The organism is Gulosibacter molinativorax (genome assembly GCF_003010915.2).
GTDB classification, from domain to species: domain Bacteria; phylum Actinomycetota; class Actinomycetes; order Actinomycetales; family Microbacteriaceae; genus Gulosibacter; species Gulosibacter molinativorax.
On record NZ_CP028426.1, the window covers coordinates 2,412,925 to 2,470,279 of the forward strand.

Below are 57,355 nucleotides of genomic sequence, written 5' to 3' on the forward strand. Positions count from 1 at the left end.
TTATGAACAGCAATGAGGTAGGCACCGCAGGCGCGAATGTCGTCGGCAAAGTCGCCGCGATCCTGCGCCACGTCAGCACCCAAATGCCGCAGGGCACCGGTACGAGCGAGATCGCCCGCGCCACCGCGCTGCCGCGCCCCACAGTCCATCGCCTCTTGAGCTCGCTCGAGGAGCACGGGTTCATCGACCGGGATCGAAAGTCGGGCCACTGGCTGCTCGGCCCAGAGCTGTACATCATGGGCGCGGTCGCTGCCGAGCGCTACGACATTTCCACCTACGCGGCGGATGCGCTGGCCGAGCTCGCGGAGGCAACCGGCGAGAGCGCGTTCCTGTCGGCCCGGCGCGGCGACGAGACCATCTGCCTGATGCGGCAGGACGGCAGCTTCCCGATCCGCTCGTTCGTACTCTACGAGGGGCGGCGCTTCCCGCTCGGCGTCGCCTCCGCGGGCATCGCCATCCTGTCGTTCCTCGAGGATGACTCGATCGAGCGTTATCTCGCCCGCACGAACCTCGCCGAGGAGTACGGGCCGCAGCACTCCCCCGAGAACGTACGGGAGCGCATCCGCGAGACCCGCAGGCTTGGGTACGCGGTCAACCCGGCGCTCATCGTCGAGGGCAGTTGGGGTATGGGCACAGCGGTGTTCGATCCCGCGGGGCAGCCCGCGTGGGCGCTGAGCCTCACCGGGGTCGAGCACCGGTTTTCGGCGGAGCGGCGGCCCCAGCTCGGGAAGCTGCTGCTCGAGCATGCGCATCGACTGACGCAGCGGATTGCGAACGGTTCGTAGCCGTCGGTGAGACGGCGGAACGACGCAAGGCACCGCCAACCCCGACACGAATGGCGTACCACAAGGAAACTATTGCCGCGTAGTGCCCTATCCGTGCCTCATATTGCACGCCGCTCATCGCAACCACCTCAGACAGACCTGCAACGATGATTCACAACGTGCATTGAGTCGAGGAGGACTTGAATAATGAGCACCAGGGATGCGGTCATCGTCACCGCGAAGCGAACCCCCGTCGGCGTCGGCAAGCCGGGCAAGGGTATCCTCTCGGGCATCCACTCCGTTGACCTGTCGACCGTCCCAATCAGGGCAATTCTCGACGAGAGCGGCATCGACCCCGCTCTGATCGACGACGTGATTTGGGGCTGCGTCTCCCAGGTCGGCGAACAGTCGTGCAACATCGGCCGCAACGCGGCACTCGCCTCCGGGCTCCCCGAGTCGGTGCCAGGAACCACGATCGATCGACAGTGCGGGTCCTCGCAGCAGGCGATTCACTTCGCGGCCGCGGCTCTGGTTTCGGGCCAGGCGGATGTTGTGGTCGCGGGCGGTGTCGAGGTCATGTCTCGAACGCCAATGTTTTCAAACATCGAGGGCGGCGACGGTCCCTTCGGCCCGCTCATGAAAGCGCGCTACCCGAACCTCGTGCCACAGGGCGTCAGCGCCGAGATGATTGCCGCCAAGTGGGGACTCAACCGCACGGAGCTCGACTCGCTTGCCGTTGAGTCGCACGCGCGGGCCGCCCAGGCGGAAGACGACGGTCTCTTCGCGCGCGAGATCGTGGGCGTCGAAACCCGTGACGGGCTCGCGACCACGGACCAGGGGATTCGTCGCGGCACGAACTTGGCGAAGCTCGCGACGCTGCCCACGCCGTTCAAGGAAGATGGGGTTGTCAGCGCGGGCAATGCATCCCAGATCTCAGATGGCTCAGCGGCGCTGCTCATGATGACGAGCGAACGAGCGCTGAGCCTCGGTATCACTCCTATTGCCCGGGTACACAGCACCGCGGTCATCGGCGACGACCCAATTCTGATGCTCACGGCGCCGATTCCGGCGACACGCGGGGTGCTGCAGCGGTCGGGTCTGGACATGGAAGACATCGGGGTGTTCGAGGTGAACGAGGCGTTCGCGTCCGTGGTCGGCGCCTGGCTCAAGGAGACGGGCGCGAACCCCGATCTCGTGAACCCCCGAGGCGGCGCGATGTCGTTGGGACACCCGCTCGGCGCATCCGGAGCACGAATCGCGACGACGCTGCTGCATCACATGCAAGACAACGGGATCAAGTACGGTCTGCAGACGATGTGCGAGGGTGGCGGCATGGCCAATGCCACGATCTTCGAGTTGTTGTGAGTTGAGGTACGGCAACGCGCGGGCACCCTGAGGTGCCCGCGCGTTGCCGACGCTGGCTATTCGCCCTTGCCTGTGTGAACTTCAACCTGCGGCTCGAGCCGCTCGGCGTCGACAACCTCGGCCCACGCCTCGACGCCGTACTGGAAGGCGACGACGCCTGCCTCCGGCAGCGCAATCTCAATTGCCTCGAGAATTTCCTGCGGGGTGAGGCCGAGATCGAGGCCCACCTGAATGTGGCTCTTGAGCTGCGGCTTCGGCGCGCGCATCACGGTCAGGCTCAGGATGAACAACAGTTCTTTGACCTTCGGGTCGAGCAAGCGCTTGTTGAGGTACGCGGCCTTGACGACGTCGTTCGCGGCCTGCAGCACCGGGAAGTCAGCCGCCGCCATGATCTTGTGATAATCGAGCACGTACCCGCGGCTCGCGGCCATCTGGTCGACGTATTCCTGCGCTGAGGTCATGAGAGCTCCTTTTTGTCTGAGGCTAGGGCTCCCACGCTAGGCGACGCCGTTGAGATTCGGCGCCGCCCACCGCCCTTGATTGACTACTTCGCCGCAACCCTTGTGACATGCGCCGCAAAATTCTGCAGCGCCTCATCCCAGCCGTCGTAGACGAAACCGTCACCTGGCTTACCTTCGATCCCGACGAGATGGAACGTCAGCTGGGTTCCGTCGTCCACTTCGACCAGCGACACGGTGACAACTGGCGCATCCGCATCCCCCGGGGTTCCCCACGTGAACTTGAGCCGCTCGGGACGCTCGACCTCGAGGAAAACACCCCCGGTCGGGAACTGCTCCCCCGTCTCCTCGTTGATCATCGTGTAGCGATACTCGCCGCCGACTCGCACGTCGAACGAGATGCTCTCGGTCGTCACGCCGAACGGATGCAGCCAGTGTTGTAGGTGCTCATGTTCAGTCCAAGCGCGCCAGACGAGGTCTCGCGAGGCGTTCACAGTTCGGGTGATCGTGAATTCTGGTGTGGCATTCATTGGTATTCCTCCTCATTGATGGTGTCCAAGTGGGCCTCAAGTCGGTCGAGTCGCTGATCCCAATCCCGCCGATGGTGGTCGACCCACTCGGCAACCGCATCGAGCGGTTCTGGACGCAGGGTGAGCGTTCGCCACTGAGCAGTGGTCGTTCGCTCGACGAGCCCGACCCGCTCGAGCACCTTGAGGTGCTGCGAGATCGCCGGTGCGCTGATCGCAAACATCTCCGCGACCTGGCCGACCGTCGCCGCGCCCTCGCTGAGCCTGCTCAGAATTGCGCGCCGCGTCGGATCCGCCAGGGCGGCGAACACTTGACTCAGCGAGTCTTGCGCCATTGCTTAACTCGATTCTTAATTAAGACCTCACTTAACTGTGCATCCAACTTCGGCAAGCGTCAAGCGATCACACGTAACGCTCAGCATCCGGAGATCGCGGCGTTTCGCTGTTGATCGGGCGGGATGCCGTGCTTCCGTGCCGAGTCATGGACGTTCACGCGGCAAGCAGCTTCAACGCCTCGCGAATGATCTCAGAGCGCGTCTTTCCCTCGCGTTCAGCCCTCTCATCGAGCGCCGAGATCTCATCAGGAGTAAGGCGTAGTGCGACGACCTGAGATGGTTCCGCACCACGGCCCGGACGCCCCCGACCACGCTTCTTGAGCGCTTCGATGTCATAGCCTGCCTCGGCCTCTGCAACCCATTCCGCGATTTGTTCTTCACTCACGGGTTTGCCACCGATCGTTTCTCCTGTGCTCATGCCATTAACGTAAAACGAAAACCCCGCCATGTGAATCCTTGTTGGAACTCACACTGCCAACTAACAGTTCCTGTATCCGCCCACCGATCAATCAGGCCGCAGATCGATCGACGCGACATCGGCCCCATCCACCCCGCGTTTCGCGAGCATCTCGACCATGTCACCCTGCCGCGGTTGACCGAGCGTGAGCCGATACCGCGTGAGATCGTCTCGGAGTCGCTCGTACTTCGCGGCGTCGGAGCTAAACGGGTACGTCACGAGCACCCGATTTACCCGCGAAGAGCCAGGGTAAATCCACCACGGCGAAAACTCACCATGCCCGTTGTCTACTCGCTCGGCTTCCGCAAATGCATCCCGCCAGGGATGCCGTGAGCCAGCATCGAGCACGGCGTCGCCATGCGCTTCGGCGATGTTTTTGCGGATGGCGTGGCCCGCGAAGCGATTGACGCGGCCCTCGCGCTGCTCGAAGTCGACTGGACTCGAGGGCAGATCCCAGTGCACGACCTCGTGACTCCACCAATGGAAGTCGATCCCCTCTTGCCCCGCGCTCGTCGACGCGAGCACGAACGGCGCGAACGGGCTATTAAAGGAGTGGCGGACAGACGACATACGTTGGCCAACCGATTCGCTAGATTGCTTCCCAGCGGTGCCGCCGTATCGAACGGCGAAGCGCGCCGTCATCGAGATCCGCTCACGCTCGAGCGTGTTGTCGTGAGCTACGTAAGTCGCGGGGAGCATGCCGATTGCCGCCGCGATGCGCTCGGCAACTTCCATTACCCCTTTACTGTCAAGTAGCTGCTCGGTACCCCCACCCGACTCGAGTTGCAGCTGGAACGCATACTCGTCGAGGACAGCCTGGAGGTTGCCGTCGGCGCAGTATTCGAGCACGAGCTGCCAGTAATCGCGGTGATCGCCGGGATAGAGCGCCACGATGCGGGCGGAACTATCCGCGCGATGAAACATGCTGCGCAGCGCCGTGCTCACGACACGCGCCGCATGCCACAGCTCTGCGTCGGTCACTGCTTGCGCGCTCACTGACCGCAATGCCCGCCACGCGATGTTGCCCGGGGCAAAGGCTGCAAGTCGCGCCAGGTCTGGATGCGCGGGAACTGCACCTGCGTGCTCCCTCGCGATCCGCTGCGCCTCGGCCACGTGAGCCTCGAGCGCCGTCCGCTGCGCGCGTGCCCGTTCCTGCCGTTCCTGCTCGCTTGCGACACCGCTTAGGTCTTCTTCGACCGTCACGCTCCCGATACGTCCCGCATCCACACCTTCCGGGAACGCCCCTGGATACGCAAAGTATGCGGTCGGCGCGTCTTCGAGTTCCGTTCCGGTGCGAAGCCGCGCCCCCACCGCATCCACCAATTGATCGCGCTCGAGCGCAGCTCCAGAGCCAGCTCTCAGCACGAGCTGATCGCCAGCCTTGGCAAGCTCAGGATGCGGCCAAAACAGTTGCAGGGTGGACATATCTTCGAGGCGCCCATCACGTTCTGTGTAGGAAAGTCGCCGCGAACGGGGCCGCGCCATCATTTCCTCAGCAGCGGTCAGGCCATCAAACGTCAGCCGGTCGGCCTCGTGACTCAGCAACGATGCAACCGAGGTCGGCGTTGCGGTCCAGGCCGAAAACAGCACTGTCTTGGTGAGCCCCACATCCACCGTCGAGTACACCCGACCCGGCTTCAAGTAGGGCATCGAGGGCGGCAACCACAGCAGCTTCCACATGCCCTCGCCAATGGTGCGATCCGCGAGCGCCCGGAGCTTGCCGTTTCCGAAGTCGATCGGCTCGTACGCCTTGATCCCTGCCGCATCCAACGATTGCGTCGCACCCAGCGCGCGCTCAAGTTCTTCCGGACGCGACTCCTGCGCTTCTTTCAGTTTGGCACCGATCCGATAGTTCTCCATAAAGTTCACGAAGTACGGGATGGATTTCCAATACTCGATGCTCAGCGGCGAACGGAGGATCTCCGCGAGTTCGCGCAGATGCACTGCCCCGACGAGGTCGCCCGAGCTCGGCACTGGAACGTCCGGGCGGATAACCCGCACGAGATCATCCTTCTCGCTCAGCCGCGGCCGCTCGCTGCGCGACATCACCGGCAGCAAGATCTCTCGCACCCGTGAAGCCTCCGCAGCTCCGCGTTCGCCTCGACTCAGCGCATGACGATACGACTCGAGCGCACGCTGAAGCCCCTCGCCGACCTCCGCGCGGCCACCCGACAAGAAGTTGACCGTCGCAAGAAAGTCGCGGTAGTGGTCGTCCTCATCGTTGCCATTGGTGAACGGCTTATACGGCGTCGCCGAGAGCAGGAGCACCTTCGCGTTCCCGTATTCGAATAGCGAGTGGGCGAGTTCCGCCGCATCGCCCGACTCGGCATTGAGTAGATGGCGAAAGCGTTGGAACTCATCCAGGATCACGAGGTCCGGTTCGAGCGTCTCGACGCCCGCGTGCGCCAGCGCCTGCCGCATGCGAGCGATCAGATCCTGTGCCTGATGCCAGGCAGTACCTTCGAGCGTCGCGCCTGGCTCGAGGTGCGCATCCCGGAGCGAGAGAAAACGCTCTGCGGTGCCATCCGCGCGAATCAGATCCGCGAATTTCCCCGCAATCACGGGGTCGAGTCCGTCAACGACCGAGCGGCGCATCCCCTCGACATGCACCGAGCCGAACCGATCGACCGAGCTGACCTGGCCCTGCAACAGGATGCGCGTGGCACGCCGCTGCGATTCGTCACGGTTAAAGAGGCCATCGAGTAACAGCGTGATGAGCGCGCGTTCGGGCGCTGCACCCGCGCGATGACCGCCTTCACTGAAGGAAGTACCCGGCGTGAATGAAATGAGATTGACCTTCTTGCCCGGGCCCTTGGAAGGCTCGGAGAGTCTTTGCGATTCCTTCGCGAGCATCGTGAGGCGGGATGCGAACCCCAGGTGGTCATCTCCGGTCACGTTGAGCCGACGCAAGTTTTGGGTCGCGAGGTCGGCGTTGCTGCAGACGTACACGATGTCGATGCGATCGACACTATCGTCGCTCTCGAGGTGGTCGATCGCGCGCGCGATGAGGCCTTTCGCGACGATGCTCTTGCCGAGCCCGGTCTCATCCGCGACGAGAAAGCGACCGGAGCCTCCGGCCGTGCCATAGAACTGCTCGAACACGTGGTCGACGGTGGCGCGCTGGAAGCCCTTGAGTGATCGCATCACCGCATTGACATCGACGCTGCTAGTCATCAGTCTCACGTCCCCGCAACTTGAGATGGGCCGCCCACACCGCGTCCCATAGAGGTTCGAAGCCCTCGGGTAGGACAGATTGCTCGGACGTTGGTGGTTCAGACGTCACCGTTTCGTCCGGCGATTGCGCGTCGCCGGAACAAACCACGTCCCGCTCCCGCCGGAGGAACTCGATGATTCGTTGTGCCTCTTCGATCCCGCTGGATCCGCGGCCGAGCGCGCGCACAAGCGCCTCGAACAGCCCCGAAGTTGCTTGGCCATCGCTCGCGAATGCGCCCCACATCCCGCCGCCCGTCTTCGTGGCCTCGAAGCGCATCCCGGAAAGTTCGAGCAGCAGCGTGAGCAGCCGCACGAACGCTTGCGGGTCTGCGAGATGCCGCGCGATGACCGCTTCTTTGCGTTCCTCGACGTCGTCAAGCAGGCGCATCGGGATGATCGTTGACTTCGTGAGGCCGGTCGCTGGATGCGTGCCCACGGCCACGAGAAACGCGGTCAGGTCCGTGAGGTCAAGCCGTTCAAAGCGAGCGGCGTGGGCCTCGGACGTGCCGAGTTCGGCGACGTCGGTGCCTTTGACCGTGAGGAGATGCCAGCGTATCCCGATGCCGCGAGATGCGGTGGCCTCAAGAACGTTCGTCAGCCTCGATCCGGCCCACACGAGCTGCGTGAACGGCTCGCCCTCGACGATTCGGCTCGTCACAGGCACAATCGCGAGGTCGCGCAACACTGAGTCCAGCTCGTGCTGAGCCTGCTCCCGCTCGTCTTCGACCTCCCCACCTGTCGGTTCAAACTCGGCCTTCAGCTCGCCGAGCGCCTCGAGCGTCGCGTCTACTCCGTAGATATCGCGACGACCCTCGAACTCGACCATGAACTCGACATTCGTGCCCCAGCCCGCGCCAGTCGCGTTTGCCGACCCGAGGAGCATCCGCGCACGATGATTAGCGTTAACGATCACCGCCTTCGCGTGCAGTCCCGTAAGTAGGTTTTCTGCCTTCGCGTCCTCTTCGTCGACCAGATTTGCGGCCTCATCAAGCAGATACGTGTGGAGTTTCGGGTCGAACGCCTCGGGATTCAGGAGCTGCAAGCTGCGTTCCCTCGACAGCAAGTGCGTCTCGCCGCTGATGCCCGTACGCAGCCGCTCTAATCCGTCATCGCTGAGAAACGGCGAGATGATGAGGGCTTTCGTGCCGCGAATTTGCGGTATCGAGGCGTCACCCAGCCCGAATGTATGGAACGCGAGATCGTGTGTGTCGTCTGGCCGTTCCCACTCGACTTCTCCGAACCGTTCGGCAAAGTCGTGGATGCGCTGGACGCGGTGCTCCGGCATCCGGTTCACGCAGAAGTCTGGCAGCGCGCGGATGAGCCGCTGGATGGGTTCATTGCGCGCCCTGGCCGCAGCACGCCGCTCAAGAGCGCTCTCGTCCGATGGTTCGCCCGCGGCCGCCGCCGGCTTCCCGTCGAGTCGCACGACGATGTCCCAGCTCTTGTCCGCAGTGAGGTTCCTACTCGACGACACGAGCCGGAAGCTACGCTCCGCATCCCGCGCGAACTCAAGCAGCCACACCTTGGGATGGAAAATCCCGCGGTGCAGGGCGACCGGGTGGATCCCGCCCTCAAGGTAGGTAACGAGATCAGTCTCGCGGCCCAGCGAAATGACTCCTGCTTGCGCAAACACATCGATGGAATCGGCGGCCTGACGGATCGCAGTGAAGATTGAAACCGGATCGTTGTGGTCGCCAAGCCTTCGCGAGCTGAATGAGAGTGGCACCGCGAGCGCTGACACGAGGTCGAGCGTGAAAGTCGTCCCGACCGCCTGCACAAGCCGGAATCCTGGGGGTGGTTGGAGCTGCTCGGTAAAGGCTGCGCGATTCTGTGGCTCAAGCATCCGGTGTCCCGATGGGCCGCTCGAGACCGTCGTGAATGTCACGTAGCAGTACCTGCACTGTCCCCCACCGGAACGCCAGCCGCCCCGCCTGGGATGCGCCGCCCCAGTCCCGAAGCCGCTTCACGCTGGCATCGATGCGGTAGAGGGAGGGCTTATTCGTGTGCTCGCGGATTCGGATGAGCCGCCTCGCGCCGGTACTGTTTGCAAGGCTCGCTGGCGGCTCATTGCGGGTGTACTGCAGCCACTCCCGGATGAACGTGGCCGTCCCTGCCCGCACCGGAGTTCCTCGAAGATTCGCAAGCCTCGCGAAGAAGTCGTCGAGATCCCAACCGAATCGGTCGACCTCGTTTTCGACGTTCTCGGCCCATGCATCCAGCTCGGCGCGGTACTGCTCGACCCTGCCCTCGTGCTGTTCGAGGTCGAGCGCGTCACACGTCTCGGCGATCTGCAGATTGTAGAGCAGCTGCGCGCCGTGGATGACCGCCGAAAAGGTTTGCGCATGGTCGAGCCAAACCCGGGCTTCACCGGTGGCGGAAGCCGCGGCCGGATCGTCCCACGGGAAGCCGCTGTCCTCGGTCGGTCGGTTGTCGAGCAGATGAGCGTAGAGCGCATCCGGGGCCGCGCTCACTATCCGGTCGCGCAACCACGACGCCTCTGCGTGCGTGAGTGCGAATCCCTCCGGCACGTCGGTTGGAAAACCGCTCGGTGGCGCCGGCATCTCGGGAGACCACACGGGGGTCGGTTCGGCCTCGCCCTCGACTTCGGTGCGGAGGCGGATGCTGCGCGGCAGGTTGGCCGCGTCGGCCCGGCTCTGGGTTTCGTCGAGACGGATGCCGTAGAGGCCGAGCGCATTCCAGTACACCGAAGACGGCAGCGCTCTCACTCCGGCTCCTGCTCGGCCACCGATGAGCCCGTCCTGGTCTTCGCTCTTGCGCAGGGTGTCGATGAACCGGCGTTCGAGCCGCTCGGCCTCCGCACTTGCTTCCCGCTCCCGCTCGACATACTGATAAATCCACGGCACGAACAGCAGGTACCTCGCCCGCGTGTGCAGCGTCGATGAACCCGGGAATAGCGCATCGCCGAGCGAATCCCGAACCTGGCCGATGCCGAGCTCGTCGCGGCTGTCCCGATCCGTAAACAGACTGATGATGTCGCGCATCCGCTGCTGCTCGTCAGCGGATGCGTCTAACCAGGCAATCGTGGAGGGCATGCAACTTATTCTTACCGGCACGACCCCTCGGTTCAATTTCGGCCGAGCGCCAGAGTATTCACGAGAATTGCCTAGGACGCCCGGTACCCGTTTGCCGAACCCGTTTTCCTGCCTGAGACGGAGGTTGCGCGTGGCCATCACGACGTCGGAGGCTCCGCCTATGGTCATGCCATGAGTGAGAAGCCGGTTTCGCTGATCGACCGCCAGAGGGCTACGGAGAGTGGCTCGCCGAACTGAAGTCTCGTATATTCGCTGCGCAGCAGCGTGCTGCTCTCGTTGTGAACACGGAAATGGTCGCGCTCTATTGGCAGATCGGCCAGGACATCATTGAGCGTCAGGCACGCCAGGGATGGGGAGCGAAAGTCATCGACCGGCTCGCGCACGACCTGCGGGTGGCATTTCCCGATGTGCGTGGCATGTCGGCACGGAATCTTCGGTACATGCGGGATTTCGCGAAGGCGTGGCCCGACTTTGAAATTTGGCAGCAGGCTGCTGCCAAATTGCCCTGGGGACACAACATGGTCCTCATCGACCGGATCAAGGACGCCGAGCGACGGCTGCTTTACGCCACCGCGGCGCTCGAACATGGCTGGTCGAGAAACGCTCTTGACACGCACATCGATTTGCAATCCATCGAGCGTGCAGGAAAAGCCATCACGAACTTCGAGCGCACGCTTCAGCCCCCTAGCTCCGACCTCGCCCGGGAATCGTTAAAGGACCCGTACAAGCTTGATTTCCTCGGCCTCGGCGACGATGCCGAGGAAAGGGCTATCGAACAGGGTGTGGTCGACCACCTCACCGAGTTTCTCGTTGAACTCGGAGTCGGGTTCGCCTATGTGGGCCGTCAAGTACACCTCGAAGTGGGTGGCGACGACTTCTACATCGACTTGCTCTTCTATCATCTGAAGCTTCGCAGTTACGTAGTCATCGAAATCAAGGGCGGGAAATTCAAGCCGGAGCACCTCGGCCAGCTGAGCTTTTACCTAACCGCTGTGGACGAGACGCTCAGCCACGAGAGCGATGGCCCAACCATCGGACTGTTGCTGTGCCGGTCAAAGAATGAGGTCGTCGCCGAGTACGCGTTGAAGGACAGTAACCGAGCCCTCGGTGTCGCCGAGTACGAACTGCTCAGGGCACTACCCGACCCGCTTCAAACCGCGCTACCCACAATCGAGCAGATCGAGCGCGAACTCGGCGGGGTCGATGAATGATGAGCTGGTTGACTTAACCTTCTCACCCCCACGCAAAGGAGCGGCTCATGGGCAAAGTAGTGATGTACGCATCGGTTTCGGTGGATGGCTTCATCGCCGACGACAACGACGATCCCGGGCCGCTCTTCGAGTGGCTCACGAGCGGCGACGTTCCCCTCGACGACGGCGGCGTGCTCAAGGTCTCGCAGGCCTCGTACGACCACACGCGGGCGTACTGGGATTCGATCGGCGTAACCATCGTCGGCCGCCGTGTGTTCGATTTAACGGATGGCTGGGATGGCACGCCGCCGAGTGGAATCGATCACGTGGTCGTCGTCACGCATCGTCCACCGCCCGATGGATGGAACCCGGATGCGCCGTTCCACTTCGTCGACGGCGTCGATGCTGCACTGGCAACAGCGCAGAAGCTCGCGGGCGATCGCATCGTTGAGGCCTCAGCCGGAGACGTCGGCGGTCAGCTATTCGCCGCGGGATACGTCCACGAGGTGCGGATGGACGTGGCGCCAGTCGTGTTCGGTTCAGGCAAACGGTTCTTCGGGACCGTCAATGCGCAGCAACTGCTCGAAGATCCCGAAGTGGTTGTTCAAGGCAATCGAGTGCTTCACTTGCGATATCCGGTCCGTCATTGACCCGCGCAAAGAGAATCCACGTAATCTGCGCATTCGTGAATCGGTGAGGAACCACTGAACGCTGACCGCTACTCGATCTGTCAACCTGCTGAAGTCCCCGCCGCCCGCCCCGCATCATGGATAAGCAGCGCCGCCTGCACCCGGTTCGTCACGCCGAGCTTTTCGAAGATTCGCCCGAGATGCGTCTTCACCGTCGGCAACGAGAGATACAGCCGTTGCGCGATTTCGGCATTCGTCAGCCCTTCCGCGACCAGCGTGGCGATCTCCAACTCGCGGGCGCTGAGCGTCGCGACGATCGAAGACGCGGCCGGGGACGGTTCCGCCGCCGCGTTCACCAGCCGCTCGAGCGCCTCCGGCGAAAACGACAGGATGCCTGCGGCGGCCTGGAGGATCGTGTCGACAAGTTGAGGCGGAGGCGTGTGCTTGAGCAAGAAGCCCGAAGCCCCGGCCCGCAGCGCCCCGAGAACGAATTCATCCGTGTCGAACGCCGTCAGCACAACGACAGCGGGCGCATCCGGCTGGCTCCGCACCTGGGCGGTCGCCGCGACGCCGTCGAGAACCGGCATCCGAACATCCATCAACACGACGTCCGGTCGCAACTCGCGAGCCATCCGGGCCGCCTCGGCCCCGTTTGTCGCCTCACCGACGATGGAAATGCCCCGGTTGCCATCGAGCACGAGTCGTAACCCGGCGCGAATCAACGCCTCGTCGTCGGCGAGGATGACCTTTAGTTCTGCCACGGCATCCATGCTCGCACGACGAAGTCGTCGCCCTCCTGACCGGACTCAAACATCCCGCCGACCAAGGCCAGCCGCTCCTGCAACCCCACGAGCCCGACTCCCGCTCCCCGCGCGCGTTCGGCGGCCCGCCGCATCCTGTTGCGCACCTCAACCCGCACCCCGGTCTCGCGTTCGCCGGCGATCGTCACCGAGATCGGTGAGCCGGGCGCGTGTTTGATCGCATTCGTCAGCGCCTCCTGCACAACACGGTGAAGGTGCGCGACCGTAGCCGCCGAGAGTTCGCCCACCGGCGGCAGCGCGACGCGCAACTCGACGCTGGCACCGGCAGTTCGAACTTCGTCGACGAGCGTGGTGATATCGGCGAGGGTCGGGGCTGGATGCGTATCGCTCACGTCGGAGCGCAGGACGTGCAGCGCGGCTCGAAGTTCCTCCTGTGCATCGTGCACGCCGGCCCGGATGACGCCGACGGCCTCTCGCACCTTCTCCGGTGAGAGGTCGTCTCGGTACTCGAGCGCGCCAGCGTGGAGGGCGACCAGCGCGAGCTTGTGTGAGACCCCGTCGTGCATCTCGCGGGCGATCCGGGTTCGCTCTTCCTGACGCGCTTCGGATTCGAGCGCGGCTTGGCCTTGTCGGGCCGCCTCTGCCTCTCGACGCAGTGACGCCAGCAGATCGCGACGACTGCCGAGGTTGAGCCCGAGCAGCATCAAGCTCAACGCTCCGAGGGCGAAGATGACCAGGATTTCCCACTCGTTGAGCGGCAGCAGCAGCCCTCCCGTGTAATACCCCGCCACGACGGATACCGCGCCGAGAACTGGGATGAACCAGCCCGGGCGGCCTCGGCCGACCAGCGACACCACTGCCATCGCGGCGGCCGGCAGCGCCGAACCCGCGAGCGCCGAGCACAGGATGATGACAATGCCGACGACGAATGCTCGCCGCTCGCGGCGTTCATCAACCTCCCACGTCGGCGGACCGGTGTCGCGGTGCAACACCAGCGGCAAGAGCGCCGTCGCCAGGATGCCGAAGATCGGCTCGGCCAACCAATAGATCGTCTTGCGCGGCTCGGGAAGGTCGCGGTCGGCTTGAAACCCCCAGAATATCCAGAGCAGCACGAAACCGAGCGCCGCAACGATGATCATGATCGTGGCTCGGGAGCGAGCGGGCGTGAACTCGATCTGTGTGAGCGGGATGACCGGCGTGGTCTGCTTCGGGCTGGTGGTGTCCGTCGTCATGCCCGTCAGCCTAGGCAGCAAGCGCGACGCTGCGGTGTCGTCCAAAGGGATGAAGGTGGGTAACTTTCGGCGTTGTGACGCAGCCTTTTGCCCGATACCTCGACGAACGGCATTCCGGGACGCTGGATGCATGAACAACAACACTGCACGCACCGTCCAGACCGCCGACACCACCGACTACATGCAGACCTCGCAAGCTCGCTTCGCTCCCGTCGAGATTTCGACCACAGGCCTTCCCTTCCACCGACTCGCCCTTGCGAACCCGCGGCACCGCTGGTGGCGGCCGCTACTCGCGCTCCTCATTGCGTTCATCGTTTACTGGTTCCTAACCGGCCTCTTCGGTTTTGGTATCGGGACGATTGTTGGGGCCGACCCCTCGATTCCGCTCACGGAGACCGGCTTCCCGGACCCAAACCATCCCATCGGCGCGCTGTTCGTGTTCGGCCAGATCGCGCTCTTGCTGCCGGCCGTCGCCGTCGGAATCTGGTTCGGGGAAGGCCGTTCGATCGGTACCCTCACGTCGGTCGCGGGCAGGCTCCGCGTCCGACGCCTCGGGGTGTACTTGCTGATCGCGCTGGCCACGATGGGAGCTGCGATCGCCGTCGCAACCGTGGTGAGCCTCGGCACGGGCGACGCATCCCCGGTCATCAGCGCCAATTCCCTGGGCCTGCTGGCGGTGGCGCTCTTGGTCGCGCCGGTTCAGGCGTCCGCCGAAGAGTACGTGTTCCGCGCCCTGCCGCAACAGGTGCTCGGGTCATGGTTGAAGAGCCCGTGGTGGGGAATCTTGCTGCCCATCCCAGTCTTCACTCTCGCTCACATCTACGATGCCCCCGGCCTGCTGTCGGTCGCGGTCTTCGCCTTCGCAGCGGGCCTGCTCACCTGGCGCACCGGCGGCCTCGAGGCGTCGATTGCCCTGCACATCGTGAACAATGTGTTCGCCGTCGGCCTCGTCGCCTTTGGCATCGGAGACCTCGGGGCCTCAACGACGTCCCTGGCGAGCGCAATCGCCAGCATCGCCGGAACGACGCTCTTCACCGTCGCCGTTCTGCTGCATCAACGGCGTAGGCACCGCGTCGCACGGTAGCGAGGACCGTACAGTCCGGCGCCGAGATGTCGCCAGACAGCTAAATCACCGCATCAACAATGGGCTGGAGTCCATAGCTTTCGCTATGAGCTCCGGCCCATTTACATGACTTCTCGGATGCAAGAACGTGTCGGGGCCAACGACGTCCAAGGTCCTGCTTTTCTCCAAAGCCCGCCGGTACACTCGCCGCATGCCTACAGGGCTTGGCGACTCCATCGCTGAAGGGAAGAATCTCTCGGCCGATGAGCGAGAAATCGCAGCGATCGCACTCCTGCAAATCAACGAAGCTGAGCAGCCCAATGTCGATGCCGAATGGGACGACGAGATCAACAGTCGTGTTGACGACATCTTGTCCGGCAAAATAGAGCTCGTCGACTGCGACGAAACCCTTCGCATGATCCGGGAAGAACTGGCAGCGCGACGCAAGTGACGCTCTTGCGCTGGCAAAGGAAATGTCTCGGTCCTTGGCCGGGAATCGCTATCCGGTCCGACCAAACCAGTTCTGCGTGTGCCAGGGGGCTCGCACTCCGTTTCGCTCTTCCACGGATACTTCTACGTTAGGGACCTAAGTGAGAAGTACGGGCGCGAGAACGTACGTTGGCAGAGCGCCCGCTACGCCAGCGTGACGACTCCGAACCCGGCGGAGCTCAGATCCATTCGAGAGTCCTGACGCCCGGAAGTGTCAATGAGGTCAAACTTCTCGTAACCGTGCTGGTCGCCGAGCGCCAGCACCGCGAGCGCATCCGGCCCCGCATCCGCACCCTGGCCCGGCGCACCCACGAACCGGATCTTCGGAACGTGACCACCCGCATCCACCCGGGCCATGAGGTTCACCGCATGGCAGGGCCGATCGAGCCTCGTGAGCCTGACCACGTCATCCCCAGAGAACTCGAGCGAGGAGCCATCCGCAACCTCATGAGCGACGCCGTTCACCGTGAGTTCGAGCGAGCTGCCGACCGGTGTAAAGACCCGCTGCGCGCCCGGTAGTGGCGAGAAGTCACCCTCGCGCTCGAGGCTCGCGACGCTGAGGCGCCAGGGCGCAGTGCCCGCGGGCGAGAACGACGCCGAATCCTCGAACGAGACGACCTCGGTCGTGGTTCCGGCGCCATTGGCCCACGGCTGGGGAGTCAGATTGGCGAAGCTTCGAAGCACGGTCACAGTGCCCAAGGCTAGCCAACCTGACCCCGCCGCCACCTACCCCCGCAGCACCCAGTCGGCGTTCGGCATCCGCAGCATCGCTCGCGCCAGGAAGCTCAAGCCGATGATCTCCAGCACGCCTCCACCGACGGCGAACCACTCACCGCCGCCGAAGATGTTGATGAGGTGCCCGACCGGCCAACCCGCGATAAGCAGGCCAGCCCACCACGGCACGCCGACCCCGCGCATCCGCCGCGAAGCGATCAATACCGCGATCGCCAACAATAGTGTGCCAACGAGGTTCCCGAGCACAAACACAATGCCCGCGGCGATCCGCCATGGCACGCCGGGTCCGGTGTCGAGCGCCTCGCCAGCGTCGATCCCCGCCGCGGCAAGATTCACCTCGGCAAAGGTCCCGAACACCATGGCGCCGTAGAGCAAGTAGCCGGACACCATCATCACCACAGTGATCAATGCCAGCACCGGTACCGCGGGGCGCAGCACTCGCAGCGCACCCAGCAGCCCAGGGATCGCGACCATCGCCCCCGCCACGGCGAACACCGCCTTTGCGATGAACTGCCCGGGATACCTCGACTCCAGCTCGAGCGAAACCGTGGCCGTCTCGGCATCGAGCACACCGCTCTCGGTTTGGATGAACGCGAAAATCGTGTTGCAGACCAGCTGGAACACGAACGCCAACGGCAGCGCGATCGCCGCCGAAACGCGCCGGAATCCGATCGTCGGGTCGGTCGCGAGAGCGACCCTGGGTTCCTGTGTCGTAACCATGATTCCTCCTTGAATCACACCGACTTGGGCGGCTTCCACGCCGTCCGGATCGCCGAAAATCCACGGCGATCCATCTCCACTCTCCCGCCAGCGCACCAAATTTGGATCGGTGCGAACACCCCTCGTAATTGCGTGCTGGCACGGAGTCGTAACCCTAGCTGCGGGGCTACATTGGGGTCATGAGGGCAGCAATCGGGATGCCGTCACCGCGGCAACTGCGCCGGCGAACCGTGTCGAGGGCGACCATCGCGACGCTCATCCTCTCCGCCCTGACGGTGCTCGCGGCCACGCTGCTGCTCACGGTCTTGAGGTCGGTGCAGGATGCGCCGCTCCGGGTCGTGATCGTCCTCGCGTCCGCAGTATTCCAGCTCGCGCTCGCGATGATCGCGTCACGCGCGCGGCCGGAACACCCGCTCGGGATGCTCCTCGCCGCGTTCGCGCTCGTCCTGGTCACCGTCGCGGCAGTCCGCGCGGAGGCGCATCCGATTCTTGCCGGTAACTGGATGCTCTTGTATCTGCCGCCGGCGCTCATCCTCCTGCTCGCTCCCGACGGGCGCGCGGCGTCTCGCCGTTGGGGTTTGGTCGGCTGGATGCTCGGCGTCGTCGCAGCGGCTTTCATGGCGTTCGCGGCGTTGGAACCGTATCTGGAGCTCTCTGAACTGGCAGTGATGGCCATCGCCGGGCCGCTCCTCCTCTTGTACTTCGCACTGTTGGCCGCATGTGCTGCCGCTCCTCTCGCGCGTTACCGCGCGGCGAGCGAATCCGACCGATCCCGCCTGCGGTGGGTGCTCGTCGCAGGCCTCTCGCTTCCCGTCACCTTGCTGCTGTGCTGGGCCAGCTATCTCGTGTTCGGCGTCCCCGACCTCGTCGTGTACGGGCTCGGATTCATCGCGTTGGTGATCCCTGCTGGCGCAACGATCGCCATCGCCCGACCGGAGCTCTTCGACGTCGACCGTGCGATGATCGCCACGCTCGCGGCGATCATCGTGGCCTCGGCAGGACTTGCAATCCTCACGGTCGCGGGCGTCGTAATCGGCAGGCCAATGACCGCGTGGGGCGCGATTCCCGCCGCCGTCGTTTCGGGCCTCGTGGCGGTCGCGGCGGCAGTCGCCTTCCCGTTTGTTCGCCGGATGCTGGGCCGGCTCTTCTCCCCCGAGCGCGCTCGTACGCTCGCGGCCCTCCGACGATTCGCAAGTCACGTCGATTCCGGGGATGCGCGGCCCGAATCAGTGAGGGAAGTCCTACGCGAATCGCTCCGGGATCCGGGACTCGAAGTCGGATACCGCAGGCTCACCGATCGCGCGCTTGTGTTGCTCGACGGGACGCCAGCGCCCAAGCAGACACTTGTAATCGGAACGTCGCCCGGGCTTGATGGGGCGGAAACGAAGCCAACACCCGTCGACCTCCCTATCCACGCCCGAGGTGAGGAAATCGGCGCGATCCTGCCCTCGCGCTTCCACCCCCTGCGCACCTCGGGTGCGATCGCGCGCGAGGCCGCGCCGTTCTTCGAGGCGATCAGGATGCGCGCCGAGCTCTCCGCGGCGAATGCCGAACTCGAGGCCTCCCGCCGGCGGCTCCTCACCGCCGAGTACGCGGAGCGGCAGCGGCTCGAGCGCGACCTACACGATGGCGCGCAGCAGCGCCTGGTCGCGCTCGGGATGCAGCTGCGTGTGTTGCAGCGGACGGCCGCGTTGCCTGAGCCGATTGCCGACGGGATCGACGTGGCGGTCGCCCAGCTCAGCACGGCGGTTGCCGAAATCCGGCAGCTCGCGCACGGGATGCGCCCGGTCGCGCTCGATGACGGCCTCGGTCCGGCGCTCGCCAGACTCGAGCGTGACGGTCAGGGCGTTGTCGAGCTCGATGTCCGCGCGGACGACCTCCCGGATGCAGTAGCGACAACGGCCTATTACGTGGTGAATGAGGCCGTGACCAACGCGCTGCGGCACGCGGAGGCGTCGCGCATTCGTGTGATGGTCCGCCGGTCCGGCGACATGCTGCGGGTCACCGTCGCCGACAACGGTCGAGGCGGCGCACGCCTCGACGACGCGCACGGCCTGCGCGGGCTCGCCGACCGCGTGCAGACGCTCGGCGGCGAGCTCACCCTCGAGTCGCGGCCGGGCGCTGGCACGACACTGGCTGCGAGCATCCCGTGCGCGTCGTAATCGGCGAAGACTCGGCGCTCTTCCGCGAGGGGCTCGCGGCGCTCCTTGCGAGCGCCGGGCACGAGGTCGTCGGCCGCGCGGCAACCGGCCCAGTAGCCGTCGCGCTCACGCGAGCGCACCTTCCCGACATCGTGGTGCTCGACATTCGGATGGCGTCCGACCTCGAGGGCGTCGAGGCCGCGCTCGAGATCCGCGCCTGGGATCCGCCGACTCCCGTGTTGTTGCTGTCGCAACACATCGAGACCCGGCGCACGGTCGAGTTGGTCACCGGCGGCGCGATCGGTTATCTCCTCAAGGATCGCGTGCTCGATGTCGACGAATTCCTCGCGGCCCTCGAGCGCGTCGCCCGCGGCGGCAGCGCCCTCGACCCGGAAGTCGTCGCGCGCCTGCTCGGCTCTGCCCGCGCATCCACCCGGCTTTCCGCCCTGACCCCGCGCGAGATCGACGTGCTCGCGCTCATGGCCGAGGGGTGCTCGAACGCGGCCATCGCATCCCGGCTCTCGCTGTCGCCACGCACGGTCGAAACGCACATTGGCAATGTCTTCGCGAAGTTTGCGCTGCCCGACTCCCCCGAGGAGCACCGGCGGGTGCGGGCGATCTTGACCTACCTCGAGGCGCGCGAAAGCTAGCGCCGCGCCCCGAGGTGGGCAATCAGGATCCCGACGAACGCCAGCGGCACGCCGACCAACAGCATCCACGTCACGCGCTGCTCGAGCAAGTCGAGCACGAGCGAGCCCGTGAGCTGTCCCGCGACGATCGTCATAGAGAGCACAAACACCCCGAGCCTGCGCGCGACCACCGCCACGAGCAAGATAAACAGCACGCCGATCGGCCCGCCGAGGTACATCCACCAGTCGGTCGGCAGCCCGTGGAACTCGACCCCGCCGAAGAGAGCCGCGATTCCCGTCACGACAACGAGGAGCACGAAGCCGATTGTGAAGTTGAGCACCGCAGGGCTCACGGCCTCGCCCGCATGATGCTTCACCGTGCCCGTGATTCCGAGCTGCAGCGCAATGCCAAATCCGGCGGCAATCGCAAGCACCGAAAGCCAGACCGTCTGCCACGACACCTCCCCGCTCATCCCCACGAGCGCCACGGCGGCGAGTGCGAGCGCCCCGCCCACCCCGCGCAGCCAGGTGAACCGATGCTTCGGTGCCCCCACGAGCCCGAAATGGTCAATCGCCGACGCACCAAAGAGCTGACCAACCACGATCGCCGTCGTGAACACCGCAACCCCGATATACGGCACCGCCCACGCCTGGTTCAGAATTGTGAAGGCGCCGCACGCGCCGCCGAGCAAGCCCCACCAGGGCAGCTCGCGCATCCTGATCGATCGCAGGATGCGGCCAAAGCCCGCGCGCGTGTCCTTCCGCACGAGGAAAAGCAGCAGCAGGATGAGCCCGATCCCGAACGAGATCATGCTCGCGACGAGCGCGCTGCCGGTGTACTCCGCGAGCGACCCGTTCACCCGGGACTGCAGCGCGGTCAGCGCGCCGACGATCGCGGTTACGACAATGAGGAGCGGCGTCAGCCAGCGGCGTTGAGTGGTCACTCCCGGATGCTACGCGGTTCGACAAAACGGCGCGCGATCGCCGCCCACTACTCAGCGCTCACCCGGGGAGCTATTCCATACTTTGCTTCGAGCGAACCAATTACATGAAAAGTCATCATTAAGGCATACGCTGAAAGAGGTGGCCGCGGATGTCGCCGGCCACGTCAAGTATTCGATCCCACAAGGAGAGCATCATGAAGGCAGCCCGTTATTACGGCAAGGAAGACATCCGCATCGAAGACATCCCCGAGATGCCCGTTGAGCCCGGCACCGTCGGCATCGACGTCGCCTGGTGCGGTATCTGCGGCACCGACCTCCACGAGTACACCGACGGCAATAACTTCGTTCCCGAGCACGGCCACCCGCACCCCATCTCCGGCGAGTCGGCACCCGTCACCCTCGGTCACGAGTTCTCGGGCGTCGTCTACGAGGTCGGCGAGGGCGTCGACGACATTGAGGTCGGCGACCACGTTGTCGTCGAGCCGTACATCATCCACGACGACGTCGACACTTCCGAGAACAACCCCGTCTACCAGCTCTCGGACGACATGAACTTCATCGGCCTCGGTGGCCGCGGTGGTGGCCTCGCCGAGAAGATCGCCGTGAAGCGTCGCTGGGTCCACAAGATCTCGAAGGATGTGCCCCTCGACCAGGCTGCCGTCATCGAGCCGCTCTCCGTCGCCGTGCACGCCGTGAGCCGCGCCGAGCCCCAGGCGGGCCAGGTTGCGGTCGTCGGTGGTGGCGGCCCGATCGGCCTCCTCACCTCCGCGGTGCTGAAGGCTAAGGGCGTGACCGTCGTCATGTCGGAGCTCAGCGAACTCCGCCGCGAGAAGGCACTCAGCTCGGGCGCGGTCGACTACGCGTTCAACCCCGTTGAGACCAACGTCGTCGAAGAGGTCATGAAGCTCACCGACGGCAAGGGCGCCGACCTCGCGTTCGAGGCCACCAGCGTCTCGGTCGTGATGGACACCCTCATGGATGCGCTCCGCCCCCGCGGCGTGCTGGTCGTCGTGTCGATCTGGAGCAAGAAGCACGAGTTCGACATGCACAAGCTCGTCATGAAGGAACTCGACGTGCGCGGCACCATCGCGTACGCGAACAACCACCCCGAGACAATCGAGCTCGTCGAGTCCGGCAAGATCAACGTCGAGCCGTTCATCACCGGCCGCATCGGCCTCGAGGGCCTCGTCGACGAAGGCTTCGACACCCTCATCAACCACAATGAGACCGCGGTCAAAATCCTCGTCTCTCCATCAGGCAAGGGCCTCTAGGCTCTAGCCGCTTCGCGTCGGGGCGGGTGGATGCGCAACTCACCTTGGGTGCGCATCCACCCGCCCCTTCTTTTGTCGCCTGCTTGTTGCCGCGCGAACCCTGAACGCCCTGCCAAGCATCCTGCGAAACAATGAAGTTCATGAGCGCTATTCCCGTCGAGTTCCTGCACGGCCTTGGTCAGTCGCCAAGTGACTGGGATGCGGTGATCGCGAACTTGCCCGAGTGGCTCGATCCCGCGACGACGACGATTCCGTCGTTCAGCGCGCCCGCGCACAAGCCGTTCTCGCTGGATGAGGCGGCGCGGTGGGTGCTCGCGGATGTCGCCGACCGCAGCGAGGAACCTGCGGTGCTCGTTGGGCTCTCGCTCGGAAGCCAGGTTGCGATTCGCGCCGCTTCGCTCGAGCCGGGGTTGGTGGCTGGCCTGATCTTGTCGGCGCCGATCGCGCGGCCGCCGAAGGCGATGCTGAAGCTGCAGCGCGCGATGATGAGCGTGCTGCCTGAGAAAGTTGTCGCGGGCAAGCCGATCGAGGAGGGCGGCTCCGGGCTCACGAAGGAGGACGTGCTCGCCGTGCTCGACACGTTCACCGACTTCGACATCCGCCCCGAGCTGTACCAGATTCAGTGCCCGACACTCGTGGTCGTCGGAGGCAATGACCGGATGAACCATAAGTCATCAGGTGAGGTCGTCGAGTCGATGCAGGATGCGGACCTGCAGATCATCCCCGGCGCTGGCCACGAGTGGAACAGGACGCATCCGGACCAGTTTGCGGGTGTCGTGACCAACTGGATCCGCGCGAGGTTCGGCGAAAACTAGCCAGAGTTGACCCGACTCAAAAAAGTTGAGTCTTTTCTTGTCAAGTTTGGAATAAACATTCTGGTCAGTCGTTACCCCTAATAAGGCACGAGCCTCGAGACAACCGAAGTGAGGCGGCCTAGAAGGAGTGATAGATATGGCAACAAGCATGGACCTATTCCGTGATTTCGACCGATTTGTGAACCACCTGGCACGTCCGAGCACCGGACTCTCAATGCCGATGGACCTTCACCGAGACGGTGACAAGTTCGTCGCGAAGATCGACTTGCCGGGCGTCGACCCGGAAAGCATCGACATCGATGTCGAGGACCGATCGCTCACCGTCCGCGCAGAGCGCAAGGCGGAGAAGAGCGCCGAGTCTGGCGAAGGTGAGCAATCGCAGTGGGTGATGCGCGAGCGCAGCTACGGCACGTACGCCCGCCAACTGAGCCTTGGCCGCGGACTCGACCTGAGCAAGATCGAGGCCGACTACGCCGACGGCGTGCTGACGCTGACCATCCCGGTCGCCGAAGAATCGAAGCCCCGCAAGGTGCAGGTTCGTCACAGCAACGGCAGCGCGCAGGTCGCTAGGAGACTGCTGATTTATCTTGGCGGTTTAAGGCGCGCCTCTGTCGTTCCTGGCGCCGGTGTTTAAGACTGGATTTATGCAGGGTCGTGATGATGGTCAGCGTCAGTTGTTGGATGTCGGTGCGTTCGCCGGTCACATGTTGCCGGTTGGGTCGGTGTTCGCGTTCCTGGCCGAGCACCGGCACGAGTTGTTCCCCGATGACGCGTTCGCGGACTTGTTTCCCTCGGGCCGTGGACGCCCGTCGACGCCGGCGGACGTGATCGCTTCGGTGATGGTGTTGCAGACGTTGCACTCGTTGTCGGACCGGGAGACAGCGGAAGCAGTGACGTTTGATTTGCGTTGGAAAGCGGCGTGTGGTTTCGGATTGACGGAAACGTCGTTCCATCCGACGGTGTTGACCTATTGGCGCCGCCGCCTGGCCGCGAGCACACGCCCGCACCGTATTTTCGAGGCGGTGGCTGAGGTCATTGCGCGGTCTGGGGCGCTCTCTGGTCGTAAGCGTCGGGCGTTGGACTCGACGATTCTGGATGATGCCGTTGCCCGCCAGGACACGGTGACGCAGTTGGTTGCGCAGATCCGGCGGGTCGGTCGGGAGATCCCGGGAGCCGATACGATCGTGGCCGGTCTGCCTGGCCATGACTATGCCCAGCCGGGGAAACCCGACATCGCTTGGGATGACAAAGCGGCCAGGGACGACCTTGTCTCCCGACTCGTAACCGACGCGCTGGCATTGCTCGCGGCGATCGACACGACCATGCTGACGGAGCCGCAGCAGGAGACGGTCGCGCTCCTCGCTCTCGTCGCAGGTCAAGACGTTGAACCGGCCGAGGGATCGGACGGCACGGACGGGCGCTGGCGGATCGCCCGGAAGGTCGCACCCGACAGGGTGATCTCGACCGTTGACCCCGACACTCGCCACGCACACAAGAGCCGGGAGAAGAAACAAGACGGCTTCAAAGCCCACATTGCGATCGAGCCCGACACCGGCCTGGTGACCGCGGCCGCGTTGACGAAAGCATCGGGGGCGCAGAACAGTGACGCGGTCCGCGGCGTCGAGCTCGTGGCCGCGGACACCAGCATTGGATCTGACATGGTGGAGGTCCTCGGCGATTCTGCTTATGGCAGTGGTGACCTCCTCGCGCAGGTCACCGCTGCTGGGCATGTTCCGATCATCAAGCCGATGCCGTTGAGCAGAGCCGTCCCGGGCGGGTTCACCATTGATGACTTCACCATCGACGAGGCCAACCGCGCCGTCATTTGCCCGGCGGGAATCACTCGATCGATCACCTCAAAACGCACGGTCACTTTCGGGGCGGCTTGCGCGGGTTGCCCGCTGAGAGCCCAGTGCACGACCGCCGCCCGCGGCCGCAAAATGGTGTTGCATCCACAGCAAGAAATTCAACGTGAACACCGGGCGCGCGCCCTGCATCCTGACTTTCAATCCGTCTATCGACAACACAGGCCCATGGTTGAACGCTCGATCGCGTGGATGACACGCGGGGCCCGCCGGGTTCCTTACCGGGGTGTTGTGAAGAACAACGCCTGGTGGCTGAACCGGGCGGCTGGTATCAACCTCAAACGGCTCCTCACTCTCGGCTTGAGTAGTCAGAACGGGGTCTGGGTTCTTGGATAACACCGCGAAGGGAGGGCTGCTGCCTCCCACCGGCCACGGCCGGGCACGGGTGGCCTGGGCGGACCATCGGGCCGGAACCGAGATCCGATTCCGGCAGTTCAGCAGTCGACAAGACGCCCCGTCGCAGAGCAAAAAATCGCCCTCAGCGACTCGCGGGGACTCCTGAACCCCCAATAATCAGCAGCGTCCTAGGGACGGTGCGCCAACCGAGTAGTTACAACTAGTTTTCTGGGGGCTGGCCCGCTCGAATGAGCAGGCCAGCCCCTTTTTGCTGCCCGCTGGTCTGCCGGCGATGAGTTGACACGCGTCGCCGCGAAGATCGACACGAATGGCCTACCAAGAGGTGGCATCTGCTTCCTAGGTGGCTACTCGTGCCTGGCTTGGCGTGCCCGCGCCTGCACGGTTCGATATGCGCCTTCGGCGCCAGTCACCGAGCACCAATTCTGCCAATCTGGCACCATTCCGCCACCTGCTTCGACAAATAGCTACTGCATCCCCCGAGCCCCGTCCGTAGTGTCGCTCTCAACGCATCCCGCGAACCGCACAAACCTCGCGAAAGGACTCCCATGAGCGACGTAGCAACCACCGTGACCACCGTCGGCCACTGGATCAACGGCGCCGAAGTCGCGCCCGCCGACGCCCGCACCTCGCCCGTCTACGACCCCGCGCTGGGTGTCGAGACCAAGCGCGTCGTGCTCGCCGAGCAGACTGACGCCGACGAAGCGGTTGCCGCGGCACACACCGCCTACCTGCAGTGGCGCGACGTCTCCCTCGCCCGCCGCACCACGATCCTGTTCAAGTTCCGTGAGCTGCTCAACGAGCGCAAGGGCGAGCTCGCCGAGATCATCACCTCCGAACACGGCAAGGTCCTCGACGACGCGCTCGGCGAGATCTCCCGCGCCCAGGAAGTCGTTGAGTACGCGTGTGGCATCACGACCCACCTACGCGGCCACTTCTCCGAGCAGGTCTCGACCGGGTTCGACATCCACTCGATGCAGCAGCCGATCGGTGTCGCGGCGATCATCTCCCCGTTCAATTTCCCCGCGATGGTGCCCGGCTGGTTCTTCCCGATCGCGATCGCGGCCGGTAACGCGGTCGTCGTGAAGCCCTCCGAGAAGGACCCGACCGCCGCGAACTGGTTCGCCGCGCTCTGGCAGGAAGCGGGCCTGCCCGATGGCGTGTTCAACGTCCTCCACGGCGACAAGGTCGCGGTGGATGCGCTCCTCACCCACCCCGACGTCGCCTCGATCTCGTTCGTGGGGTCGACCCCGATCGCGAAGTACGTGTACGAGACCGGCACCGCGCACGGCAAGCGCGTGCAGGCACTCGGCGGCGCGAAGAACCACATGCTCGTCCTCCCCGACGCGGACCTCGACCTCGTCGCGGACTCGGCCATCAACGCGGGCTTCGGCTCTGCCGGTGAGCGCTGCATGGCGATCTCGGTCGTCGTCGCGGTCGAGCCGGTCGCGGATGGGCTGATCGAAAAGGTCGTCGAGCGGATGGGCAAGCTGCGCGTCGGCGACGGCCGTCGCGGCTGCGACATGGGCCCACTCGTGACGAAGCAGCACCGCGACAAGGTCGCCGGCTACATCGACGTCGCGATCGAAGACGGCGCCGACGTGGTCGTGGATGGTCGTGGCATCGAGGTCGACGGCGAGGCCGACGGTTTCTGGCTCGGCCCGACGCTGATCGACCGCGTACCCGTCACCTCGCGCGTCTACACCGAGGAGATCTTCGGCCCAGTACTCGCAGTGGTCCGCGTCGCGTCGTACGAGGAAGGCGTCGAGCTCATCAATAACGGCGCGTTCGGTAACGGCACCGCGATCTTCACGAACGACGGCGGCGCGGCCCGCCGCTTCCAGAACGAGATCGAGGTCGGCATGGTCGGCATCAACGTGCCGATCCCCGTACCGATCGCGAGCTACTCCTTCGGCGGCTGGAAGGACTCGATGTTCGGCGACACCAAGGCACACGGTGCCGAGGGCGTGAAGTTCTTCACCCGCCAGAAGGCGATCACCACCCGCTGGCTCGACCCGAGCCACGGCGGCATCAACCTCGGCTTCCCACAGACCGACTAGGTCACACGATCTTCGAGTAGCGCGAAGCGCGTATCGAGAAGCACCAGGCCTGAATCGAGGCGTCTCCACCCGAGGCGCCTCGATTCGTTGTTTAACGACTGCTCGGCGATCTGCGCGCACAACCGCGCGCCGTAGACTGTTACCTATGGCATCGTCGGGCGCACAGCGATCGGGAACACGCGTGACACGCGTCCTCCGTCACTTGCCCGCCGCCAGCATCGTCGCCGTCGCCATCGTCCTCGGTCTGCTTGCGATGCACGGCCTCAATCTGCACGGCACCGCTTCAGAGCATGCGGCCAGCGGCACGGCGATCGTTGGGGCTGACGCGGCCGAGAGCGGTCACTCGGCGCACTTCGATACGTCGCTGCGCTCCTACTCAGTGGGCGATACATCGAGCGGCGCATCCGCCCTTCCCGTCACGCAGGGCGGGCACCATGACGGCTCGGGCGGCCCGCACCATGCCAGCATCCTGATGACGTGCGCCCTCGTGCTGCTGCTGTTCTTCGTGCTCGCCGCGCCGCGCGGGATGCTCGGGCGAGTCCTGCATCCGTTCCCCGCCCTGTTCTCGGGGACTTCCCCGGCGTCGCGCGTGCTCTCGCGAGCGCCCTCCCTACAAGTTCTCTGCATCAGTCGAACCTGATTTGATTCGCGACCCAAGCCCGCTCCGAGCGGCCGGGTCACGCATCCACTTCGGCGCGCCAGCGCACCCGTCGGCGCGCCTTCAGACTGAACAATTTGGAGAACTCTCATGAAAATTCGTACTTCGGCAATCGCCGCAATCGCCCTCACCGCAGCGCTCAGCCTCACCGGCTGCGCCACTGGCAACGACTCCGCCGCCCCGTCGACGACCGAGACTACAACCGAGACCACGGCCCAGACCGCCGACAGCCAGGCGCTACCCGACGGTGTCAACCAATCCGACGTCATGTTCGCCCAGATGATGATCCCGCACCACGAGCAGGCCATCGAAATGAGCGACATCATCCTCGCCAAGGAGGGAGTCGACCCCGAGGTCATTTCGCTCGCCGAGGCGGTCAAGGCGGCCCAGGGTCCTGAAATCGAGCAGCTGCAGGGCTGGCTGGATGCTTGGGGCGTCGGTTCCGGCGGCCAGGACATGGGTCACATGGGCCACGGCGACGGCATTATGACCGAAGACGACCTCGGCAAGCTCGAGAAGGCCGACGGCGCGGAGGCGTCGAAGCTGTGGCTCGAGCAAATGATCATGCACCACGAGGGCGCCGTTGAGATGGCGGAGCTCGAGGCGGCAGGTGGCAGCGACCCCGCGGCCGTCGAACTCGCGAACTCGATCGTCGAGACGCAGACGGTCGAGATCGATCAGATGCGCGAGCTGCTCGAAGCGATGTAAGTCTCGCGATGACGCGCTCGAGGCCAACCGCGTCTCGAGCAGGGCGGTGCCGAGCAGTTTCGGCACCGCCCACCCTCCAACTTCCACTTTGCCCCCGCCACAATTCTCATAGGAACACACTCATGACTTTCGCCCTCAACCGCCGCAAGCCCCCTGCTCATCCTCGCTGCCGTCGCCGCAACCACCCTCGGCCTGAGCGGATGCGCGGCCTCGACCCCCGCATCCACCCCGGCACACAGCCAGGTTCAGACCCAGGCGAGCGGAGACATGCTCGCCGATCACGGGCTGGCGGGCCTCGACGCGCCCGAGATCATCGAGCAGCTCGACACGCTGCCCATCGCCGAGCGGCCGACCAACCTCATTGCCTCGGTGCAGCCGGGAGCGCTCGTGCTGACGGACGACCAGCAGCGCGAGACCCAGCTCGAGATGCCGGCCAACCAGGTCTATATCTCGGTCGCGCCGTACCAGAACCAGACGCACGACTGCTACTACCACAGCCTCACGACCTGCGTCGGTGAGCTGGGGAACGAGGATGTGCAGGTCACGCTCACGGGTTCGGATGGCGAGGTGCTTATTGACGAGACGCGGCAGACCTATGACAACGGCTTTGTCGGAATGTGGGTGCCGCGGGGTATCGAGGCAGAGCTCACTGTGACGCTTGGCGAATCGACCGGTAGCGCGCCGATCTCGACCGTTAACTCCGATGACCCGACCTGTATCACGACGCTGCAGCTGAGCTGAGGATCCGGTCGCCGAGTAGGCGCGTAGCGCCATATCGAGGCGCGCTCCTTGTGAAAGCGCCTCGATACGGGCTTCGCCCTACTCGGCGATCGTGATGCTGCGGCTTCGCGACCACCCTAATCGCGCATCCAAACCCATCACATTGGTGATTTCTCCACATCCCTGCGTTCGATTTCGGGACACTCTTCTCGCGAAGCGGACAGAAATTGGGTATTTTGGAAACACTGTCGATCGTGGGCCACCAGCGCGCATCTCAGTTACGACCTACAAGGACGTCTTTTCGCTGCCAACAATGCTCGCGAACACGTCCGTCGCACCGACCCCCTCGACAGAGCATCCTCAACCATCGTGGCTTGGGATGCCTGTCCACCTTGAAAGGCACCATGACTCAGGAATCCAACGTTCCCTCGGCCAATGAAAGCCCCGCGCAGATCTCGCTGCCGGAAATCTTCAACTCGCACCTCGGGGGCAAACTTTCTATTCACGTCGATCGCCCGCTCACCACGAAGCGTGACCTGTCGATTGCGTACACCCCTGGCGTTGCCCAGGTCAGCCGCGCAATCGCGCAGGACATCAATGCCGCGGAGGACTACACGTGGTCCTCGCGCCTGGTCGCGGTGATTTCCGACGGTAGCGCCGTGCTTGGCCTCGGCAACATCGGCGCAAAGGCCTCACTCCCCGTGATGGAGGGCAAGAGTGCGCTGTTCAAGAAGTTTGCCGAACTCGACTCGATCCCCATTGTGCTCGACACCTCCGACGTTGATGAAATGTTCGAGGCGATCGTCCGCATCGCTCCCAGCTTCGGCGCGGTCAACCTCGAAGACATCTCGGCGCCCCGCTGCTTCGAGCTCGAGGAGCGCCTCATTGAGGCCCTCGACATGCCAGTCATGCACGACGACCAGCACGGCACCGCCGTCGTCGTACTCGCGGCGCTCAAGAACGCGGTGAAGGTCGTCGGCAAGAACATTGAAGACCTACGCGTCGTTATCACCGGCGCGGGCGCGGCTGGCGTCGCGGTCACCGAAATCCTGCTGGCGTCCGGTATCACGGACATCATCGTCACCGACTCCCGCGGCACCATCCACGAAGGCCGCGAGGCGCTCACTGGCAAGAAGCTCGAGTTCGCCTCCCGCACGAACCCGCGCGGCGTCGCTGGCGGCACGACTGAGGCGCTGCAGGATGCGGATGTGTTCATCGGTGTGTCTTCGGCGAAGATCCCTGACGAGCAGGTCGCCACGATGGCCGAGGGCGCGATCGTGTTCGCGCTGTCGAACCCGGACCCGGAGATCCTCCCCGAGGTCGCCGCCCGGTACGCGGATGTTGTGGCCACCGGCCGCAGCGACTTCCCGAACCAGATCAACAACGTGCTCGCGTTCCCCGGTATCTTCCGCGGTGCGCTCGACGCTGGCGCGAAGAAGATCACGCAGGAGATGAAGCTCGCGGCTGCGGATGCGATTGCCTCGCTCGTGGGCGAAGACCTCGCGTCGAACTACATCATCCCGAGCGCGCTGGACCCGCGCGTGGCGCCGGCCGTCGCGGAAGCGGTGAAGTCGGTCGCGAAGTAGCGTGCCTGGATCATTGAGTCTCCGCGCAGCGGCGCATCGAGATGATCTCCCGCGAATCCGTCCCTCGATGCAGTAACGGCTAGCGCGGAATACAAGCGGTGACGGGCCCGGGGAGGTGGACTCCACAAGCCCGTCACCGCTTGTTCGTCTCCTCAGGCCCGTCACTCGATGTCATCCCAGCGCCGTGAAGTGCATCCAGCGACGGGTTTGCGGAAGGCGCCTTCGTCGATCCGTCACGCGATGCAGCACGTGATTATTCAGCGGTACGTTCGACGGAGATCTTCGATTGGCAAGGGCAGGGCCTCCACACAAATTCAAACAAGCGATCGCACGGATGTAGTAGGCCTGGCTTAACCTCGAACCGTCCCTGAACCCAAGAGACGGGTCGAGAGTTGAACAAGTACGCGCGGTCTCGAGATCGAGACGCCCGGCGCCAGGCTAAGAAAGCCAGGCCGGACAAACCTGCGTCTCGATCGAATGATTGGGATGGTGGCTACCGACCACCCCCACGTGAATCATGCGAATCAAGCGTCTTCGATCAGGGCCATCAACATATCGAGGGAGAGCTTGATGAACGAGAACGAAGGTTCCGCACCGCAATTCGCCGAAGCCAACGACCAGCCCCGGCGACTGGACGACTTCCCCAAAGCGATGATGCGCCACCTCGCGATGGGGAGCTTCGACAAGCTCGTCCGTGACAACAGCGGTCGAGTGCCGACGATCTTTTGCGACGAGCACCTCCGCCTGTCCGAACTCCTCCAACGCGCAGGTCGATCAGACGGCTGCGCAAACGTCTTCGTGCTGCTCGACACTGGGCAAGCTGCGCTCTTCTCCCTTCTCCCGTCTGAATCTGCAATCGACGAGGGAAGCGCAACCGAATACGATGAGCCAATCAGCCAAGATCTTGAGGTCGGGATGCTCCTGAGGTATTCAGAGACCCAGCCGGGAGGAATCAAGTTCTCGGTACGACTTCCGACCTCCAGCGCGAAAGTCGAGTCCAGGGGTCCGATCCTCGCTGGCGCGTAACGTGGGGGTTCGGCATTCGATACTCAGCCCGCGCTAATCCCCAAGCTCCAGCGCGAGCCAGAGCTCGGTGCGGGCGCTAAACGACTCCAGATCCAATCCCGTCACCTCCTGCACCGTCGCGATCCGCGAGCGCAGCGAGTGCCGATGCATCCCGAGGGAACGCGCCGCCGGATCCCACGCGCAGTTGTGCTCGTACCAGGCCCGCAGCGCAGCCATCAGCTCCTCGCCGTCCGGACGCGCGCGCACGGGATCGAGCATCCGGGCCGCCAGCACGCGACCGTCGGATGCATCCAGCCAGGCCACCAGGCCGCGTTCGGCGAGCCGCTCCAAGTCAACGACCTCGCCATCGCGATCGGCCCGACGCAGCGCCCGCCGCGCATCCTCACGCCCCTTCGACACGTCGCGAATACCCACCGCACCTGACACCCCAGCGCGCAGGCCGTCACGCGCCACGAACTCAAGTGGCGGCGCCACGTTCGAGGGAAACAGCACCACGAGCTCGTCGCCGATGCGCGCGAAGGCGACGTCGGTCGAGACCGCCATCAGCTCGAGCTCGTTGAGCACCGGGCCCCAGTCTCGCGCGCCGCGCACCACCGCCACGCGAATGCGCCCCGCCGGCGACCACGTGTCCATGTCCCGCAGCGCTCGAGCCGCGGCGTCCACCGACCCCGCGAGATACAGCTCCATGACGCCGGTTCGCAGCCCACGTCGGGCGTCGTCGAGTGCGCGACTCTGCTCAATGGCGATGGATGCGATCCCGACCACACTCTCGATGAGATCACTGGCGGCGGGGTCGGGCGGCAACGTCGTGCCGATCGCGAGAACGCCGCGGAGCCGGTCGGATTGGCCGATAGTCTGCAGCGTGATCGCGAGGTCAGTTTCGCGCAGCTGGGCCGCGGCACGCCGCCCGCCACGCAACTGTGCCGCGACCGCCGCCTCGACATCCTCGCGCACATCCGCCGGTACCCCGCGCTTCGTGCGCACGGGCACGAGTTGACCGAGCGCGTCGTACAGCGCGACCCAGCATCCGAGCTGCGACTCGAGCTCGCGCAGGGTCGCGGCCAACCCATCCGGCCGCAGCGCAGCCCGACCAACCGCGCGCTGCGCTTCGATCGACCACTGCATCCGGGCCTGCCGATCCTCCGCGATCGCATCCGCGACTCGACGAATCACGCGAATAAAAGGAGTCGAGGACGGCACGAGAATCAGTGGCAGCTCGAACTCGGCACACGCGTCGACGAGTTCCCGAGGCACCGCGCGATGCACGACGTTCACCGCGAACCCGAGCCCCAGGATGCCCGTCTTGCGCAGTCTCTCGGCATAGGTCCGTGCGTCTTCCACGGCGTTCGAGTCCGGTTCGAAAGGAAACTGCCCGCCATCGGTAAGCAGCAGTTGCCCGGGCTCGAGCCACGGCGTCGGGTTCATCAGGTCGGAGGAGTGCGCCCACGAGATCTCGCGATCGAGCTGCTCCGCCGTCGACGGGTCGCCCGGCAGCAGGCGCAGGCCGAGGCCAGGCTCGGCGAGTAAGTTTCGAAGCGTCAGTGCCACGTACTCAGACTAATCGAACCACCCGCGCCAAAGTGGCAATATACGCAACCGGACGCGACAGTTAGGCAGTGGCGAGCACCCGCGTGAGCGAGCATGCTGGAGCAATCAGAACACCGCCAAAGGAGCCGCAATGTCGACCACCGCATCCACCACCGAAGCCACCGCCGGAACCGCAACCCCGAGCAACGCCGAGGTCGTCGAGCACGACACAAGCCACGTCTTCCACTCGTGGTCGGCCCAGGCGAAGCTCGCGCCGGTGGCGATTCGGACGGGGCGGGGCGTGATGGTCGAGGACTACGACGGCAACGAGTACCTCGACCTCTCGAGCATGCTCGTCAACGTCAACATCGGCCACCAGCACCCGCGCGTCGTCGAGGCGATCCAGCGCCAGGCTGCCGAACTCACAACCGTCGCTCCCGCGCACGCCAACGCGACCCGCGCCCGCGCGGCCGAGCTCATCCTCGACCACGCTCCCGAGGGCTTCAACAAGGTCTTTTTCACGAACGGCGGGGCGGATGCCAACGAGAACGCAATCCGCATGGCGCGCCTGCACACCGGTCGCGACAAGGTGCTCACGACCTACCGCTCCTACCACGGCAACACTGGCGCGGCGATCGTCGCGACCGGCGACTGGCGCCGCGTGCCGAACGAGTACGCGACCGGACACGTCCACTTCTTCGGCCCGTACACCTACCGGTCTGAGTTCTGGGCCGAGAACGAACAGCAGGAAGGCGAGCGCGCGCTGCGCCACCTCGAGCGCGTGATCCAGTCAGAGGGCCCGGAGTCGATCGCGGCGATCCTGCTCGAAACGATCCCCGGCACCGCGGGCATCATGGTGCCGCCGCCGGGCTACCTCGCGGGCGTGCGCGAGCTCGCAGACCGCTACGGCATCATCCTGATCCTGGATGAAGTGATGGCCGGCTTCGGTCGGGCGGGCGAATGGTTCGCCTTCGACGCGTTCAACGTTCGCCCCGACCTCATCACCTTCGCGAAGGGCGTGAACTCGGGCTACGTGCCGCTCGGCGGCGTGATCATTTCGGACGAGATCGCCGCGGCCTTCGATGAGCGCGTCTTCCCCGGCGGCCTCACCTACTCCGGGCACCCGCTCGCGTGCGCATCCGCCGCAGCCTCGATCGAGGCGATGGAGGACGAGGGCATCATCGAGAACGCTCGACGGGTCGGCGAGGAAGTCATCGGGCCGGGGCTGCGCTCGCTCGCGGAGAGGTTCGACGTGATCGGCGAGGTTCGCGGTCGCGGGGTGTTCTGGGCGGTCGAGTTCGTGGCGGATGCGGAGACGCGCGAGCCCGTCTCCGCCGAGTTCATGGGCGCGCTGAAGAAGGCCGTGCTCGAGCGCGGCGCGCTGCCGTTCACGTCCGAGAACCGCCTGCACTTCGTGCCGCCGTGCGTCATCACCGACGACGAGGCCCGTCGCGGCATCTCGATTGTGGCGGATGCGCTGGCCGCGGTGACGGCGTAGCGCTCGTCGCCGCTGTTCTCGCGGCGCCGCTGCAATTTGCGGCACGCAGAGCACCTCAGGAGGCGCCATTTCGATCCTGGTGTCCTCTTCGTGCCGCAGATTGCGGCGACCCCTCAACACCAATCGTTTAGAAACCACAAAGGAGACCCCCGGTGACCTACCGAGTCCAGAATCCTGCAACGGGCGAAGTCCTCGAGACGTTCGAGTACGCATCCGATCAGCAAATCGAGCAGACCCTCGCCGCCGCCGACGCGACATATCGCACATGGCGCGAGCAGAGCATCCAGGACCGCGCCACGGTGATTAGGCGCGTCGCCGAGATCATGCTCGAGCGCAAGGATGAGCTTGCGCGACTCATCTCGGTCGAGATGGGCAAGTCGATCCCGGAGTCGATCGATGAGGTCGAGTTCGCCGCGTCGATCGTCGACTACTACGGGGTATACGGCCCCGGGCTCGTCACCGACTACGAGATTCCGAGCACGATTCCGGGAAAGGCGGTGATCGAGCATCGCCCGCTCGGCGCGCTGCTCGGTGTGATGCCGTGGAATTTCCCGTACTACCAGGTGGCGCGGTTCGCGGCGCCGAACCTACTGCTGGGCAACACGATCATCTTGAAGCACGCGGACATCTGCGCACGCTCGGCGCTGACCATGCAGGAGATCATGGAGGCGGCGGGCGTTCCCGTGGGTGGGTACACGAACGTGTTCGCGTCGCACGATCAGATCGCGCAGATGATCGCCGACCCGCGCGTGCAGGGTGTCTCGCTGACCGGCTCGGAGCGGGCGGGCGCGATCATTGGCGCGCAGGCGGGGGCGCACCTGAAGAAGTGCGTACTCGAGCTCGGGGGGATCGACCCGATGATCGTGCTCGACTCCGCTGATGTCGCTGCGGTTGCAGCCGAGGCCTGGAACTTCCGCACCTACAACGGCGGGCAGGTCTGCAACTCCAACAAGCGGCTCATCGTGATGGACGACGTCTATGACGAGTTCGTCGCGGAACTGAAGCGGCTTGCAGATGGGCTGGTACCGGGCGATCCGGCCGCTCTCGGGGATGGTGAGTTCGTGCCGCTTTCGACTCGGGCAGCCGCCGAGACAGTGGATGCGCAGGTCCGTCGCGCGGTCGAGGCCGGCGGTGTACTGCAGGCCGGTGGCGTGTTGTCGGAGGGCCCCGGGGCCTACTACTCCCCCGCCGTGCTCACGGATGTGCCTCGTGAGTCGGACTCGTACCGGGAAGAGATCTTTGGTCCGGTCGCGACGGTGTACCGGGTCTCGTCCGAGGAGGAAGCTGTTTCGCTGGCCAACGACTGCGCGCTCGGGCTCGGCGGTTCGGTGTTTTCGGCAGACGAGGCGCGGGCAACGCGGGTGGCTGCACAGCTCGAAGTCGGCATGACCCACGTCAACACGATCGCCGCGGAGTCGGCCGAGCTGCCGTTCGGTGGCGTGAAGCGCTCGGGCTTTGGCCGTGAGATGGGACCGATCGGCATCGGCGAATTCGCGAACAAGCGCCTGTTCTTCGTCGCGAAGTAGGGCGCCGATTAGCCCCAGGGGCTCGGTGTCCCGGTCGTCCACCCGCCATCCACGGTGATCTCGGCACCGCTCAAATATGCGCTGTCGTCCGATGCAAGGAATGCGACGGTGCGGGCGATGTCTTCGCTCGCACCAATCCGCCCGAGCGGAACCTTGGAGTACGCATCCGGGACCTCGCCACCCGGCGCACCCATGTCGGTGGCGACGCCACCCGGATGCACCATGTTCACGCGGATCCCCAAAGGCCCGAGTTCGGTGACTGCGGCTTTCGAGAGCCCGAGCAGCGCCGATTTCGTGGATGCGTAGGCCGCGGTGAGGTCGAGCGGCGCAAACGCCGAGATCGAGACGATGTTGATGATCGATCCCCCGCCCTTGAGGTGCGGGATCGACGTCTGCATCCCCAGGAACGCCCCGATCTGGTTGACTTCGATCAACTCGCGGTAGGTCTCGAGCGATGTCTCGGCTATGGTCGCCTGATGAAAAATTCCGGCATTGTTGACGAGCACGTTGACCTCGCCAAACGCATCCACCCCGGCGGCGAACGCCGCCTTCCATTGGCCTGCGTCTCGCACTTCGAGGGCTACGCCGATCGCTCGTTCGCGGCCGATCGCGGCGGCCGCGGCCCGAGCCCGGTCGCCGTCAGTGGCGCCGATCACAACCTTCGCGCCACGATCGGCGAGCAACTTCGCCTCCGCCGCGCCCATGCCGCGAGCGCCGCCGGAGATGAGGGCGACCTTGCCTTCGAGTGTTGGCACTGTTCCAGCCATCTGGTGCTCCCTAACTTCGTATGACTTGAGCTGCATTCGCAAGGCACAGCCGCAACCTTCGGACTTCGTGAGCCACCTCACTGTCAGCGAAACACTTCACCGAGGACTTCCATGACCGTGCGAACACTCTCACGTTCGCCTGCGCCGCGTCGCGCAATCACCGCAATATTTCGTTTCGAGTCGCCAGGCAACGGTGCTACAGGAATCCGGCCCGCTGACAATCCCATCATGAGCGGCGTCGCTAATGTAACACCAAGTCCGCTTTCAGCCATTGCCAGCGAAACCGCAGTGTCGGTCACGATGTGTCGCACAATAGGTTCGATACCCGCAGCTTCACAAGCAAGCCTCGCGGCCCGGCCATATTCGGAATCCGCTGGCGGAAGTATCCACCCTTTTGCGTTGGCGATTTCGGCGATGCTGGCCTCATTCCTCACCGCTTCCAAATCTGGCGTAAGCGCGATCAGAAAAGACTCCGCCTTGACGGTCTGCGCTGTGACGCCGCGCGGAAGTGCGTTGGCCGCGGCGTCGTAGGTGAGCCCCAGTGCTACATCGATTTCTCGCTGCGCGACAGCCTCGGGCATCCGCTCAACATCGACTTCTCGAGCAAGCAACGTGATGTTGGGCGCTACTTCACGTAGCCGCGCCATCGCCGGCCGGATCGCCGCCACAGCGGCCGAGCCAAAGACGCCCAACTCCACCCGCAGGTCAAGCTCGCTCGTTGGCCCACTCACCGCGCGCACTGCGAGACGCTCAGCTTCTAAGAGCAGTCGTGCATGCGTGAGCAGTGTTTGACCAACGTCGCTGAGTTCAAGCGAGCGACCATCACGCACAAAGATATCTACTCCAACTGCGCTCCTGAGCGCGTGCATCTGCTGTGACAACGCACCGGGCGTGTACCCCAGTGCCTGCGATGCCGCACTCATCGAGCCGTGGTCCGCGATCGCGACAAACGTGCGGAGCTGGTCCAATGTCCATTTCATTTAGAAAGCCTAAACGATAACTGCATATTCCATCGCTTGTCCTATTGAAATGAAGATTCCAATATAGACATCAACGCCGCGACGGTGCGGTGACGAAGAGCAAATGGAGTGCCAACATGCGCTACGAATACCTGGACAACTGCGTCCCCCTCGTACCCGAATTACCCGCTCAGCTTCCCGCAAACGCATCCGTTGTTATCTTGGGCGGCGGCATCATGGGCGTATGCACCGCATACGAGCTGGCAAAGGCTGGCGTGCGCGACGTAGTCGTCCTCGAACGAGACGCGCTCGGGTCGGGTTCGTCGGCGAAGCCGCTCGGCGGGGTACGCGCAACGTTTTCCGATCCAGGCAATGTAGTCCTTGGCCGCCGCAGTCTTGAGACGTTCGAACGGATGCAGTACGAGGAAAATGCCGACTTTGGACTTCGTCAGGTCGGCTACCTATTCCTCTGCCGTAGCGATGCTGAGGTGGCTTCGGTTGAAGCCTCCGTGCAGGTGCAAAACTCGCTCGGTTGTAACAGCCGGATGGTGTCTCCCACCGAAGCAGCGGAGATCAACCCGTTCCTGAACTCGGATGCACTGGTCGGCGCCTCGTTCTCGCCCCGTGACGGATATGCGCAGCCCTCGCTGGTAGTCGCAGAGTACGCTCGCCGGGCACGCGAACTGGGCGCACAGATTTTTGAGCACACCGAAGTGATTGGGCTAGGCGCAAGCGACGACGGCGTTGACATTCACACTCAGCGGGGTGAGATTCATGCCGACTCTATCGTGATCGCCGCAGGGGCCTGGTCAACCGCGCTCGGTGCCATGGTTGGCGTAAATCTCCCCATCGAACCAGTCCGACGCCAGATCGGCTTCACGCCACAGCTCGCGGAACCACACCCCACGGTTCCATTCACCCTCGACCTCTCCACCACGATGTACTTTCACAACCACCGCAACGGCATGTTGCTTGGCATCTCAAATGAGGAAGAGCCCGGGTTCCAACGCGAGTTTTCCTACAACTGGGTGGACGAGTTCAACGCTGCTGCCGAAATCATTGCTCCAGACCTTTCGCATCAGCCACTCGAGGCAGGCTGGGCGGGGCTGTACGAAAACACTCCTGACCACAATGCGATGATCGGTCGCGACTCTTCCAGGCCGAACATCCTGTACGCGACAGGTTTTTCTGGCCACGGCTTTCTTCAGGGCCCCGCGGTGGGCGAGCTGATCCGCGATCTCTACCTCGACCGGGAATCGTTCCTCGATCCGATTCCATTCAGCGCCGACCGCTTCGCCGGAACCCAAGCGCGCCTGGCCGAGCTCCACATCATCTGATTCCTAATCCATACGACACGACCCGGAGGAACGATTATGTCCGCACAAGAATCGTCGGTCGCCAACGCAGTAGCGACCGTCTCTCTCGCCCAGCTTCGTGCTGAGTTCGCAATCCGCCTCGCCAAGCTTTATGGCGCGGAAGTCCCCGCCTACAACACATTGGTTGATGTCTCGAAAGATGTGAACGAAGACTTCATTAGCCGGCATGGCGCCGACGCTGAACGACTCGGCAGCATCGACCGTGTAACTGCTGAGCGCCACGGCGCGATCCGTGTTGGCTCTGCAACTGAGCTCTCGCAGGTCGCGCGAGTTTTCGGCGGCTTCGGCATGTACCCCGTGGGCTTCTACGACCTGCGCGACGCATCCAAGAGCTCTGTTCCAGTAGTATCCACCGCGTTCCGCCCCACCGATCGCGACGAACTTGCCAAGAATCCCTTCCGCGTGTTCACTTCAATGCTCGCTCACGACGACCGTCGTTTCTTCGATGCCGAAACCGAAAAGCGGCTCGAGGAGTTCGTTGGCGCACGTGAGCTATTCGGTGAGGAGCTACTTGCGCTTGCCGACAAGTCGGCGGCCCAGGGCGGACTTTCCGAATCGGATGCGGAACGGTACCTCGATCTTGCTACCGCCTCATTCGAGCTCTCCGAGGAACCGATCGACCACGACTGGTACTACCACCTCGAGGCGATCTCTTCGGTGGCGTCCGATATCGGTGGAGTCCCCGCAACGCACATTAATCACCTCACTCCTCGAGTCCTGGACATCGATGACCTCTACCGGCGCATGAGCGAGCGGGGAATCGAGATGATCGATGAGATCCAGGGACCGCCGGATTGGGAGGGTCCGGATGTGCTGCTCCGTCAGACCTCATTCCGAGCACTCGATGAGAAACGCCTGTTCCGACACGCAGATGGCGAAGTGCGCGAAGGTCAGCTTCGTGTCCGGTTCGGCGAGGTCGAACAGCGCGGAATCGCTCTCACGACGAAAGGCCGGGACCTCTACGACCGACTGGTCGCCGAAGTTGATCGGCGACGCCGCGAGGAGCAGCCCGAATGGACGCGCGTTGAGGTCGCACTGGATGTGTGGCGAGAATCGCTGCCGGACAACGAGACCGAGCTCGCACTCCAAGACCTCGGGTTCTTCACTTTCCACCGTGGCGATCAGGCCGCGCCCGAAGCTGGAGAGTACACCCTGCGGGAACTGGTGGAGAGCGGCGCCGTCGCAATCGAACCAATCGTCTACGAGGACTTTCTTCCCCGTTCGGCGGCTGGCATCTTCCAGTCCAACCTGACCGGCGAAGGATCCCGTGACGACGAGCAACTCGGCACCCCGTATGACATCGAGAGGCTGTCTGAAGTAATCGGGGTTCAAATTGCCGATCCGACAGCCCTGTACGCCGCCCAGCGTCAGGCGTCGATCGATGAGCTTGAACAAGCCCTCAACATCCGAATCATCACTAACGAACAGTCTTAAGAAAGGTCAACAATGACTATCGACACCGCAACATTCCCTTCCACCGAATCGATCCGGGCTCAAGTCGCCAACGCGTTCGAAAAGATCGGAGTGGACACCGCCCGCTACGCCGGATCGCGCCCGGTCATCAGTCCCGTCAACGGCGCCGAGGTCGGTTCGACGACCAAGCACGACGAAAACGATGTGCGGGCCGCGATTGACGCCGCCCAGAGCGCCTTCCTTAACTGGCGTGAGGTCCCCGCGCCCGTCCGCGGCGCCCTCGTCAAGCGCTGGGGCGAACTCCTGGTCGAGCACAAGCAGGATCTCGCATCCATCATTACTGTCGAGACCGGCAAAATCTCCTCGGAGGCTGCTGGCGAGGTTCAGGAGATGATCGACATTGTCGACCTCGCAGTAGGCCAGTCGCGCCAGCTCTTCGGCAAGACCATGCCGTCGGAGCGTCCCGGTCACCGTCTCGCAGAAACGTGGCACCCACTCGGTGTAGTCGCCGTTATTACCGCGTTCAACTTCCCCGTTGCAGTATTCGCTTGGAACACGGCGTTGGCGCTGGTTGCCGGCGACACCGTGATCTGGAAGCCAGCGGAGGCCGGCCGACTCGCTTCGATCGCCGTATCGCGACTGCTCGAGCGAGCTGCCGAGGATGTTGGTGCCCCCGAAGGCCTCCACCACCTCGTACTTACTGACCGTCACGGTGCGAACCCGCTCATCGAGGACGATCGAGTGCGGCTCGTCTCAGCAACCGGTTCGGTTCGTATGGGCCGCGAAATCGCCCCCACGATTGCTGCACGATTCGGCCGCGCTCTCCTCGAGCTGGGCGGAAACAACGGCGCTATCGTGGCCCCTTCCGCCGACATTGACCTCGCACTTCGCGGCATCGTGTTCTCGGCGGCTGGCACCGCAGGTCAGCGCTGCACCACCCTGCGACGACTCATCGTCCACAAGTCGATCGCTGGGGATCTCGTCGATCGAATCGCTCGTGCATACGCAACGCTCCAGATTGGCGCGCCCACCGAAGACGGGATCCTCATCGGACCCCTGATCAACAAGTCGAGCTTTGAGGCGCAGCAGCAGGCACTGCAGGATGCAGTCGCCCAGGGCGGAACTGTTGTCTGTGGTGGGGAGCGAGTGCTTGAGTCAGAGGCACCGGACGCGTTCTATGTACAGCCCGCCGTTGTGCGCATGCCCGCACAGACCGAGGTCGTGTACGAGGAAACCTTTGCGCCGATTCTCTACGTCGTTGAATACGAGACCCTCGAGGAGGCGATCGCGTTCAACAACGAGGTGCCGCAAGGCCTTTCCTCTGCGATCTTCACCCAGGACCAGGCTGAGGCCGAGCGCTTCCTTTCGGCTAGCGGCTCCGATTGCGGCATCGCTAACGTGAACATTGGTACTTCCGGTGCCGAAATCGGCGGCGCATTCGGCGGTGAGAAGGAAACCGGCGGCGGTCGTGAATCTGGGGCTGACTCGTGGCGCGTATACATGCGACAGGCAACCAACACCATCAACTACTCCGGTGAGCTCCCACTCGCTCAGGGTGTGAAGTTCATCTAGTCCACAACACCGATGCAACATTTACGGGATTGAAGTGATGTCGCGGCGGGCTTTTGCTCGCCGCGACATCACTTGTTTCCGGCTCAAGAACAATTCACGCAATGGCGCGCGAAGGAATGAGGAATCATGTACGAATCGGTTGAGCAGCCTTTGCAGGTCGGACCGCTCACGCTAAAAAGGCGGGTTTACCTCCCCGCTCACCAACCGGGACTCGCAGTCGACGGAAAACCAGGTGAGGCATATATCGCTTATCACCAGGAACGCGCCCGATCCGGTGTCGCGATGCAAATCACTGGCGCCACACCAGTAGCACCGTCCGCCGAATGGGCCGACATTTGCTTGTGGAACGTCGACGAGTCGATTGTCCCCGGATACCAGGCCCTAGCGGCGGCAGTGCACAGCGAGGGCGGGCACATTCTTGCGCAGCTCGCCCACCCCGGCCCCACCGAGGAAGAGGGGCGCGAGGTCATCGGGCCGTCCACGGATTTCTCCGAAGTCTCCCAGCAGGTAGTTGTCCCGGCGAGCGGAGCTCAAATCGATCGAATCGTTGAACAGTACGTGTCGGCTACTGAGCGGTGCGTCCGCGGAAACCTAGATGGGGTTGAGATCAGCATGGCGCATGGCCTCCTCCTCGCAGCTTTCCTCTCGCCACTCCACAATCACCGAGAAGACGAGTATGGCGGCGATCTCAAAGGTCTCACGCGATTTCCACGACGGCTACTCGAAGAGGTGCGCCGAGTGCTTCCCGGCGACCGGGCCCTCGGCTTGCGGCTCGGGGTCGATGACCTTGTCGAAGGTGGAATGACGCCTGAATTCGCTGCCGATGTAGCTCACGAGCTCGAAGACCTCGTCGACTACGTCAGCATCATGGTTGGCAACAATAATCGGCGGGAGGCCCGGGTTAGGCATTGGGGACCCACGCCGCTAGCCGAAGGTGCATTCCGCGGTCTAGGTCCATTGATTAAGGCGAAGGTGTCCAAGCCTGTCGCGCTCGTTGGCCGAGTGCGAACGCTCGCGCTGGCGAATGAAATCCTGGATTCGGGTGAAGCCGATCTCGTCGGGATGGTTCGGGCACACATTGCCGATCCTCTATTGATTCCACTTTCGCTGCAGTCCCGGGAAGAGGAGGTTCGACCATGTGTCGGCGCCAACGTGTGCGTCGATACCCTGCTGTCCGCCAAACCGCTCACCTGCATGGTCAACGCGGATACGGGCAGTGTGCGTCAGCTTCACGACATCCCCAACCTCGATGGCAGAACTGCCCTAGTCGTTGGCGGGGGCGTTGCCGGGCTTGAGTCCGCTCGAAGGCTCGCTCTTCGAGGCGCCACGGTGTCGCTAGTGGAGAGTTCAAACGCGCTCGGTGGTCGGCTAATGAGTTGGACGGGTTCGACGAGTAGGCGCGAGTTTCGCGAGATCGTTAGTTGGCAGGAACGCTCTCTCCGCAGGCTCCGAGCAAACGTTCGTCTGGGAACGCCAGCGAACCTTGAACTCATTGAGTCACTTCGGCCCGAGATTCTCGTCGTGGCGACAGGTGCAAAATACCCACGATCAGAAGTTCCGGGGGACGGAACTGTTTCGCAAGTTGGCCTCGAGGAATTTGACCCTGCCACTTATGTAGGCCAGCGCGTGCTCATTCATGACCGAATGGGTCGGCTTTCCGCAGTGTGGCTGGCCGAGACTCTTGCGGAACGGGGTGCCCTCCCAATTTTGGCGACGAGCAGGCTGTATGTCGGCGAGGGCGAAGGCGTCAGCACACTTTATCCCGCGCTGCGCAGGCTGTCGGAGCTGTCAGTCGAAGTTCATCCCCAAGTCGAGGTCCAGTCCATCTCGAAGGGAAACGTGAACCTGCGCAATGCCTTCGGCAAAGACGAAATCTCAATCGCATGTGATGCGCTCTTAAATATCGGCTATCCGGAGCCATATGCGCCGGTGGAGTCGGATTCATATTCAAGCGGTCAGACACTGTACGTGGGTGACGTAGCCCGCCCACGCGACGTCACTGCGTCCTTCAGCGATGCGCGAGACCTATTGGATGCGCTGGTGTAGCGCAAGCAAGACGAATGCGGTGGTGTGCGAGGTTTCCCGCACGCCACCGCATAGTCATCGATCCGGTTAGGGACGAATTCTCCCGCCTACCGAGTACCGATTTGGATCTAAGTATTCACTACCGGCAGGCAGACCGCCGTCGAAAAGCTGACAAACCCGTTCGCCCGTTTCCGGTGCCAACGCGACACCAAGCATCGCGTGACCGGTCGCCACCATCACCCTGTCATTCGCCCAACCGATCATGGGCAGTCCGTCGGGCGTGCAGGGCCGCAACCCTGCCCACGTCGACACCCGGGACGCATTCGCAAATTGGGGGAAAGCGCGTTTCGCACTACGTTCCATCGACTCAACTCGTTTCAAATCGATTCGCTCGTCGAGCCCCGCAAACTGCATCATCCCAACGACACGCGTCCGCCCCGGGAGCGGTGAGACCGCGAGTCGCTGCTCCTGCAACATGGTCGGTCGCTGCAGAATCTGCTCGCCCTGAGCCATGAATTCGAACGAGAATCCTTTGCCGCCTTGTAGGGAATGAAGGGGCTTCCGGGCGACCGTGGGCGCATAGGCCCCCATAGCTATGACGACATAGTCGCCCACGATCGATCCCGCTGTAGTCAGAACCCGAACGCCGGTTCCACGCCGCTCGATACGGATCACCGATGTGCCGAACTGGGTCGTTGCACCGTGCCGCACAGCATCCTCACCGACGGCCGGGGTGAACCGCTCAGGGTCACAATGGGCATCATTTGGAAACAGAACTCCACCGATGACGTCTGCCTCGAGCGCCGGTTCCAGGACTCGAATTTCTTCCCTGCTCACTGGAACTGCCTGGACGCCATCGGCGCTCTGGCTGGCCGCGACTTCGACTGCATCGTCGAATCGCGCCTGATTCTCATAGACATCAAGTAGCCCTTGCTGAGCAAACCCCGTATCCATACCCTCGGCAGAGAGCCCTCGATGAAGCTCCAGTGACCGCCGCAGCATGAGTCGATTGAGCGAATATGCCCGCTCAATCGCGTCAGGCCCGGTGGTGAGTAACCGCGCAAAGAACGGTGCCAGCGATGCGGAAGGCCGCATCGCAAGCGGGCTGTCGCGCTTAGCGAGCCAACGCAACGCCTGGCCCATCTCCCGACGGGTTGCCCACGGGCCAGCATGCGACCCACAAATGTAGCCGGCATTCCCCAAAGAAGCAGCCCTGCCCCAACCACCGAGTTTGTCGATAACAGTGACTTCTCGCCCGCTGATGGCAAGCTCCCTCGCTACGGACGCACCGATAGCCCCGGCTCCAATGACAATTACCTTTGCACCCGAACTCGCACTACGCACGCGTCATTCCTTTTCACTAAGACAGCTCCGATTCGATCTACGTCAAAATGGACAGGGCCTACCGGTGGCTGAGAACACTCAGCCCTCCAGTAGGCCCCACCTGACAATGCCTAGATCAGGCGCGGGTCACCCGTATCTGCAGCGGATGCGTCGAGACCGTTATCGATCAAGATCTGCTCGAGTCGACCATCTGCACGGATCTCATCGAGGAACGTGTTCAAGGCGGTCAGGATCTCTTCGTTGCTCTTCGGAACCGGGAACGAGATCTGCGCGGCCTCCATGCTGGCCTGAACTCGCTCATCCTGATCCGAAACAACCACCGTGAACTTGTCGTCGGCGTTGTTATAAACCCCCGAACCGTAGCTGTCGATGCCGACGTCAATTCGGCCAGCTTCAAGGTCCTGGTACATGTTCAACGTCGATGGGTAGACACGAAGATTGTCCCCGAGCATGGTCCGAAGATCTTCAACGAAAAGATAGCCGTCAACTGTTCCTACGACATGACCTTCGAGCTCCCCAACCGTCGTAATTCCGGTAGACGAGATGATCCCCATCTGATCCGTATACACAGGCTCGGTGTAGTTGATGATTTCAGCGCGAGCCTCAGTACGGTACCAAGCCGAAGCAGCGACATCCGCCCGACCGGCCTCGACCGTTGGAATCACCGATGCCGTGGCCATCGACGACGGTGTCACCGTGAGGCAGTTTTCTTCGGCGAAGAGCGTGAGGATGTCGCCGTCCACGCCCGTGGCTTCGGTGCCCGATGACTGAGCAAATGGAGGGAGGTCATACATCGCGATGGTCAACGTACCGTCGGTCACTGTCGAGAACTCGTTCGCAGGCTCACAGCCCGCCTCGGCTCCACTTCCGCCGCCCGATCCTGACGAACATGCAGACATTGAAAATGTCAGCAGCGACCCAAGTGCAATAGCGATAATGCTCTTCTTATTCATGATTCTCCTTTGAATTGAATATCGTGTTTATTTTTTGACGATTGTGATCCGGAGCAATCGAGCTCACAGGTGACGCGATAGTCGACGTTCCGTCCACGACGTGATGGCGCTCATTGGAATGGTGATGAGCAGGTAGAAGACACCCGCGAGGATCAAGACGCTCAGGTACTGGAAAGTGCTAGAACCGATCGAATAGGCACGGCTCAGTAGTTCAGGCAACGAAATGGTGTAAGCGAGCGCACTTGCCTGGAAGATCAGGACGGCGAATCCGATTAGAGCAGGGATCGCCACGCGGAACCCCTGAGGGATAACGACATCCCAGAGCGTGTTCCAGGGAGTCATGCCCATCGCCGCAGCCGCCTCTTTTTGACCAGCAGGTACCGCCTGGAGCCCACCGCGGATAATTTCCGAGGTGTAGGCGGCGGTGGTTAATGCAAGCGCAATGGCTGCGGCCACGAACGAGCCAAGTGTCAACGAGGGCACGACAGACGGAACCCCAAAATAGATGATCTGCAGCACCACAAGTGCTGGTGTGCCACGCCCGAGTTCTACCAGGCCGATAATGATCCAGCGGACAACTTTGTTGGGGTGGCTCGCCAGGACGGCAAATAGCAACCCGCCTGGGATACCGAGGAGTAGGGCAAGGCCCGTCACTTGAAGGCTGACGAGTAGTCCAGGCCAAAGCTGTGGGGCGAATGAAGCCCACTGTTCAATCAAATTCACTTGGCACCTCGCGTCTGCAGGACAGCATCGAGCTTTCGCGTCGCCCACGCTGTCGGGATGGTGAGTGCGACATATACCGCGGCCGCGATCAGGAACGGCCCAAGCGCATCAATATTCTGGCGAGATTGTTCGTTCGCGTAGAACACGATGTCATTCACGCCAATCACGTATGCAATCGATGAGTCCTTGATGAGGCCAATCGCGTAAGTCGCTGCGGCTGGCACAGACTGGCGGACAACCTGCGGGCCGATGATGTCCCGCATTGTCCAGCTGGGGCCGATGCCAAGAGCACGACTGGCTTCCCATTGACCGGAGTCAACCGCTCTGAATCCACCTCGGTAAATCTCGGCCATATATGCGGCCGAGTAAATACCCATCCCGATCACTGCTGCGGTAAACGGACTAAGCCCCGTGATGTTTCGACCAACACCGAAAAAGATGATGAACAGCCAAACAACCGGTGGAATTCCACGCAGGATCTCGATGACGGCGATTGATAGCCACGAGAGCGGGAAGAAGCTGCTACGTCGGGCGAGCGCGAGTGGAACACCCAATACAACGCCGATGACGAAAGCAAAAATCGTGATCCCAAGCGTGGCGGGGACACCTTGCAAAATTGCGAGAAAAGTCTCCATGCCTATCGTTCCAATACAGCCCGGAGAAATTGGCGGGTGCGCTGCTCTTTGGGAGCGGTAAAGATTTCCTCGGGGTGGCCCTCTTCGAGGATGGCACCGTTCGCCATCACAACGAGATGATCCGACACGTCACGAGCGAATTGCATCTCATGCGTCACAACGACCATCGTCATGCCTGTTTCCGCCAGTTCACGCATGACCGCGAGAACTTCGAGGCCCAACTCTGGGTCGAGGGCCGATGTCGGCTCGTCGAAGAGCATGATCTTCGGATCCAATGCCAGCGCGCGAGCGATTGCAATGCGCTGCTGTTGGCCGCCAGAGCAACGGGCGGGATACTGGTCAGCCTTATCTGCAAGACCGACTCGCTCGAGAAGCTTCATTGCACGCTCATTGGCTTCTGCCTTGCTTCGATTCAACGAACGTCGCTGTGGCAACGCCACGTTCTGTAGCACGGTGAGGTGCGGAAAGAGATTGAAGTGCTGGAAGCACATGCCGACATTACGACGGAGCTTTCGCAGCTGTTCGGCGGTAATCTTCGTACTCGCATCAACCACGACGCCCTCGACATCAATGGTTCCCGAGTCCGGGCGTTCCAGGAGGTTGATGCATCGCAATAGCGAGCTCTTGCCGGCCCCGGAAGGACCAATCATTGCGGTTACGGTCCCCTCATCGACCTTCAGCGAGACATCCTTCAGGACGTGGTGATCGCCAAACGACTTATTCACCTTTTGAAGATCGATTGCGATCTGCTCTGTAGTGGGAGCCATATACGAGTCCTTTGATGGTGAGGAAATGTACTGCGTCAACACCGGGATGCGGATCGACAAGGGCCGATGGGGACTACCGCGAGCGACTTCCTTGTCGTAGTGCGTGGCCCGATGTTTGCGTTTCATTCGATTGTTGCGGGAAGCAGTAGCGTTCGTCTTGCTCTGAGACTGATGCTTCGTTTCGGTAGCAAAAGCAGAGCTTGCCCTTGACTTGGGGGTAACGTTTTAATGCGAAGTAAGCAACGCTTAGCTAACTTGAGACGTGGAATGGAGCACGACGTGGTGAACCCAACCCACCTGGAGACCCTCATCGCGGTGCTCCGTACCGGATCGTTCGCTGGCGCCGCCAGGCAGCTCGGCTATACGGGCTCAGCGGTGTCGCAGCAAATCGCCGCATTCGAACGCGATACAAACTTGACCTTGTTCGAACGCGACGCGCGAGGCATCCGCGCGACGGCCGCCGCAGAGGCCCTCGGCAGCCACGCGAATGAAGTGTTCAGCGCGCTGTCCGTCTTCGACGACGAAATTCGAAAGCTCAGCGAAGGCGCCGCGGGCAGTGTTCGCTTCGGGAGTTTCCCGAGTGCCAGCCAACAGCTCTTACCCGCGGCCGTTACCGAGTTCATCCGAAAAAGACCCGACGTTGATCTGCACCTTGAAGAGGGCGAACCGGACAACCTGGCACCGCTCATTATCTCGCGCGAACTTGATCTGGCGCTGGCCTACACGTACGACCTCGCGCCATCGAAGTGGCCCGTCAACGCGAAAGTCATTCCGCTGTTCTCCGAGGATCTCATCGCGTTCGTTCCGCCAGGTCACGAGCTTTCCGGGTCAACGGCTCGCATTTCGCAGCTAGCGGGCGAGCGATGGATCAACACACAAAGCACGTCACGCGGGGCAATCGCGTTCGAGCGAATGTGCGCGAACGCTGGGTTCTCACCGGACATTCGGTACCGCAGCAACAACTACAACGTGGTCGCGAGCTTCGTTCGCTCCGGTCTCGGCGTCGCGCTCATTCCCGCCCTCGCCGCTGCGACGCTCGAAGACGGTGACACCGACACCGCGTCACTTAGCGATGTCACCGTCCAACGACACGTTGTCCTTCTGAAATCAGCCGCAAACGAAAGCCCGGCGCTGGAATTCCTCATCGCCGCAATCGAGCGAGCATCCCAACGCCTTGCCAGCCGAACGCTCGGAATTAAGCTTGACTCGCGGCTAAGCCGAAAACGGGCGAACTAATCGTTACTCCGCGAATCAATTGAGTCCAAGAGCGCTTCCGCAGCTGACGCATCCTGAATCCCCACCCCGACGCTGACAAAGACTGCGATGTCTTTCTTGGCGCTCCTCGACGGGGACTTACCAATGACGACAGACCCCAGTTCAAGAAGATCAGACTCGTCAAGTCCGTCTTCGGCGAGAGCCGCCCGCACGGAGCCCGAATGCTCCACGGATGTCTCACGGTGGTCGACGACGACAATGTCCGCCCGACCGAGGAGTGAACTGGGCAATTCGAATCTATCTGGAGCAAAGGCCCCGACGCTCACTACGGTTGCACCGGGACGCACCCATGCTGTCTCGATGACCGGCTCAAAGCTCGTAGTGCAAGTCGCCACAACGTTTGCGGCGGCGGCGCTTTCAACGTTAACCACCCGGACCGGCACATCTACGAGGTCCTTGAGCTCACTCGCGAGATCCTTGGCCCGCTGCAGCGTCCTGCTCGTAATCCGGATCTCTTCGAAATCACGCACCCGGGAAATCGCCACCGCATGTGCTTTCGCCTGCACGCCAGCGCCGATGATTCCGAGGGATTTCACATCCGCATTCGCCAGTTCCTGAACCGCGAGGGCAGACGCAGCCGCCGTGCGGATCGTGGTGAGCTCTGTTGCCTCGAGAGTCGCCCGTGGGAGTCCAGTTTCGGCATATAGAACGTGCACCGACGCGGAAATGGTGGGCATACCGTTCTTCGCGTTGTCGGGGTTCACGCTTCCAAATTTGGTAACCGCCCCTGCACTCTGATTGGTCCGTGCTGCATACGAGAACGCTACCGAGTCATTGGCGCCCTCAACAAGCACCCGCGGGGCGAGGATTGCGGCCCCCTCCCCGAGTGCTTGAAAGGCCGCACGCTGGGATGCCAGGGCAACTTCCGGAGTAAAGAGTTGGGATACTTCTTCGTCGCTGATATAGAGCGGTCGAGTCATGATTCTTGAATCCTTTCGATTCGGACGACGACAAGTCAGCCGCCGACTGTCGCAACGCTGCGAAGTTCGGTCTCCAGATCATCCCGCAACTATTAAGCAATCTGCACCTGCAATGACCGGCTGACAATTTGCGCGAGCATAAGAAATGCTTGCGCTGCGACCACAAGGTGAAGTCCTACCGAACTCCAATCCCGTTCGTTATGACCCAAGGTTGTTATCACGTGATCTTGATCTCAACGAAGAGGAGCAGGAATGCAAACGGATCTACTGCAGCTTGCCGACGAATGGGGGCCAGAAAAGGTTCTGGTCGTTAGCGACACCCGCACTGGAATGCGGGGTGTCCTCGTCATCGACAACACGGCTCGCGGTATAGGCAAGGGCGGCACTCGAATGAGCCCGACGGTTACAGTTGCCGAGATCGCTCGACTTGCGCGCACCATGACTTGGAAGTGGGCAGCGGTTGACCTCTTTCATGGCGGTGCCAAGGCGGGAATTCTCGGCGACCCCAATTCACCACACAAGGAGGCCATCCTCCGGGCCTTCGCGCGCGCCCTTCGAAATGAAGTGCCGGAAGAGTATCTCTTCGGTCTCGACATGGGTTTGAACGAACGTGACGCTGCCGTGCTCGCCGATGAGCTTGGTTCCCTCGGCGCATCGACGGGTCTCCCCCGTGCTTTGGGTGGGCTTCCTTACGATCAACTTGGTGTCACGGGATTCGGCGTAGCGGAAGCAGCAGACGCAGCAGCTGAACACATTGGCCTCAAAATCGCAGGCAAACGAGTGGCGATCCAAGGTTTTGGAGCCGTTGGCACGGCGGCCGCAACTCGATTCCTCGAGCTTGGTGCATCCGTCGTCGCCGTGGCGACCGCCGGTGGCACCGTGTCTGACCCAAACGGCCTTGATATTTCACGGCTGCAGAGTCTGCGCGAGCACTTTGGTGACGACTGCGTTCGTGAGTACCCTGCCGGAGACCTCTCAACAGATGTCCTCAGCGTCGACGCCGATATTCTCGTGCCCGCCGCGCGAGAAGATACGATCTCGGACAAGGTAGCGACCGAGACGAGCGTCAGCCTCATCGTCGAGGGGGCGAATCTTCCCACTTCCCCGTCTTCGAGGTCGATCCTCAAACAGCGTGGCATCACAGTTGTGCCAGACTTCATTGCCAACGCAGGTGGCATCGTCGCCGCCGCCCACTCCACCGATTCACGGAACTCACCGTTTGTCGTGAACGAAGAGAATGTCTTCACGATGATCTCCGAAAAACTCCGTGCCAACACGACCCAGGTGCTTCAAGCGAGCCAAGAAGAGGAGACCACGAGTCACGAAGCCGCGTTCGCATTGGCCGCAGATCGCGTTCGTGAAGCCATGGCGCTGCGTCGCCGGCTGCCCTTCGATTAGCCCGGCACCGCATCCACACCGAGCCAGCCGACTTCCGCGTGAACCCTGCCGATAAGTCACACTGCGAAACGAGATACGAATGACTCCTCCACCAAAGCGATCCGGTGGCCAACTCGTGGTCGGTGCTTTACAGGCCCAAGGGATCCGCCGCATTAGTTGCGTACCCGGAGAGAGTTTCCTTCCCATTCTCGACGCGCTCATTGACAGTGAAATTGCGCTTGATGTCGCCAGACACGAAGCCGGTGCGGGGAACATGGCGGTCGCCAACGCAAGGTTGTCGGGTCACGCCGGTGTCGTCATGGTCAGCCGTGGTCCGGGCGCGATGCATGCCGCGATCGCGGTTCACACCGCCGAGCAGGATGCGATTCCGCTCGTCGTGCTGATTGGTCAGGTCGCGCTCCGCGATCGCGGCCGGGGCGGATTCCAGGAAATGAACTACGCCCAGGTATTTGGTTCAGTGGCGAAGTGGGTGGCTTCGCTCGACATCGTGGAACGGATTCCGGAAACGATCGCGCGGGCTATTCGCGTCGCGGAAAGTGGACGGCCCGGGCCGGTTGTAATCGAGATGCCGGAGGACGTACTCGACGCCGCGGCGTCAGCCCCGGATGTGACCCGCAGAATCCCTATGCGTGCCGCCCCCGCAGCAGAGGATATAGACGCGTTTCACGAAATCCTCGCGACCGCCGAGCAACCTGTGCTGATCCTTGGCCGGGGTATTTGGTCGCAAGCGACCGCGGATGCGGCCGCCCAGTTTGCGCAGAAGAACCAAATACCGGTTGTCGCCGGTTTCCGCTGTCAGGATTTCATCGACAACGACTCACCCTTCTACGTCGGCCATGTGGGACTCAGCACTGACATTCGGCTCATAGGCAGGCTCGAGGAAGCCGACGTTGTCGTTTCGGTGGGTGGTCATTTCGGCGATGCCGAAACCAAGGGGTATGAGATTCTTCGACCTCGCGGCGATCGCACTGTGGTTCATGTGTCGGTCGAAGAGCTGGATGTCGATCGCTACCTCCCGGCAAACCTGGTCATCCAGGCGACGCCTTTGGAGTTCTTCCAAATTATGAACGCGGGCGACTCAACTGCTCCTGAGCGACACTCGTGGGTTGAATTACTTAGGAATGAAGAGCTCGAGCGCTCGAGCGCACCAGCGGATACTGACCGGCTCACACAGATCATGACGTGGCTACGAGACAGCATTTCGCCGGACACGATCATCGCCAACGGCGCGGGCAATTACGCCATTTGGGTCCACCAGTACCTTAGGTATCGTCGGTTTGGCACTCAGCTTGCTCCCGCCAGCGGCGCAATGGGGTTCGGGCTACCGGCCGGGATCGCCGCTGGATTGGAGAGGCCGGAGCAACCGGTGATCGCATTCGCTGGTGACGGCTGCCTCACGATGTCACTATCCGAGCTGGCGACGCTTGCCGAGACTCGCGTAAATGTCACCGTCGTAGTCATCAACAACGGGATCTACGGAACGATTCACATGCATCAAAGGGCGCGGTTTCCCGGACGCGCAATCGGCACCTCCATAGAAGGTCCCGATTTTGTGGCGCTCGCGAATTCCTTCGGCATCCATGCCAATCGCGTCACGTCCCTCGAAGCGTTCCAGGATGCATTCTCAGCGGCGCGGGAGATGTCAGGGCCAGCGCTGATCGAGGTGGTTACCGATCCCACGGAGCTGAAACCCCGCGGCAAATAACCCTTGCTAGTGCCCCCGCCCAGCCACGGCATCCGCAACCTTCGCCAACCCCGATGTCGTCGGCAGCCCGCGATACTCGGCCCGATCTGCCGCGCCATACGCACCGTAGATCACGCGCGTCGCGAACCACCGCAGGGGCTCCGGCTCCCACTTGCGTACGCGATGTCCGACCCACGGCAGCGAGGCGAGCTCAGTCTCCTCGCCCAGAATGAGATCGCGCAGCGTCCGCCCTGCGAGATTCGTCGTCGACACCCCGGTGCCGACGTAGCCGCCCGCGTGCGCAAGCCCGGTCGCAGCGTCGTAACCCACGCTCGCGGCCCAGTCGCGTGGCACCCCGAGTGTTCCGGACCATAGATGATCGATATCGATCCCGTGTAAAACCGGAAAGAACCGCACCAACAGATCCTGCAGCGCGCCAGCAGTAACAGGCTGCGTGAATCCGTCAATGTCCGTCCGCGAATTCCAGCGGTAGGGGACGCCCCGACCACCAAACGCGATGCGATCATCCGCCGTGCGCTGCGCATACATATAGACGTGTGCCATGTCGGCCAGCGTGTCGCGACCCTCCCAGCCGATCACGTCCCACTGCGCATCCGAAAGCGGCTCGGTCACGATCATCGACGAATTCATCGGCAGCCACTCGCGATGCAGGCCTTTCAGCCCCGAAGTGAAGCCCTCGGTCGCGCGCACCACGGTGCCGGCGCGAACGGTACCGCGATCGGTGATCGCCTCGTGCGGCCGAATCTCCGTCGCTCGCGTGTTCTCATAGATCTCGACGCCGAGTTCGTCGACCACGCGCGCGAGCCCCGCAGCCAGCTTCGCCGGGTGGATGCGCGCACAGTGTGGGTGCCACATCCCACCTAAAACGCCAGCCACGTTGACACGCGACTTTGCCTCATCTGCCGAGAGGCGCATCCAGTCGGTGCCGCGCCACTTCGCCTCAGCTGCGAACCACTCGTCGAGCCGTGCCAGCTGTGCTGGAGTGTAGGCGACCTCGAGTTCGCCACCCTTTACGATGTCCGCGTCGATTCCCTCTCGCTTAGCGAAGGCGATGACTTCATCCACGGTCGCGTTCATCGCGAGCTGGAACCGCTCCCCCGCCTCGTGACCGTGCGAGCGCTCATACTGCGACAGCCCACCTGTGACGGTGTTCGTGAGCCAGCCGCCGTTTCGGCCGGATGCGCCGAAGCCACAGAATCGCGCCTCGAGAATGGCGACTCGTAGGTCGGGCCGCGCCTGCTTGAGGTAGTAGGCGGTCCACATCCCGGTATACCCACCGCCGACGATCGCGACGTCGACGTCGATGCTTTCCGCGAGCGCGGGTCGCGGCGTTGGCAGGCCAATCTGCGTCCACCAGTGGGAGACGTTGCCGTTGATCATGCGCAATCCGATCGCTCGCGGGGATGTGCAACCAAGTTTGGCAGAACGGCCCGGTGAGTAGCCCGCACAGCTCCCACTCAAGACCGATGAGTAGCCCGCGCAGCGGGCGAATCGAACCGCCGCGCGGGCCTCGATACGCTGCGCTACTCGGCCAGCGGGAGGCGACGCTGCGCTACTCGGCCGGCCAGTTGGCGCGCACCACAACCTTGTCCCCAGCATCCGCCCGGTAGAATGCTGATTGTTGCGGCACTGCAGTCGCAGCATTCACGTGTCGCCGACGCCAGGCCGGTCGCTGCGACATCAGCATCACAACACCCCTATAGGTGCCAGGCCGACCGGGAAAGCAGCACAGTCATGGGCTCCCCAATCAATCACGCACGCATCGAAGAACTCATCGCCGTCGAGGCCGAGAAGCTCAACGCGAAGACGCAGGAATCGAAGCGCTACTACGAGAAGGCATCCGGCCCGCTCTCGGGCGGCGTCGCATCCTCGTACCAGGTGCACGAACCCTGGCCGATCTACGTCGAGCGCGGCGACGGCCCCCGCATTTGGGACGTCGACGGCAACGAATACTACGACTTCCACAACGGCTTCGGCTCGATGGTGCAGGGCCACGCACATCCCGCGATCGGCAAGGCCGTCGCCGACCGCTACCCCCTCGGCACGCACTTCGCTGCGCCGACTGAGGATGCGATCGTCGTCGCCGACGAGCTCGCCCGCCGCTTCCGCCTGCCGAAGTGGCGCTACACCAACTCGGGTTCCGAGTCGACGATGGATGCGATCCGCATCGCCCGCGCCTACACCGGTCGCGACACCGTCATGAAGATCTTCGGCTCCTACCACGGCCACCACGACACCGTCATGGTCGACATCGGCGCCGTTGAAGCATCCGAGCGAGGACCGCGCGACAACTACGCATCCATCTCGTACGGCGGCGGCATCCCGCAGGCCGTCGTCGACATGACCGTCGCAGTGCCATTCAACGATGCCGACGCGATGGAGAAGCGCATCGAGGCCCTCGACGCCGAGGGCCGCAAGCCCGCGTGCGTCATCATGGAGGCCGCGATGATGAACCTCGGCGTTGTGCTGCCCGAACCTGGGTACTTGCAGCGGGTGCGCGAGATCACCGAAAAGCACGGCATCGTGCTGATCTTCGACGAGGTCAAGACCGGCATCTGCATCGCGCCCGGCGGCGCGACCGAGAAGTACGACGTCGTGCCCGACATGGTCACGCTCGCGAAGGCGCTCGGCGGCGGCCTGCCCGCTGGCGCGATCGGCATGTCGGATGCGCTGTCTAGCATCGTCGAGGACGGCACGGTCTACCAGGTGGGCACCTACAACGGGAACCCGCTCACGCTCGCGGCTGCCCGCGCATCACTGCTCGAGGTGATGACCGACGACGCCTACGCCCACCTCGCGTCGCTCAACGACCGCATCCTCGCCGGCTGCGACGACGTGATCAAGCGCTACGACCTCACCGCATACACCGTGGGCATCGGTTCGAAGGGCTGCGTCGTGTTCTCGGACACGAAGATCGTCGACTACGAGACGTACTGGGCGAACCAGGCGAACGCGGGTCCCCTGGCGGATCTCGCGTGGCTGTTCAACATGAACCGCGGCATCTTCATGACCCCGGGTCGCGAAGAGGAGTGGACGCTGTCAGTCACCCACGACGACGCAGCGATCGACGCGTTCGTGTCGGCGTTCGACGAGCTCGCGGCGGCGCTTCGGGCGTAGGGTTCGGGCTCCCGAGTAGCTCTGCAGCTCCCCGAGTAGCGCCGAAGGCGCGTATCGAGGGGTGAGTGGGCGCAGCCGCATTTCGAT

50 protein-coding genes are annotated in these 57,355 nt (G+C 63.2%); 28 read left to right on the top strand and 22 right to left on the bottom strand.

What is annotated here, in order from left to right; translation table 11 throughout:
- Positions 1-2: 2 nt before the first annotated feature.
- Both GMOLON4_RS11100 and GMOLON4_RS11105 read left to right on the top strand, forming a co-directional pair.
- A complete protein-coding gene (locus GMOLON4_RS11100) occupies positions 3-785 on the top strand; it encodes an IclR family transcriptional regulator (RefSeq protein ID WP_026936900.1) in 783 nt (260 codons plus the stop codon).
- Between the two features lie 186 nt (positions 786-971).
- Positions 972-2,129, top strand: a complete 1,158-nt coding sequence (locus GMOLON4_RS11105; RefSeq protein WP_035732746.1) for a thiolase family protein — start codon at positions 972-974, stop codon at positions 2,127-2,129.
- Between the two features lie 56 nt (positions 2,130-2,185).
- Here the strand turns inward: GMOLON4_RS11105 and GMOLON4_RS11110 are convergent, their stop codons facing one another.
- The 7 genes from GMOLON4_RS11110 to GMOLON4_RS11140 all read right to left on the bottom strand — a co-directional run bounded on the left by GMOLON4_RS11110 (position 2,186) and on the right by GMOLON4_RS11140 (position 10,172).
- The gene (locus tag GMOLON4_RS11110) at positions 2,186-2,590 is read right to left on the bottom strand and encodes a carboxymuconolactone decarboxylase family protein (RefSeq protein ID WP_026936898.1); all 405 of its coding nucleotides are present in this window, start codon (positions 2,588-2,590) and stop codon (positions 2,186-2,188) included.
- 83 nt (positions 2,591-2,673) lie between these two features.
- On the bottom strand, positions 2,674-3,117 hold the full coding sequence (locus GMOLON4_RS11115; protein WP_035732744.1) for an SRPBCC family protein: 444 nt from the start codon (positions 3,115-3,117) through the stop codon (positions 2,674-2,676).
- Positions 3,114-3,449 carry an ArsR/SmtB family transcription factor gene (locus GMOLON4_RS11120; RefSeq protein ID WP_026936897.1) on the bottom strand — a complete coding sequence of 112 codons (336 nt, stop codon included), beginning with the start codon at positions 3,447-3,449 and terminating at the stop codon, positions 3,114-3,116. The genes GMOLON4_RS11115 and GMOLON4_RS11120 overlap by 4 nt, the downstream gene beginning before the upstream one ends.
- Before the next feature lie 154 nt (positions 3,450-3,603).
- Positions 3,604-3,867, bottom strand: a complete 264-nt coding sequence (locus GMOLON4_RS11125; protein ID WP_026936896.1) for a ribbon-helix-helix protein, CopG family — start codon at positions 3,865-3,867, stop codon at positions 3,604-3,606.
- An 87-nt stretch (positions 3,868-3,954) separates the two neighbouring features.
- Positions 3,955-7,080 carry a helicase-related protein gene (locus tag GMOLON4_RS11130; RefSeq protein ID WP_035732742.1) on the bottom strand — a complete coding sequence of 1,042 codons (3,126 nt, stop codon included), beginning with the start codon at positions 7,078-7,080 and terminating at the stop codon, positions 3,955-3,957.
- Positions 7,073-8,962: a phospholipase D family protein gene (locus GMOLON4_RS11135; protein WP_146137554.1), complete on the bottom strand. Its 1,890-nt coding sequence runs from the start codon at positions 8,960-8,962 to the stop codon at positions 7,073-7,075. The genes GMOLON4_RS11130 and GMOLON4_RS11135 overlap by 8 nt, the downstream gene beginning before the upstream one ends.
- Complete coding sequence (locus GMOLON4_RS11140) at positions 8,955-10,172, bottom strand: DUF6361 family protein (protein WP_026936893.1); 1,218 nt, start codon at positions 10,170-10,172, stop codon at positions 8,955-8,957. The genes GMOLON4_RS11135 and GMOLON4_RS11140 overlap by 8 nt, the downstream gene beginning before the upstream one ends.
- A 290-nt stretch (positions 10,173-10,462) precedes the next feature.
- Here GMOLON4_RS11140 and GMOLON4_RS11145 point away from each other — a divergent pair, with 290 nt between their 5' ends.
- Positions 10,463-11,383: a PDDEXK nuclease domain-containing protein gene (locus GMOLON4_RS11145; RefSeq protein ID WP_245575446.1), complete on the top strand. Its 921-nt coding sequence runs from the start codon at positions 10,463-10,465 to the stop codon at positions 11,381-11,383.
- A gap of 47 nt (positions 11,384-11,430) precedes the next feature.
- Positions 11,431-12,012 carry a dihydrofolate reductase family protein gene (locus tag GMOLON4_RS11150; protein WP_026936892.1) on the top strand — a complete coding sequence of 194 codons (582 nt, stop codon included), beginning with the start codon at positions 11,431-11,433 and terminating at the stop codon, positions 12,010-12,012.
- An 80-nt stretch (positions 12,013-12,092) separates the two neighbouring features.
- Here GMOLON4_RS11150 and GMOLON4_RS11155 read toward each other — a convergent pair whose 3' ends face one another.
- Complete coding sequence (locus GMOLON4_RS11155) at positions 12,093-12,761, bottom strand: response regulator transcription factor (protein WP_035732740.1); 669 nt, start codon at positions 12,759-12,761, stop codon at positions 12,093-12,095.
- Positions 12,740-13,984 (bottom strand): sensor histidine kinase, encoded by a 1,245-nt coding sequence (locus tag GMOLON4_RS11160; RefSeq protein ID WP_169516507.1) that lies wholly within the window; start codon positions 13,982-13,984, stop codon positions 12,740-12,742. Before GMOLON4_RS11160 ends, GMOLON4_RS11155 begins: the two co-directional genes overlap by 22 nt.
- 130 nt (positions 13,985-14,114) lie before the next feature.
- Between GMOLON4_RS11160 and GMOLON4_RS11165 the strand changes: the two genes are divergently transcribed.
- Positions 14,115-15,068, top strand: coding sequence for a CPBP family intramembrane glutamic endopeptidase (locus GMOLON4_RS11165; protein WP_051266792.1), 954 nt, complete (start codon positions 14,115-14,117; stop codon positions 15,066-15,068).
- Positions 15,069-15,258: 190 nt separating this feature from the next.
- Complete coding sequence (locus GMOLON4_RS11170; RefSeq protein WP_051266790.1) at positions 15,259-15,498, top strand: addiction module protein; 240 nt, start codon at positions 15,259-15,261, stop codon at positions 15,496-15,498.
- A 182-nt stretch (positions 15,499-15,680) separates the two neighbouring features.
- Here the strand turns inward: GMOLON4_RS11170 and GMOLON4_RS11175 are convergent, their stop codons facing one another.
- Positions 15,681-16,226, bottom strand: a complete 546-nt coding sequence (locus GMOLON4_RS11175; protein WP_035732775.1) for a HutD family protein — start codon at positions 16,224-16,226, stop codon at positions 15,681-15,683.
- 36 nt (positions 16,227-16,262) lie between these two features.
- Positions 16,263-16,991, bottom strand: a complete 729-nt coding sequence (locus tag GMOLON4_RS11180; RefSeq protein ID WP_026936889.1) for a hypothetical protein — start codon at positions 16,989-16,991, stop codon at positions 16,263-16,265.
- A 179-nt stretch (positions 16,992-17,170) separates the two neighbouring features.
- On the opposite strand from GMOLON4_RS11180, the gene GMOLON4_RS11185 reads away from it, so the two are divergent.
- Together GMOLON4_RS11185 and GMOLON4_RS11190 are read left to right on the top strand one after the other, a co-directional pair.
- Positions 17,171-19,153 carry a sensor histidine kinase gene (locus GMOLON4_RS11185; RefSeq protein WP_084147492.1) on the top strand — a complete coding sequence of 661 codons (1,983 nt, stop codon included), beginning with the start codon at positions 17,171-17,173 and terminating at the stop codon, positions 19,151-19,153.
- Complete coding sequence (locus GMOLON4_RS11190; protein WP_026936887.1) at positions 19,141-19,782, top strand: response regulator transcription factor; 642 nt, start codon at positions 19,141-19,143, stop codon at positions 19,780-19,782. Before GMOLON4_RS11185 ends, GMOLON4_RS11190 begins: the two co-directional genes overlap by 13 nt.
- Here the strand turns inward: GMOLON4_RS11190 and GMOLON4_RS11195 are convergent.
- Positions 19,779-20,705 carry a DMT family transporter gene (locus tag GMOLON4_RS11195; protein WP_051266785.1) on the bottom strand — a complete coding sequence of 309 codons (927 nt, stop codon included), beginning with the start codon at positions 20,703-20,705 and terminating at the stop codon, positions 19,779-19,781. The two genes, GMOLON4_RS11190 and GMOLON4_RS11195, sit on opposite strands and share 4 nt — an antisense overlap.
- A gap of 194 nt (positions 20,706-20,899) precedes the next feature.
- Between GMOLON4_RS11195 and GMOLON4_RS11200 the strand changes: the two genes are divergently transcribed.
- From GMOLON4_RS11200 to GMOLON4_RS11245, 10 genes are all read left to right on the top strand, one after another.
- Positions 20,900-21,976 carry a 2,3-butanediol dehydrogenase gene (locus GMOLON4_RS11200; RefSeq protein WP_026936886.1) on the top strand — a complete coding sequence of 359 codons (1,077 nt, stop codon included), beginning with the start codon at positions 20,900-20,902 and terminating at the stop codon, positions 21,974-21,976.
- A gap of 140 nt (positions 21,977-22,116) precedes the next feature.
- Positions 22,117-22,791, top strand: coding sequence for an alpha/beta fold hydrolase (locus GMOLON4_RS11205; RefSeq protein ID WP_169516505.1), 675 nt, complete (start codon positions 22,117-22,119; stop codon positions 22,789-22,791).
- 136 nt (positions 22,792-22,927) lie between these two features.
- Complete coding sequence (locus GMOLON4_RS11210) at positions 22,928-23,425, top strand: Hsp20/alpha crystallin family protein (RefSeq protein WP_051266783.1); 498 nt, start codon at positions 22,928-22,930, stop codon at positions 23,423-23,425.
- A gap of 10 nt (positions 23,426-23,435) precedes the next feature.
- On the top strand, positions 23,436-24,992 hold the full coding sequence (locus tag GMOLON4_RS11215; protein ID WP_106486782.1) for an IS1182 family transposase: 1,557 nt from the start codon (positions 23,436-23,438) through the stop codon (positions 24,990-24,992).
- A gap of 566 nt (positions 24,993-25,558) precedes the next feature.
- The gene (locus GMOLON4_RS11220; RefSeq protein ID WP_026936789.1) at positions 25,559-27,070 is read left to right on the top strand and encodes a CoA-acylating methylmalonate-semialdehyde dehydrogenase; all 1,512 of its coding nucleotides are present in this window, start codon (positions 25,559-25,561) and stop codon (positions 27,068-27,070) included.
- A 145-nt stretch (positions 27,071-27,215) separates the two neighbouring features.
- Positions 27,216-27,710, top strand: coding sequence for a DUF6153 family protein (locus GMOLON4_RS11225; RefSeq protein ID WP_146137527.1), 495 nt, complete (start codon positions 27,216-27,218; stop codon positions 27,708-27,710).
- Between the two features lie 108 nt (positions 27,711-27,818).
- Positions 27,819-28,436 (top strand): DUF305 domain-containing protein, encoded by a 618-nt coding sequence (locus GMOLON4_RS11230; protein ID WP_026936791.1) that lies wholly within the window; start codon positions 27,819-27,821, stop codon positions 28,434-28,436.
- A gap of 267 nt (positions 28,437-28,703) precedes the next feature.
- Entirely contained in the window at positions 28,704-29,177 is a 474-nt protein-coding gene (locus tag GMOLON4_RS11235) for a CueP family metal-binding protein (protein ID WP_245575425.1), read from the top strand.
- Positions 29,178-29,560: 383 nt separating this feature from the next.
- Positions 29,561-30,742 carry an NAD(P)-dependent malic enzyme gene (locus GMOLON4_RS11240; protein WP_026936793.1) on the top strand — a complete coding sequence of 394 codons (1,182 nt, stop codon included), beginning with the start codon at positions 29,561-29,563 and terminating at the stop codon, positions 30,740-30,742.
- Positions 30,743-31,312: 570 nt separating this feature from the next.
- Positions 31,313-31,768, top strand: a complete 456-nt coding sequence (locus GMOLON4_RS11245) for a hypothetical protein (RefSeq protein ID WP_026936794.1) — start codon at positions 31,313-31,315, stop codon at positions 31,766-31,768.
- 33 nt (positions 31,769-31,801) lie between these two features.
- Here GMOLON4_RS11245 and GMOLON4_RS11250 read toward each other — a convergent pair whose 3' ends face one another.
- Positions 31,802-33,316, bottom strand: coding sequence for a PucR family transcriptional regulator (locus GMOLON4_RS11250; RefSeq protein ID WP_026936795.1), 1,515 nt, complete (start codon positions 33,314-33,316; stop codon positions 31,802-31,804).
- A 130-nt stretch (positions 33,317-33,446) separates the two neighbouring features.
- Here GMOLON4_RS11250 and GMOLON4_RS11255 point away from each other — a divergent pair, with 130 nt between their 5' ends.
- Both GMOLON4_RS11255 and GMOLON4_RS11260 read left to right on the top strand, forming a co-directional pair.
- Entirely contained in the window at positions 33,447-34,793 is a 1,347-nt protein-coding gene (locus GMOLON4_RS11255) for an aspartate aminotransferase family protein (protein ID WP_026936796.1), read from the top strand.
- A gap of 152 nt (positions 34,794-34,945) precedes the next feature.
- Positions 34,946-36,319 carry an NAD-dependent succinate-semialdehyde dehydrogenase gene (locus GMOLON4_RS11260; protein ID WP_026936797.1) on the top strand — a complete coding sequence of 458 codons (1,374 nt, stop codon included), beginning with the start codon at positions 34,946-34,948 and terminating at the stop codon, positions 36,317-36,319.
- A gap of 8 nt (positions 36,320-36,327) precedes the next feature.
- On the opposite strand, the gene GMOLON4_RS11265 is transcribed toward GMOLON4_RS11260, so the two are convergent.
- Together GMOLON4_RS11265 and GMOLON4_RS11270 are read right to left on the bottom strand one after the other, a co-directional pair.
- Complete coding sequence (locus tag GMOLON4_RS11265) at positions 36,328-37,086, bottom strand: SDR family NAD(P)-dependent oxidoreductase (protein ID WP_035732698.1); 759 nt, start codon at positions 37,084-37,086, stop codon at positions 36,328-36,330.
- Positions 37,087-37,169: 83 nt separating this feature from the next.
- Complete coding sequence (locus GMOLON4_RS11270) at positions 37,170-38,066, bottom strand: LysR family transcriptional regulator (protein WP_026936799.1); 897 nt, start codon at positions 38,064-38,066, stop codon at positions 37,170-37,172.
- Positions 38,067-38,182: 116 nt separating this feature from the next.
- Here GMOLON4_RS11270 and GMOLON4_RS11275 point away from each other — a divergent pair, with 116 nt between their 5' ends.
- From GMOLON4_RS11275 to GMOLON4_RS11290, 4 genes are all read left to right on the top strand, one after another.
- Entirely contained in the window at positions 38,183-39,382 is a 1,200-nt protein-coding gene (locus tag GMOLON4_RS11275) for an NAD(P)/FAD-dependent oxidoreductase (protein ID WP_051266734.1), read from the top strand.
- Between the two features lie 36 nt (positions 39,383-39,418).
- Positions 39,419-40,855, top strand: a complete 1,437-nt coding sequence (gene hglS, locus GMOLON4_RS11280) for a 2-oxoadipate dioxygenase/decarboxylase (RefSeq protein ID WP_084147474.1) — start codon at positions 39,419-39,421, stop codon at positions 40,853-40,855.
- A 12-nt stretch (positions 40,856-40,867) separates the two neighbouring features.
- Complete coding sequence (gene amaB, locus GMOLON4_RS11285) at positions 40,868-42,406, top strand: L-piperidine-6-carboxylate dehydrogenase (RefSeq protein ID WP_051266736.1); 1,539 nt, start codon at positions 40,868-40,870, stop codon at positions 42,404-42,406.
- A gap of 126 nt (positions 42,407-42,532) precedes the next feature.
- Positions 42,533-44,452: an oxidoreductase gene (locus GMOLON4_RS11290; protein ID WP_026936803.1), complete on the top strand. Its 1,920-nt coding sequence runs from the start codon at positions 42,533-42,535 to the stop codon at positions 44,450-44,452.
- 66 nt (positions 44,453-44,518) lie between these two features.
- Here the strand turns inward: GMOLON4_RS11290 and GMOLON4_RS11295 are convergent, their stop codons facing one another.
- From GMOLON4_RS11295 to GMOLON4_RS11315, 5 genes are all read right to left on the bottom strand, one after another.
- Positions 44,519-45,775, bottom strand: a complete 1,257-nt coding sequence (locus tag GMOLON4_RS11295) for an NAD(P)/FAD-dependent oxidoreductase (protein ID WP_026936804.1) — start codon at positions 45,773-45,775, stop codon at positions 44,519-44,521.
- Between the two features lie 110 nt (positions 45,776-45,885).
- Positions 45,886-46,728, bottom strand: a complete 843-nt coding sequence (locus GMOLON4_RS11300; RefSeq protein WP_084147475.1) for a substrate-binding periplasmic protein — start codon at positions 46,726-46,728, stop codon at positions 45,886-45,888.
- A 63-nt stretch (positions 46,729-46,791) separates the two neighbouring features.
- Positions 46,792-47,451, bottom strand: a complete 660-nt coding sequence (locus GMOLON4_RS11305; protein WP_026936806.1) for an amino acid ABC transporter permease — start codon at positions 47,449-47,451, stop codon at positions 46,792-46,794.
- Positions 47,448-48,086 (bottom strand): amino acid ABC transporter permease, encoded by a 639-nt coding sequence (locus GMOLON4_RS11310; protein ID WP_026936807.1) that lies wholly within the window; start codon positions 48,084-48,086, stop codon positions 47,448-47,450. The genes GMOLON4_RS11305 and GMOLON4_RS11310 overlap by 4 nt, the downstream gene beginning before the upstream one ends.
- A 2-nt stretch (positions 48,087-48,088) precedes the next feature.
- Positions 48,089-48,853, bottom strand: coding sequence for an amino acid ABC transporter ATP-binding protein (locus GMOLON4_RS11315; protein ID WP_026936808.1), 765 nt, complete (start codon positions 48,851-48,853; stop codon positions 48,089-48,091).
- A gap of 279 nt (positions 48,854-49,132) precedes the next feature.
- Between GMOLON4_RS11315 and GMOLON4_RS11320 the strand changes: the two genes are divergently transcribed.
- Positions 49,133-50,089 carry a LysR family transcriptional regulator gene (locus GMOLON4_RS11320; RefSeq protein ID WP_169516502.1) on the top strand — a complete coding sequence of 319 codons (957 nt, stop codon included), beginning with the start codon at positions 49,133-49,135 and terminating at the stop codon, positions 50,087-50,089.
- On the opposite strand, the gene GMOLON4_RS11325 is transcribed toward GMOLON4_RS11320, so the two are convergent.
- Positions 50,086-51,048, bottom strand: coding sequence for an ornithine cyclodeaminase family protein (locus tag GMOLON4_RS11325; RefSeq protein ID WP_026936809.1), 963 nt, complete (start codon positions 51,046-51,048; stop codon positions 50,086-50,088). The genes GMOLON4_RS11320 and GMOLON4_RS11325 overlap by 4 nt on opposite strands.
- 252 nt (positions 51,049-51,300) lie before the next feature.
- Between GMOLON4_RS11325 and GMOLON4_RS11330 the strand changes: the two genes are divergently transcribed.
- Complete coding sequence (locus GMOLON4_RS11330; protein ID WP_026936810.1) at positions 51,301-52,446, top strand: Glu/Leu/Phe/Val family dehydrogenase; 1,146 nt, start codon at positions 51,301-51,303, stop codon at positions 52,444-52,446.
- A gap of 79 nt (positions 52,447-52,525) precedes the next feature.
- Entirely contained in the window at positions 52,526-54,151 is a 1,626-nt protein-coding gene (locus GMOLON4_RS11335) for a thiamine pyrophosphate-dependent enzyme (protein WP_035732681.1), read from the top strand.
- A 6-nt stretch (positions 54,152-54,157) separates the two neighbouring features.
- On the opposite strand, the gene GMOLON4_RS11340 is transcribed toward GMOLON4_RS11335, so the two are convergent.
- Positions 54,158-55,531: an NAD(P)/FAD-dependent oxidoreductase gene (locus GMOLON4_RS11340; protein ID WP_026936812.1), complete on the bottom strand. Its 1,374-nt coding sequence runs from the start codon at positions 55,529-55,531 to the stop codon at positions 54,158-54,160.
- A gap of 354 nt (positions 55,532-55,885) precedes the next feature.
- Between GMOLON4_RS11340 and GMOLON4_RS11345 the strand changes: the two genes are divergently transcribed.
- Positions 55,886-57,268 (top strand): aspartate aminotransferase family protein, encoded by a 1,383-nt coding sequence (locus GMOLON4_RS11345; protein WP_026936813.1) that lies wholly within the window; start codon positions 55,886-55,888, stop codon positions 57,266-57,268.
- The last annotated feature ends 87 nt before the right edge of the window (positions 57,269-57,355 follow it).

What these genes read in the sequence shown, in the direction of transcription:
- GMOLON4_RS11240 (WP_026936793.1), top strand. Translation starts at nt 29,561, where the DNA reads ATGACTCAGGAATCCAACGTTCCCTCGGCCAATGAAAGCCCCGCGCAG.
- GMOLON4_RS11340 (WP_026936812.1), bottom strand. Translation starts at nt 55,531, where the DNA reads ATGATCAACGGCAACGTCTCCCACTGGTGGACGCAGATTGGCCTGCCA.
- GMOLON4_RS11245 (WP_026936794.1), top strand. Translation starts at nt 31,313, where the DNA reads ATGAACGAGAACGAAGGTTCCGCACCGCAATTCGCCGAAGCCAACGAC.
- GMOLON4_RS11225 (WP_146137527.1), top strand. Translation starts at nt 27,216, where the DNA reads ATGGCATCGTCGGGCGCACAGCGATCGGGAACACGCGTGACACGCGTC.
- GMOLON4_RS11115 (WP_035732744.1), bottom strand. Translation starts at nt 3,117, where the DNA reads ATGAATGCCACACCAGAATTCACGATCACCCGAACTGTGAACGCCTCG.
- GMOLON4_RS11140 (WP_026936893.1), bottom strand. Translation starts at nt 10,172, where the DNA reads ATGCCCTCCACGATTGCCTGGTTAGACGCATCCGCTGACGAGCAGCAG.
- GMOLON4_RS11330 (WP_026936810.1), top strand. Translation starts at nt 51,301, where the DNA reads ATGCAAACGGATCTACTGCAGCTTGCCGACGAATGGGGGCCAGAAAAG.
- GMOLON4_RS11255 (WP_026936796.1), top strand. Translation starts at nt 33,447, where the DNA reads ATGTCGACCACCGCATCCACCACCGAAGCCACCGCCGGAACCGCAACC.
- GMOLON4_RS11150 (WP_026936892.1), top strand. Translation starts at nt 11,431, where the DNA reads ATGGGCAAAGTAGTGATGTACGCATCGGTTTCGGTGGATGGCTTCATC.
- GMOLON4_RS11180 (WP_026936889.1), bottom strand. Translation starts at nt 16,991, where the DNA reads ATGGTTACGACACAGGAACCCAGGGTCGCTCTCGCGACCGACCCGACG.
- GMOLON4_RS11200 (WP_026936886.1), top strand. Translation starts at nt 20,900, where the DNA reads ATGAAGGCAGCCCGTTATTACGGCAAGGAAGACATCCGCATCGAAGAC.
- GMOLON4_RS11215 (WP_106486782.1), top strand. Translation starts at nt 23,436, where the DNA reads ATGCAGGGTCGTGATGATGGTCAGCGTCAGTTGTTGGATGTCGGTGCG.
- GMOLON4_RS11130 (WP_035732742.1), bottom strand. Translation starts at nt 7,080, where the DNA reads ATGACTAGCAGCGTCGATGTCAATGCGGTGATGCGATCACTCAAGGGC.
- GMOLON4_RS11110 (WP_026936898.1), bottom strand. Translation starts at nt 2,590, where the DNA reads ATGACCTCAGCGCAGGAATACGTCGACCAGATGGCCGCGAGCCGCGGG.
- GMOLON4_RS11105 (WP_035732746.1), top strand. Translation starts at nt 972, where the DNA reads ATGAGCACCAGGGATGCGGTCATCGTCACCGCGAAGCGAACCCCCGTC.
- amaB (WP_051266736.1), top strand. Translation starts at nt 40,868, where the DNA reads ATGACTATCGACACCGCAACATTCCCTTCCACCGAATCGATCCGGGCT.
- GMOLON4_RS11125 (WP_026936896.1), bottom strand. Translation starts at nt 3,867, where the DNA reads ATGAGCACAGGAGAAACGATCGGTGGCAAACCCGTGAGTGAAGAACAA.
- GMOLON4_RS11300 (WP_084147475.1), bottom strand. Translation starts at nt 46,728, where the DNA reads ATGAATAAGAAGAGCATTATCGCTATTGCACTTGGGTCGCTGCTGACA.
- GMOLON4_RS11265 (WP_035732698.1), bottom strand. Translation starts at nt 37,086, where the DNA reads ATGGCTGGAACAGTGCCAACACTCGAAGGCAAGGTCGCCCTCATCTCC.
- GMOLON4_RS11160 (WP_169516507.1), bottom strand. Translation starts at nt 13,984, where the DNA reads ATGACGACGGACACCACCAGCCCGAAGCAGACCACGCCGGTCATCCCG.
- GMOLON4_RS11155 (WP_035732740.1), bottom strand. Translation starts at nt 12,761, where the DNA reads ATGGATGCCGTGGCAGAACTAAAGGTCATCCTCGCCGACGACGAGGCG.
- GMOLON4_RS11210 (WP_051266783.1), top strand. Translation starts at nt 22,928, where the DNA reads ATGGCAACAAGCATGGACCTATTCCGTGATTTCGACCGATTTGTGAAC.
- GMOLON4_RS11325 (WP_026936809.1), bottom strand. Translation starts at nt 51,048, where the DNA reads ATGACTCGACCGCTCTATATCAGCGACGAAGAAGTATCCCAACTCTTT.
- GMOLON4_RS11290 (WP_026936803.1), top strand. Translation starts at nt 42,533, where the DNA reads ATGTACGAATCGGTTGAGCAGCCTTTGCAGGTCGGACCGCTCACGCTA.
- GMOLON4_RS11275 (WP_051266734.1), top strand. Translation starts at nt 38,183, where the DNA reads ATGCGCTACGAATACCTGGACAACTGCGTCCCCCTCGTACCCGAATTA.
- GMOLON4_RS11220 (WP_026936789.1), top strand. Translation starts at nt 25,559, where the DNA reads ATGAGCGACGTAGCAACCACCGTGACCACCGTCGGCCACTGGATCAAC.
- GMOLON4_RS11100 (WP_026936900.1), top strand. Translation starts at nt 3, where the DNA reads ATGAACAGCAATGAGGTAGGCACCGCAGGCGCGAATGTCGTCGGCAAA.
- GMOLON4_RS11145 (WP_245575446.1), top strand. Translation starts at nt 10,463, where the DNA reads ATGGTCGCGCTCTATTGGCAGATCGGCCAGGACATCATTGAGCGTCAG.
- GMOLON4_RS11235 (WP_245575425.1), top strand. Translation starts at nt 28,704, where the DNA reads ATGCTCGCCGATCACGGGCTGGCGGGCCTCGACGCGCCCGAGATCATC.
- GMOLON4_RS11185 (WP_084147492.1), top strand. Translation starts at nt 17,171, where the DNA reads ATGAGGGCAGCAATCGGGATGCCGTCACCGCGGCAACTGCGCCGGCGA.
- hglS (WP_084147474.1), top strand. Translation starts at nt 39,419, where the DNA reads ATGTCCGCACAAGAATCGTCGGTCGCCAACGCAGTAGCGACCGTCTCT.
- GMOLON4_RS11335 (WP_035732681.1), top strand. Translation starts at nt 52,526, where the DNA reads ATGACTCCTCCACCAAAGCGATCCGGTGGCCAACTCGTGGTCGGTGCT.
- GMOLON4_RS11310 (WP_026936807.1), bottom strand. Translation starts at nt 48,086, where the DNA reads ATGGAGACTTTTCTCGCAATTTTGCAAGGTGTCCCCGCCACGCTTGGG.
- GMOLON4_RS11205 (WP_169516505.1), top strand. Translation starts at nt 22,117, where the DNA reads ATGAGCGCTATTCCCGTCGAGTTCCTGCACGGCCTTGGTCAGTCGCCA.
- GMOLON4_RS11165 (WP_051266792.1), top strand. Translation starts at nt 14,115, where the DNA reads ATGAACAACAACACTGCACGCACCGTCCAGACCGCCGACACCACCGAC.
- GMOLON4_RS11170 (WP_051266790.1), top strand. Translation starts at nt 15,259, where the DNA reads ATGCCTACAGGGCTTGGCGACTCCATCGCTGAAGGGAAGAATCTCTCG.
- GMOLON4_RS11230 (WP_026936791.1), top strand. Translation starts at nt 27,819, where the DNA reads ATGAAAATTCGTACTTCGGCAATCGCCGCAATCGCCCTCACCGCAGCG.
- GMOLON4_RS11270 (WP_026936799.1), bottom strand. Translation starts at nt 38,066, where the DNA reads ATGAAATGGACATTGGACCAGCTCCGCACGTTTGTCGCGATCGCGGAC.
- GMOLON4_RS11135 (WP_146137554.1), bottom strand. Translation starts at nt 8,962, where the DNA reads ATGCTTGAGCCACAGAATCGCGCAGCCTTTACCGAGCAGCTCCAACCA.
- GMOLON4_RS11120 (WP_026936897.1), bottom strand. Translation starts at nt 3,449, where the DNA reads ATGGCGCAAGACTCGCTGAGTCAAGTGTTCGCCGCCCTGGCGGATCCG.
- GMOLON4_RS11345 (WP_026936813.1), top strand. Translation starts at nt 55,886, where the DNA reads ATGGGCTCCCCAATCAATCACGCACGCATCGAAGAACTCATCGCCGTC.
- GMOLON4_RS11315 (WP_026936808.1), bottom strand. Translation starts at nt 48,853, where the DNA reads ATGGCTCCCACTACAGAGCAGATCGCAATCGATCTTCAAAAGGTGAAT.